This window comes from Nostoc sp. FACHB-133 (genome assembly GCF_014698055.1).
GTDB lineage: Bacteria > Cyanobacteriota > Cyanobacteriia > Cyanobacteriales > Nostocaceae > Nostoc.
Genome location: NZ_JACJSH010000047.1, coordinates 1 through 56,106, shown reverse-complemented (window position 1 = coordinate 56,106; position 56,106 = coordinate 1). Strand labels below are relative to the sequence as shown.

Genomic DNA, 56,106 nt, shown 5'->3' with positions numbered 1-56,106 from the left:
ATACCCTTAAACGGCTGCCCATATACCTGTTACCGTGGTAGATACATTATGTGTATTTACTTATCTTTACACAATTTGGTTTTTTCACCCTGTCCTACTTATGCAATGTTTATTCAGATAACTTCGCAATACTTTAGTTAGTCAAAAAGTTAAACGTTTCTCTTTGATTCTAATTGAAACTTATCTATTTCTCCAAATCCTCCCTGGAAAAGAGGCTGGCAAACAAACTTGCCTTGGCAGGATATTATTTTCTTTCGTTAGCGGATTGTAAAATTAGCATTATTGATAGCTTTTACTATTAAAAAATATTAATTATTTTATAAAGCTAGTATAAATTTACCTATAAATCTACTGTTACATAGCAATCTCATGAAATATCCTGAACGGTAGTTGACATTATTTATGGTAAATATTACCATAAATAAAAGAAGCAGCTTGTAAGGAATCTCTTGCATGACAACTTTGCCAGATTTGGACTATGTATATAAACAGCAAAGCCAGCAGAACCAGGAACTAAACCTCTCGGCTGATGACTACAGCTTGCTGACCGATCTTTACCAATTGACGATGGCAGCTTGTTACACAGGCGAAGGGATCGAACAACGACGGGCCAGCTTTGAGTTGTCTGTCAGACGATTGCCAGAGGGTTTTGGTTATTTAATTGCAATGGGGCTGACGCAGGCATTGGAATATTTAGCCAAAATCCGCTTTAGTGCCGCGCAAATTGCGGCATTACAAGCAACGGGAATTTTCGCTCATGCAGGCGATCGCTTTTGGTCACTTTTAGCTGAGGGGAAATTTACTGGTGATGTTTGGGCAGTACCAGAAGGGACGGCTGTATTTGCAAATCAACCACTTTTACGAGTAGAAGCACCACTTTGGCAAGCGCAATTAGTAGAAACTTATTTGCTGAATACGATTAATTACCAGACTTTGATTGCCACAAAAGCAGCACGGTTAAGGGATGTAGCGGGAGAATCAGCAACACTTTTAGAATTTGGCACAAGACGAGCATTTAGCCCCCAAGGGTCTTTGTGGGCGGCGCGGGCGGCGTTGGCAGGTGGGTTAGATTCCACCTCAAATGTGTTAGCAGCGCTACAACTGGGACAACAGCCAAGTGGTACGATGGCGCACGCCCTGGTGATGGCATTGTCAGCAATAGAAGGCACTGAAGAACAAGCTTTTAGTGCATTTCATCGATATTTTCCGGGTGCGCCGTTGCTGATTGATACTTACGATACCGTTGCTGCTGCCCAGCGCTTGGCCGAAAAAGTAAATTCCGGGGAAATGCAATTAACAGGAGTGAGATTGGACTCAGGAGATTTAGTTACCTTATCAAAGCAGGTGCGATCGCTCCTTCCCAATGTGCCAATTTTTGCCAGTGGCGACTTGGATGAGTGGGAAATTGCCAGATTAAAAGCTGCTGGGGCTGAAATTGATGGTTACGGATTGGGAACCAGATTAGTTACAGGTTCGCCTGTAAATGGAGTCTATAAACTTGTAGACATTGATGGTATCCCAGTGATGAAGCAGTCAAGTGGTAAAGTTACTTATCCAGGGCGCAAGCAGATTTTTCGTTCGTTTACAGGAGGTAAGGTAAAAGCAGACAGGTTGGGACTCTTAGGTGAAATTCCTTTGGATGAAGAACCTCTATTGCAATTGGTAGTGCAAGAGGGTCAACGGGTGCAACCGTTAGAGTCTTTAGCAACAATTCGTCAACGTACCGCAGCCTCAGTTGCCAGTTTGCCACAACAAACACGGCGTTTGGATCATCCTGTGGGTGTAGAAGTGGAGATTTCTGAGGCGTTACGGGTGTTGACTGAAGAGACTAAGAAACGAACCGCAGAGGCACAGAGAACACAGAGGTAAAATTACTCTTTCAGTATGTCTTAATTACGAACTACGAATTACGAATTACGAATTACGAATTACTATGAGAGTTGCTTTGTTTGGTACTAGTGCTGATCCACCAACTGCGGGACATCAAAAAATTCTGAGTTGGTTGTCTGAGCGTTATGATTGGGTAGCGGTTTGGGCGGCGGATAATCCGTTTAAGTCTCATCAAACACCCTTAGAACATCGGGCGGCAATGTTGCGACTGTTAATTGCGGATATAGACGCGCCAAGGCACAATATTGCTTTGGAACAAGAATTAAGTAGCTTCAGAACACTGGAAACAGTAGAAAAAGCCAAGCTTACTTGGGGTGAAGACGCTGAATTGACGTTGATTATTGGTTCAGATTTACTGAGTCAGCTACCACGTTGGTATCGCATTGAAGATTTGTTACAGCAAGTGCAACTGCTTATTGTACCGCGACCCGGATATGTAATAGATGAGTCTAGTTCAGAGGTAGTACAAAAGCTGGGAGGGAAAATTGCGATCGCAAGTCTGACCGGTCTAGATGTTTCCTCAACAGCGTACCGCGAACATGGAGATTCTCAAGCCCTCACAGCCCCTGTAGTTGCCTATATTAATCGAGAGCATTTGTACGAATGCCAGGACGTTCACCAAAAAAGATACCAACTCCGTTAAACCAACAACCTTTGGCCGATTTCAAGGTTGGTGTTGATAATGTAATTTTTTCTGTAGATACTGTACAAAATCGGCTGTTAGTTCTACTAGTAATGCGACAGCAAGAACCATTTTTAAATCATTGGAGTCTTCCCGGTACTTTAGTGCGTCCCGGAGAGTCTTTAGAAGATGCCGCTTATCGCATTATGGCGGAGAAAATTAAGGTCAACAATCTGTATTTAGAACAACTGTATACATTTGGCGGGCCGAATCGCGATCCACGGGAAGCAACTGATAGTTATGGTGTGCGTTATCTATCAGTTAGTTACTTTGCCCTAGTGCGATTTGAAGAAGCCGAATTGATTGCCGATCGCATGACTGGCATAGCTTGGTATCCAGTAAAACAAGTGCCGCAATTAGCTTTTGACCATAATGAAATTCTGGCTTATGGACACAGGCGATTGCGAAATAAATTAGAGTATAGCCCGGTGGCTTTTGAAGTCTTACCAGAAATGTTCACCTTGAATGATTTATATCAGTTATACGCCACAGTTTTAGGTGATAACTTTTCCGATTATTCTAATTTTCGGGCGCGTCTACTCAAGTTAGGTTTTTTATGCGATACCGGAATTAAGGTATCACGGGGTGCTGGTCGTCCGGCTAGTTTGTATAAGTTTGACGCGGAAGCTTTTGCTCCCTTAAAAGATAAACCTTTGGTGTTTATTTAACCAATCACTTTTCAGAGTCAAAAGTCCTAAGTAACCTATTTTGACCCTTGACAAATGACTAATGACCAATGACTAATGACAAATAATATGAAAATTGCGATCGCTCAAATTAATCCTACTATTGGTGATTTGCTTTTAAATGCCCAAAAAATCCTAGAGGCGGCACAACGCGCAGCATCTAGCGGTGCGCGTTTGTTGTTGACACCAGAACTTTCTTTATGTGGCTATCCACCACGAGATTTATTACTAAATCCTAGTTTTGTGGAAGCGATGGGCATTACTTTACAAAACTTGGCTGAGGATTTACCACCAAATTTAGCTGTGTTGGTAGGAACTGTTGAACCGAACCCCAATGCACATATTAGTGGCGGTAAAACCTTATTTAACAGCATGGCTTTGTTAGAGAATGGCAAAGTACAGCAAGTTTTTCACAAGCGACTTTTGCCTACTTATGATGTATTTGATGAACGTCGCTATTTTGAACCAGGTTTGCAAGCTAATTATTTTACTTTAGATAATATCGATATTGGTGTAACTATTTGCGAAGATTTATGGAACGATGAGGAATTTTGGGGCAAACGGAGTTACGCAGTAAATCCAATTGCTGACTTAGCAATTCTGGGTGTAGATTTGATTGTCAATTTGTCTGCTTCGCCCTACACTGTCGGCAAGCAACAGTTTCGAGAAACAATGCTCAGTCATAGTGCAGTGCGTTTTCAACAACCGATTATTTATGCTAACCAGGTTGGCGGAAATGACGATCTAATTTTTGATGGGCGGAGTTTTGCCTTAAATCGTCAAGGTGAAATTATGTCTCGCGCCTGTGGCTTTGATACCGATTTAATGGTAGTTGAATTTGATGAGGTACAAAGCGATTTACTATTGGGTTCTGTAGCACCTGTCTATGAATCAGAAGATGAAGAAATTTGGCAAGCTTTGGTTTTAGGAGTGCGAGATTATGCTCGGAAGTGTCGCTTTTCTAAAGTAGTGTTGGGTTTAAGTGGTGGGATTGACTCGGCAATAGTAGCTGCGATCGCAACAGCTGCACTTGGTAAAGAAAATGTCTTGGGTGTTCTCATGCCTTCCCCTTACAGTTCGGAGCATTCCATCAGTGATGCTTTGGCATTAGCCGAAAATTTGGGGATTAAGACTAATCTTTTACCAATTGGCGAGTTAATGCAAGGCTTCGATCAAACATTAGGTGATTTGTTTGCGGGTACTGAGTTTGGAATAGCTGAGGAGAATATCCAATCTCGGATTCGCGGTAATTTATTAATGGCGATCGCTAATAAATTTGGCTATCTGCTTTTATCTACCGGTAACAAGTCAGAAATGGCAGTTGGTTACTGTACTCTCTACGGCGATATGAATGGCGGGTTAGCGGTAATTGCAGATGTACCTAAAACTCGCGTGTATTCACTTTGTCATTGGTTAAATCGCCATAATGAAATCATCCCGCAAAACGTCTTGACTAAAGCACCCAGCGCCGAACTCAAACCAGGCCAAGTGGATCAAGACTCTCTACCGCCTTACGAAATTTTGGACGATATTTTGCAACGCCTGGTTCACAACCACCAATCAGCAGTACAGATTGTTGCAGCCGGTCACGATCCGGTGATTGTAGATAGAGTAATCCAAATGGTGGCGCGGGCTGAATTTAAACGGCGACAAGCACCCCCAGGTTTAAAAATCACCGATCGCGCCTTTGGAACCGGTTGGCGAATGCCAATTGCTAGTAACTGGGTTGGTGTCAAAAAGGCTTATCAGGCTAAAACTACAGCTACACCTAACCTTAGTTTGTTGTGATGGACAAGATGCTCATCCGCAAATCAAGTAATTAGTTATCAACCTCTCCCTGTCTTGAACTTTTATTAAAGTCTGTCCTTCTCCGATGCGGAGAGGGACAGGTTTTGCGTAGTAAAATCTTTTTTACGCCAACGCCACAAACTTTCTAACCACCTTATAGTATTTGTAAAAATATAAAAAGTATTTAGTCGTTATCTTCAACTTGATATGAGCGTAGCAGATTTGTTTCCAACCTTGCACAACCTATCTCGTGCAGATAAACTCAAGGTCATGCAGTTTTTAGTTCAAGAACTGGCGACTGAAGAAGAAGCATTGTCGTTACAGCCAGGAGTCACTTATCATGTGTGGTCTCCCTATAATTCTCATGAAGCTGCTAATAAACTAGCCGCACTGTTAGAAGAAGACAGACAGGTAAACGATGCTTAATTCACAAAGATTTCCCTTCGTTGAAAGTCGTGATGTGTTCGGGGATATCGATGCAGTGCCAATATTACCTATGACGTTAAGCTACAAAAATTCTGTCGTTAACGTTTCAGGTTTATTGGATACTGGAGCTAGTATTAATGTTTTACCTTACAGTATAGGTATTCAGTTAGGGGTAGTTTGGGAAGAACTAACAACCTCAGTGCAACTGGCTGGAAACCTAGCACCAGTTGAGGCAAAAGGGTTAGTTGTATCTGCTCAAATAGCCAGTTTTGAACCAGTGCGATTGGTGTTTGCTTGGAGTCTCACGGATAATGTGCCGTTACTTTTAGGACGCATGAATTTTTTCTTGGAATTTGATGTCTGCTTTTATCGTTCGTAGATGGCGTTTGAACTGTCTTCTAAGTCGTAGATCCAATCGCTTCACCTCAAAGCTTCATCATTCCACCTCTGAACTCGAAAGTTGCACCTTTGAACATAAGTTGTCGAGTTAAAAGAGCGATCGCTTGACCTTTAACCCTCGAAGTTGCACCTTTTATCCTCGAAGTTGCGCCTTTAACCCTCAAAGTTGCACCTTTAACCCTCATCATTCTGCTTCTGAACTTAAAGGTTGTATTTCAGAACAAAAATTATCGAGTCAAAAGGGCGTAGGTCTAGCCAGTCGGAGACATTGCTTAATCTCTAAACCCAAGCAATAGGTTATTTTTACTCATCTAAACGCTGTGCGATCGCATTCAGCAATATCTCAAAGTCTGATTCGCTATGAATATCAGGGGTGAGCGTGTTCATATCTTTTAGCAGGTTAGTCAGTTCTGCGATCGTGTTGCGAATCTCGGTGTATTGGTCAATTTCTTCACGAAATCCCTGCAAATTAGCTGCACTAACTTCTCTCATACCTTCGTCTAATTCTTTAATTTCGTCTTCCCAATGCTTAATATATTTAAGTCTTGCAACAGGTTTATAAATTTGGGCATCTGCTAACACAATCGGGAAAATTCGATTATAAAACTCTCCATTTTTAGCAATTTGCACTAGCTCAAACATGCAATTGGGAGATTTTAAATACTTGTCACTAATAACTGCGATCGCACATTTACCGCGTCCAATCCGTTCCATAAAGGCTTTAATTAGTCCTTTGTAGCCCAAATCGCGTTTATCGCGGATGATTTTGATTCCTTTTGCCTGCAAAGTCTCATCCAGTTGATTGACAAATTGCTCACTTTCTCCACCCCAAGCATAAGAAAGAAAAATTTCCTTCTCGAATTCTGGTGTAAATGGACGAGTTATTATGCAATTTTCTTCTTGATCCTGTTCACGCTGTCGTTCCTGTCGTTTTTCTTTGAGTTCGATGCCATCAAGCAGTTGTCGAGCATTCAACGGTTCTATCAAACCTGGGGGAATGATAGGTAAGTTCTTCTCTTCATAAACGAGCAGGTTTTTGTAGTCCACAACAATATTCGGGTGTCCCGGAATCGGTACTTTCTCTTCTGGTAGCAACCCTTTAATAGTTTGATGGATGGCATAAAACTGAGAACGGATCATTGCTAGCAATTCTCGTCGAGTAGAGGTTGAGCCGCTAATGGTGATGAAGATTTTGCGGTCTTCCTGATCGCTTTTGACAAGTGCCCTATTATCAAGATGTTTGAGAACAATGCCGCTACGCCACCAAGTCTGGCGATCGCTATTATGGTGCATCCGTACAATAAAGCGGGAGATGATACTGTTGGGGAGGACGCTGTAATGATACTGGAATGCCAAACCACTTTCCCAATCGCCTGTAGCGGGTTCTTCTTTAGGCAACAAATCGGGGATGAGAAAGCGATCGCTGTTGCCATCTTCTAGCGGAAAGCAGAGTTCAAACTTCCGCATCATATCGATGATGAATAGTGGCTTATTGCCAGGATAGCGGGATTTATCTAAAATCCGGTTAAGTTGAGTGCGATCCAGAATCCCCCGAAATTCAGTCATCAACCGATTGTCATTGAGGATCTTGTAAACTCCATTCGTGACCCATTCTGGATTTAAAACTCCCATTTCTGCCAAACGCGGATCATCCCGGAAATTTAGAACAATACCAAGTTGATGCAAAAGTTCAATCAGGGTAGTTTGGCTTAATGGATCACTGACCTGCTCCTCCTGGGATAGGCTTTCATATTCACTATAGGGAATGTAGTCCTGTTCCATCTGTTCCAAGCGGGTTTTTACCTGAAACCAGCTTTGAGGTAATGGGTCATGGATGTGATCTAAGTTGGCAATTTGGTTAGTAATAGCTGACTGCAATTGCTCTAAACCTTCCCCAGTCTGACAGGATATAGACATGATGCCTTTAATAGCGGGGTATTTCTGGCACAGACCGCGCTGATCGATGTCGAGGGGATGTTGGTCAATCTTATTGCCAACAATCAAAATAGGGGAATCGTTGCTAAAACTCTGAATAATCTTGAGCCAGTATTCTAGTTTGTTTTGCAGTTCATCTACGCGAGAATCAAGTACTAGCAGATAAAGACTGCGTTTAGTAAGAAAGAACTGGTGGGTGGCGTGCATGATTTCTTGTCCCCCAAAGTCCCACACGTTGAGCCGGATTAACTGATTGTTGACAGGAATCTGCCAGTTTCTGATATTGATGCCTTCAGTCTTGCGTTCGTGGGGATTGTAGTAATTATCGATTAGCCGTTTAACAAGAGAGGTTTTACCAACACTACCTTGACCAACTAGTAGCATTTTGGCTTCATTGAGAGGTTTTTTCTCTTCTTTCTGAAGTTGGAAAAAATAGTTGAGAATCATAGATGGCTCACCAGGATTTCTCCGAAGATCCGCTGCTCCTAAAATTTCAGGTGGAATAGGAAGTTTGTTACCTCTTAGGTCTAATCTTTTGAGCTTGGTGAGTTGCCAGATTTCTTTAGGTAGTGTGTCCAAGAGATTGTTGCGAAGGTTTAACCTGCTCAGTTCAAAAAGCTGCTCAATCCCATCAGGCAGCATTTTTATTCGTCCATCACGTAGGTCAAGTACAGTCAAGTTGGTAAGTTTCCATGTTTCTACAGGTAAAGTTTCTAGCCTACTATTACTAAGCTTGAGTTCTTCTAATTTAGTAAGTTGACCAATCTCTGCTGGCAGCGTTGTCAGTGGATTGTTGTTGAGGTCAAGCTCACGGAGGTTTATGAGTTGACCAATCTCTGCTGGCAGTGTCATTAGTTGATTGTTGCTGAGGCCAAGCCCACTGAGGTTAGTGAGTTGACCAATCTCTGCTGGCAGTGTCATTAGTTGATTGTTGCTGAGGCCAAGCATACTGAGGTTAGTAAGTTGACCAATCTCCGCTGGCAGTATTGTCAGTTGATTGTTGTGAAAACCAAACCCCCTGAGGTTAGTAAGTTGACCAATCTCCGCTGGCAGTGTCGTTAGTTGATTGTTGCTGAGAGCAAGCCCAATGAGGTTAGTGAGTTGACCAATCTCTGCTGGCAGCGTTGTCAGTTGATTGTTGCGGAGGTAAAGCTCACGGAGGTTTATGAGTTGACCAATCTCTGCTGGCAGCGTCGTCAGTTGATTCAAGTCGAAGTAAAGCCCACTGAGGTTAGTGAGTTGACCAATCTCTGCTGGCAGCGTTGTCAGTTGATTCAAGTCGAGGTAAAGCTCACTGAGGTTAGAGAGTTGACCAATTTCTGCTGGCAACGTTGTCAGTTGATTTGAGAAGAGATAAAGCATACTGAGGTTGGAGAGTTGACCAATCTCTGCTGGCAGCGTTGTTAGTTCATTGTTGCCGAGGTAAAGTTTCCTGAGTTTGATAAGTTGACCAATCTCTGCTGGCAATGTCGTCAGTTGATTCGAGTGGAGATTAAGCTCACTGAGGTTGGAGAGTTGACCAATCTCTACTGGCAGCGTTGTTAAGCCTTTGTCAGAAAGGTCTAATTCTGTCACCTTGTCTCTGACAGCTTGTTCAATAATTTGCAGCAGTTCTTCGTTAGTCATTTCGGGTTTTACAGAGGCGATGCCTGACGACGAGTTGCTGCTTAGACGCGCAGCAGAGAAATTGAGCTAATTAATAATGTAGCCTGTATGAAGTATTGCATTGAAGCAATGTGCGATCTAGCAGCCAGAGAATATTTTTCACATCTTCCAGTACAACTTTATACTCATCATTTTTATGTATATCTTCTAAAAATTACGGAAGAAATTTCATATATATTCCCAATAAATAGTTTTTTCTTGAGTATCATCTCTGTGAATTTTTGCGTACCCAATCATAAATTAATAGTAAAAATTGTGACATTTTGCTTCAGACTGGAGTATTGTTTCAGACAACATCAATTTTTAAAATGATGTTTATACTTAGAAGTGAGTAAATGAAAACAGGTGCATAATGAAACTACAAGATTTCTTGGGAAAAGATGAGAAATGGTCATTTGATGCGATCGCAGATGACGCAGACTTGGCTCGTCAAATTCAGATACTGTTAATCGGCTTAGGTTTGCTGGAACCTCCAGCCGATGGTAAATTTGGCCCTGTTTCTGTGATAGCTCTCAAAAAATTTCAAGAATTAACAAAGACTGAAGAGAGTGGCTTTATAGGAGCAGTCACAGCCAAAAAACTGATTGAAACCAAAATAGACGATCTTCCCAAACCCCCTTTAAAACTAGGCAATGACATCGCTAGTAAGATTGTGAAATATATGACAGCCAAAGGTTATCAGGTATTTACCAATCCCAAAGAATACAACATTGTTTATATAGAGGGTATGAATGGAGACTGGACTCTCAACAGTGATACACCCAATCAATTTAACGATCGCCGGATTGTGATTGAAGTAGTAAATGGTATTCCCAAAATCGTAGATCACTGGGAAGCAACTACAGAACCAGGAAAGTATTACACTTATAACCCGATGAATCCCAAAGGAGCCGCTAGGATTCAATTTGGACAATATAAAGCTTGGGCTGTTGGCACTCACGGCACAGCAGAACCTCACGAAGCATTAGTGCAAGTTGGAGATATCACTGTTTGTAGAGATTTCAACCAAGATTTTAAACGGACTGGCGATAAACTTGATACAGGTGATAATTTTTATGTGAATCAACACTACGGCTTTGATTTTCCCCAGAATGATATTCGTCTTGCGAGCGCGGGTTGTTTAGTGGGACGGACTCGTGAGGGACATAGAGAGTTTATGGCGATTGTTAAACAAGACCGCCGTTATGTCGCTAATCGCAAATATACTTTTTACACTACCGTGATTCCTGGCGATGATTTACTGAAAACGTTTCCAGGATAAGGCAGGATAGCACAGATGTGATGTGCTACCCCAATTTGTCTAACTTTGTTCTTGTGGTTGCCCTATCTGTGCTGTCAGCTTCTCTTTATCTTGTCTGCGTTTTTTGGCGTAAAGTTGAATAGTGACTGCCATCAAAATAATCATGGCAAAAATAGCCCAGGCAGCGATATCTGTAGGGAGATTATTCTTAAATACAGCCAGCAAAACGATCGCTACTAACATAACCGTAGGTGCTTCATTTAAAGCGCGTAATTGCTGACCACTCCAGCCACATTCGCCTACTGCTAACTTCTTCATCAGCCGAGCGCAGTAATGATGATAACCAATTAAAATAGCAACAAACAGCAGTTTTATATGTAACCAGCCCTCTTTTAAAACGTCCGGTTCAGTGGTTAATAAACCGATGGCCATTGCGATCGTCACATACATTCCTGGATTCGTGATGATATAGTAGAGACGCTTTTCCATAATTTGATATTGATTTTTCAATATCGTTTGCGCTGGCTCAGGTTCAAGATTCGCTTCAACGTGATAGATAAAAAGTCGTACTAGGTAGAACAAACCGGCGAACCAAACTACAAATCCGACAATATGAAATGCTTTAAACCAAGAATAAGCCATGAATCATAATCTCCTTTACTTGTAATGGTAATAAAAAGTAGTCAGGAGCCAGAATTCTGAATTCAGAATATTCCACCCGTTCAAGGATGATTTCTCACAAGAAATAACGTTTGAATACTGCCACTTAATCTTCCATTTAGTGGACTACAGTGATGATTTTGCACCCTCTACTAATTGATTCTGACTCCTGAATTCTGACATTCATTTTTATAATATCGATTTTTGCCAAAGGTATATTGTCAATGAGCATCTTTACGACGCACAAAGGGTAAAAGGTCTTCCAAAATCACCTCGTGGTAATGTTCTTGAGGATAATGTCCAACGTTATTAAGTTTTATTAATTCGGTATTTGGTGCTAAATCTGTAAATTTTTGGGCAACGTCTACAGATAACCAAGGGTCAATTACTCCCCATTGAATCAGAATTGGCTGTTGCCATTCTTTAAAACCAGATTCAATTTCGGTCATTGCTGAATCAAGCTGTAAATTGCGAATACTTGATAACAGACTCCGCCCAGATGAAGAACTTTTCAAAAATGGTTTTCGATAAATATCTAATTCCTTATCTCCTATGCGATAACGGCTACCACCTTCTAGAGTTCGGTCAACTAATAAAGGGTCTTGAGTCATTACTTCACCTACCAAAGGTAAACCCATTTGTTTAATTTTCCAGGGTAATTTGGCAGCAGTTGATATTGGTGTATTTAAAATAGCTAAGTTGGCAATTTGTTCTGGATGACGCAAAGCATATTGCAATCCTACAGAACCTAAAAAACCTTGGACAACTAAAGAAAAATGTTCAAGTTCTAAAGCTTTGACAAATCCTTCTAAAGCTGTGATAAAAGCATCGGGAGTATAAGCAAAATCTCGTTTTTCTGGTTTTGCAGAAAAGCCGTAACCAATCCAATCTGGTGCGATCGCTCTTGTACCTTGATTCGCTAGAGCAGGTATAATATTACGCCAACTATAACTTTGTGAAACCAAGCCGTGTAACAACAACACAGGCGCTAAGTCAGTTCTGCCGATTGGTAAAGATTCTCGATAAAACCATTCCAGTGAATCTACATTGATTTTATGTTCTGTTATTGACACGTTGTTTTCCTATATTGGGGATTGGGGACTGGGTACTGGGGGTTGGGTACTGGGTATTGATAAGAAGAATTCAGTCCTTAGTCCCAGTCCCTAGTCCCCAGTCCCTAGTCCCCATTCCCTGAGAAATAATCATCTCACGAATTGCATAAGCTGTAGCGGGTGCTAGTAAAACGCCGTTGCGATAGTGTCCGGTGGCTAGGAGGATGTTACTAAATCCTGGCAATTTACCAATAACTGGGGCTGGACGACCTTCAGGACGGGGACGTAAACCTGACCAAGTGCGGATAATTTTTGCTGTGGCTAATTCTGGACAAAATGCGATCGCTTGTTCTCGAACAGATTCCAGCAGTTCTTGGTTTGGCGGTATATCATCGCCATTGCTGGGAAATTCTACTGTTGCGCCTATCCAATAATCTCCGCTGCCTACAGGTACAATATGCACATCATTACCCGTTATTGCTGGCTGGAAGTCTGGATTGCCTAATGGATGCCCTACACGCATTTGCAACGCTTGACCTAGCACAGGGCGGATATCAATTATCTGATTCAATTTTGCCGTCAGTGGTGTTGAACCTAGCCCTGCTGCGACTACAAACCAATCTGCTGCTATTTTTCCTTCTGTAGTCTCAAGTTCAATGCAAAATTGGGGGGAAGACTCAGATGATGAGGTTTGAGCATCCAAAACAGTCACGCCAAATTTGAAAGTTACACCGTTTTGCTGGGCGGCCTCAACTAAAGCTAATGTGAGGGCAGTTGGATCGAGTTGACGATCTTGGGGAGAATAGACAGCCCCAGTAATCTTTTCGCAATCCACTTGAGGACAGATATTCTGGAGTTTAGCCGTATCCCATATTTCTAAATGCCAGCCTTGAGAGTGGCGAATTTCTACAAGTTTTTCCCATGCTGCTAAATTCTCCTCTTCTAAACCAAGACTGAGAATTCCCTGGCGGTTAAAAGGGATTTTGCGACCAGTTAAAGCTTCTAGTTCTGGAATCAAAGTTTCATAGCGTTGGATGCTAGTTTGCCGCATCTGCCAAGCTTTGCCCTTGATTTTTTGGCTGATTGCGCCCATCAAAACGCCAAGTGCAGCGCCCGTAGAAGCTTGTGCTGGTGGTTGGCGATCGCAAACTGTAATTTTCAGCCCTTTTACTAGACTCAGTTCGTAAGCGATCGCAGCCCCAACTACACCACAACCGATAATAACTACATTCATGACTTGTGCTTGAAGTGAGAAGTTAGGAGTTAGGAGTTAAAAATTTAAAATTCCTAACTCCTGTACAGACACAGATTTTTCGCGTCTCTAACTCCTAACTCTTGTACAGACACGATTAATCGCGTCTTTAATTATTAACCCTCTTCTTTTTTAGGAAGCAGATCGAGGAATTTGTCAATGTCTGTGAAAGCAGCTTGGGATTGATTCAAGGCAACTAGAGGATTGCTAGCACTAGTCGCTTTATCAAGTTTAACCAGGTCGTTAAACAAATCTCGCGTTATCTGACGTGCTGCGGCTTGGTCTTTGGGTAGAAGGTTAGGAGTGACATAAGTCAAGTTCAGCCTTGCTTCTGTTATGGGCCCATGTATAAAGTTACGCACATTGATCCAATCACCTTTTTGGATCAGGGTTTTCAACTCATCTGAGCGATCGCGCACAGCCTGAATTTCAGGAACATAAGCCTGAATTCTCTCAAGTTGCGTTGCTGTGTAAGTTGGAGGTGCTACCGCAACACCAGGGCCGCCACAACTCATGAGGAATGTGGCCAATAATACTAAAACAAATGAAAAAATCGAGCGTTGACGCGCCATGACAATGAACTTAATTGCTTTTTGTTTACCGATTAACAGTGTCATTTTAGATCGTCGCTAGTGCAATTTATCGAAAGCGACGGGAAACTCCATCCTCTTATAGATGAAGAGGGATAGTCGCCCCGTCGCTTGGGGCATTGGGCATTGGTAACTTCTTCGCCATGCCCCATTACTCATGCCCGAAAACTCCATCCCCTTGTGGGTGGAGTTTTTCATCGTTCTTGTCTGCCAAGGATTTTGCAGACAATCCGAATATTTTTTATAAAGGGCAGAGTTTCATCTGCTTTTGAGGACTTTTTAAGTACAATTACTTAAGAGGTGTTATACAGTCCCAACGAGAAGCTATTTTTCACATTTGTTAGTAACAACGATTGTTAGGGAAGTCTGATTTAGAGTTGCTAAATCTCAAAGGTCTTGATAAGCTGAAACACCAATAATATAAGCCTTCTGGCGGTTTCTCTATCTTCAGATCCCCGAAGATGCCGACGCAATTATAGGAGTGTTTTTTAGTGAATGCAGCTGAACAGGCAACGAACCTTGAACTCGCCAGCAACATTGCTACGGTAGTTAATTTGTTCAAATTCGAGTTTCCTGATGCCAAATCTGATCTCAAACCCTGGAAAAATGACCCAGAAACCAGGGAGTTAGTCGATCCAGATTCTATAGATATTGGCTTTCACTTTCCTGGTATCAGCAAATCTTGGCGAAGTCGTAGTATTTTAATTCAAATCCGATTTTATCAAGATCCTATAAATAATTCCCGCCGTGCGATCGGCGTGGAGGTAGCTGGATTCGATCATCGCGGTGAGGCGTGGCGACTCTCCACGGTAGAAAACTGGAATGTTGTCGGCGCATCTTCGCCTTCTGATGAAATCGAGGATAAGCTCAAACAAATTTGCCGCCAGATTTTAGAAGTATTTAATAAACCAAGTGAATGAAGGGGGCAGGAGGAAACCTCTCTCATGTTCGCGCAGCGTCTTGTAGAGAGCATCTTGTAATTTTTAATTAATAATTTTTAATTTTTAATTGGAGCGAAGCGACTTGACCACCGTAATATTTGTACATGGCACAGGCATTAGGGAACGAAAATACAACGAAACCTTTCAGATAATTGAGCAAAAGATTCACGCTCAACGTCCTGATATCAAAGTTTCTCCCTGCCTTTGGGGTGTATTAGGTGCAAAGTTTAATGATAATCGGGCATCAGTACCCTTGGAAGATGCGACACTGGCTTTATCTCAAGGAGAAGAAGACGCAGATATTGTACTGTGGGGGCAATTATACCGCGACCCTCTGTATGAATTACGGCTGTTGTCTTTGAAACCGATTGAGTCAGGAAATCCCTTTGGGGAAGAACCAGGAGATATTTTACAATCTCGTGTAGCCAGTCTCACTCCGACATCTCAACTGCAAGCTAAGTTGCAAGAGGCGGAAATTGCAGAGGTATTTGAGCCAGCACGAGAGGCGGTTATCCACAGTGAACCGTATCATCAGGCATTGCTCACAGTTTCCGAATCTGATTTGAGCGAATATTATGCACCAATAGCTAGAGCAGTTGTGGCTCAAGCAATGTTTATTAGCGAACAGCAAGAAAAATTTCCCCCCATACTCACTGATGCCCAATTACGGGATGATGTTGTGGAATTGCTGACTCTGGCTTTGGGAGAAGCGGAGTTAGGATTAGTTGGCTGGTTATTAAAGCCATTTGTTGAACTAGCACAGTACGGCGGAACAAATTATGTCAGAGGAAACCGCCTTGAGTTAACTGATAAAATTTCGCCTATGCCTGGTGATATTTTGTTGTATCAGACACGGGGTGAAAAAATCAGGGCGTTTATCCAGCAACAAATCGAACAAGCAGAACCGCCAGTGGTTTTAATTGCCCATAGTTTGGGAGGTATCGCTTGTGTAGATTTGCTAGTGCAGCAGCAGTTGTCTCAGGTGGAATTATTGGTAACAGTTGGTTCCCAAGCACCATTTTTATATGAGATTAACGCCCTCTACAGCTTAGAATATGGGCAGTTATTACCAGAGCATTTCCCGCAATGGTTAAATATCTACGATTTACGGGATTTTCTCAGTTACGTGGGTAATAGAATTTTCCCTGGTAGAATCCAGGATGTGCGAGTGGATAGCAGACAACCATTTCCCCGTTCCCACGGTGCTTATTGGACAAATGTCAAAACCTGGGAGGCGATTATTTCGAGGTTGCCATAATGGTTTACTTTTTGTGGTATTTAGAAAACCCTACTCAAAATCTCTCAAATACAAGGCTACGGTGTACACACAAGTCGAATTACCCCCCTCAATCCCCCCTTGGAAAGGGGGGAAGCCGGAAATCTAGTTCCCTCCCCTTTACAAGGGGAGGGTTAGGGTGGGGTAAAAACCAGATTCGTAAACTACTTCAGACTTATGCTTACACCGTAAGAGGAACGCTAAAAGCCCAGTCGAATTACCCCCCTCAATCCCCCCTTGGAAAGGGGGGAAGCCGGAAATCCAGTTCCCTCCCCTTTACAAGGGGAGGGTTAGGGTGGGGTAAAAACCAGATTCGTAAACTACTTCAGACTTATGCTTACACCGTAGGAGGAACCCTAAAAGACCGCTTTTTAATGGGGTTGGGCGATCGCTTATGCGTAATTCCCCATAACGTGAGAGGCTAGGTCATCATGCAGTTGATGCCTGAACCTGAGCGGACATTTGGGTTAATTGTGGGTATTGAAAAGTACCACGAATCTGCTTGGAACGTAACTGGAGGGGGGCCAGCCGATGACGCGCTGAAATTTGCTCATTGGCTGCATCAGCACGGTGTACCGAAAGAGAATATCCGGTTATGTTTATCAGCGCTGGAAGAAAATCATCAGTTAATTGGGGAATGTGGGTTAACTGTAGAGTTAGCAACAGAGCAAAATATCTCCGACATTGTGACTAACTTTTTATCCCCAAAGTCGGGAGATTTACTCTACATTTTTTGGGCGGGACATGGTTGGATTACCTCAGAACGAGAGCGGAGGTTGTTTTGTGCCGATGCGAATGAACGGAATTACCAGAACTTAAATTTGAATTCTTTATTAGTTTATTTGGCTTCAGATAAATTTCAGATTCGTAATCATATTTGTATTGTTGATGCCTGTGCTAATTTTCCTTTATTGCTACGAGGCCAATCAGGTGAATTACCTGGGAAAACTTTTTTTAGTGGACAGCCAAGGAAAGATAGTCAACAATTTGTTTTACTGGCTACGCGGGAAGGAGAGACAGCAAAGGTAAATTCTGAAAATAAAACAGGATACTTTTCTCAAGCTGTGAGAGAGGCTTTTGCCACAGCTAATGGAACTTTTCCGCCGAACATGAAGGAAGTTACTGAGGCAGTTAAGCAGCGATTTACCAGTTTAGATAAAAAACAACTGCCGACTTATTTTTATTCCCGAAGTTGGAATGGAGATATTGAAAAATATCATTTTAATCCGTCTGAAATTCCGCATGATATCCCACAGAGTCAAGCTCGTAAGTTTGTTGGCAGGGATGAGGAAATAGAACAATTGCGTCAGCTATTGAAAGCAAATGATGTTGTGGCTATTACAGATGTGACTGGGCAAGGCGGCGTGGGTAAAACAGAGTTAGCTATTCAATACTCAGAGCAATATTTGGGAGATTATCCTGGCGGGTGTTGTTGGTTAAATCCCCAAGGAAATAATCTAAGAACGCAACTAGTAGATTTTGCGATCTTAAATTTTCCAAATTTTAGTATTCCTTATGGACTAAGCCTAGCTAGTCGACTTACCTATTGCTGGCGGAACTGGCAAGCTGGAAAAGTTTTATTAGTATTTGATGATGTCAAAGACTGGATGCAAATTGAACCCTATCTACCACCTAAAGGTTCTCGGTTTAAGGTGTTAATTACCACTCGTCAAAACACAGGGTTAACATATCCATTACTGCCACTAGGTGAATTGTCAGCAGATGGAGCCTTAGAATTATTAACAACCCTGCTCGGAAAAGATAGGGTTGAGAAGGAATTAGAATTTGCTAAAGGTCTTTGCAGATTTGTAAATTATGTACCAATTGGACTTTACCAAATAGCAGCACAGTGCCGAGAGCCAGGGAGGGTATTATGCTAGGAGACATTCTCGCACGGCTACAAAAGCAAGCATCAGCAGGTGAGCCTGGTGTAGCAGCAGCTTTTGAGTTGAATTGGCAAAGCTTGGAACCAGAGGCCCAAAAATTGGTTTGTCTGTTGAGTTTGTTTGCTTTGGCTCCTATCCCTTGGTCTTTGGTAGAATCAGCAGCAAGTGCTAGCCATTTGGAATTTGACTTTAAAGCTAACTGCACTATTTTAGTTGAGCGTTATTTGCTGCAAGAATTGGCAGAGGATACCTACCAAACCCATGATCGCATTCGGGAATTATTGCGGCAGAAGTTAAAAGAGTTACCTGAAGTTGATGAACTTAAGCGCGGCTTTTGTCAAGCAATGGTAGCCGTAGCGCGAAGTATTCCTCAGACACCCACATTTATAGACATTGCTCAAGCAACCCTGGCTATCCCTCACCTTGCAGAAGTTGCCACAGTTTACCAAGCTTGGTTAAGCGATGATGATTTAATCTGGCCTTTTTTGGGCTTGGGTATATTTTACCAAGGTCAAGGAGCCTACGAGCAAGCCTTACCTTGGTACAAACAAAGTTTATCATCTGCTAGAAAACGTTTTGGGGATGAACACCTTTCTGTGGCAACTAGCCTGAACAATTTGGCATTCCTTTACAAATCACAGGGAAAGTACAGCAATGCTAAACCTTTGTACATCCAAGCTTTGTCCATGAAAAAACGCCTGTTGGGAGATGAACACCCCTCTGTGGCAACTAGCCTGAACAATTTGGCAGAACTCTACCGTTTACAGGGAAAGTACAGCGATGCCGAACCTTTGTGCATCCAAGCTTTGTCCATGAAAAAACGCTTGCTGGGGGATGCACACCCCTCTGTGGCAACTAGCCTGAACAATTTGGCAGGACTCTACGAATCACAGGGAAGGTACAGCGATGCCGAACCTTTGTACATCCAAGCTTTGGAGATGGACAAACGCCTACTGGGGGATGAACACCCAGATGTGGCAATTGACTTGAACAATTTGGCAGGACTCTACCGTTCACAGGGAAGGTACAGCGATGCTGAACCTTTGTACATCCAAGCTTTGGAGATGGACAAACGCCTACTGGGGGATGAACACCCAGATGTGGCAATTGACTTGAACAATTTGGCAGAACTCTACTGTTCACAGAGAAGGTACAGCGATGCTGAACCTTTGTTCATCCAAGCTTTGACCATGAGAAAACGCCTGCTGGGGGATGAACACCCCTCTGTGGCAACTAGCCTGAACAATTTGGCAGAACTCTACTGTTCACAGAGAAGGTACAGCGATGCTGAACCTTTGTGCATCCAAGCTTTGACCATGAGAAAACGCCTGCTGGGGGATGAACACCCCTCTGTGGCAACTAGCCTGAACAATTTGGCAGGACTCTACTATTCACAAGGAAGGTACAGCGATGCCGAACCTTTGTATATCCAAGCTTTGGAGATGGACAAACGCCTACTGGGGGATAAACACCCAGATGTGGCACAAAGCCTAAACAATTTGGCAGAACTCTACTATTCACAGGGAAGGTACAGCGATGCCGAACCTTTGTATATCGAAGCTTTGGAAATTGCTGAACAACGCTTGGGGGCAAATCATCCCAATACAATAAGCATTCGTGAAAATCTGGAAGAGTTGCGGCGGAATCGTCAGCCTTGATTCAGGAGAATGGTTGCTTTTGTCTCCCGTTGGTTTCAGTAATTTAGGTAATTTGCATCGGCTGAATTACCCGCCTGGGATTCAAATCTTAGTCTAATAAGTAGGCAATATAATTAATTACACAATGTCATTACAAATGCAGTAAAGCAAAATAATGCGATCGCAACCCCTAAAACTACTTCTCTACGATATGCTTTGCGAAGGGTGCGATCGCAATAACTATAAATATTTTTATTTCTCTACTTAATGAGCCTCTGAACTCCATTAACGAGGCTTTTATCTCCGTCAACGAGTCTTTTAGCTCCGTTAACGAGTCTTTTATCTCCGTCAACGAGTCTTTTATCTCCGTTAACGAGTCTTTTATCTCCGTTAACGAGTCTTTTATCTCCGTTAACGAGTCTTTTATCTTCGTTAACGAGTCTTTTAGCTCCGTCAACGAGGCTTTTAGCTCCGTTAACGAGTCTTTTATCTCCGTTAACGAGTCTTTTAGCTCCGTTAACGAGTCTGTTTTCATTGATCAAATCCCCGACTTCTTCAAGAAGTTGGGGATTTGAATCTAGCTTAAGTATGTAACGCACCATTAAGGTTTTCGGTGCGTTAGTAGGGGCGCAAGGCCTTATGCCCTACCAGTTACCTACAGGTTGAGCATCATGAGAAAACATTGAGGGATCGATTGAAATGCCCAATCCTTCAGCTACACGACGACCATAAGAAACATCTGCCCGGAAGAAGTGGCAGAGTTGGCGCATTTGGATATCCTCCCTTGCTTGAGAGAGACTACCGACAATATTTTTAGCAAGCCGCTCTTGCTGCTCAGGAGTTAGTAACCGATACAGATTACCTGCTTGGGTATAATCGTCGTTTCCTTCACGATGACTGTAACGATCGACTGTGACATCGCCCAAATGACTAGGTGGTTCTGCATAAGCTGGATTTTCTTTAGGCGTACCCTCAGCACTATTCGGTTCATAGTTAGGAACGCTGCCGCCGTTGTTTCCCGATGCCATAAAGCCATCTCGCTGATAATGCATTACTGGACATTTGGGCTGGTTGACAGGTAATTGCTGATAGTTCCCACCCAAGCGATACCGTTGAGCATCTGGGTAAGAAAAAATTCGAGCTTGCAGCATTTTGTCTGGAGAAAAACTAACACCAGGAACCACTGCACTAGGGCTAAAAGCGGCTTGCTCTACTTCGGCAAAATAATTCTCAGGGTTACGATTTAGCTCTAATATCCCGACTTCAATTAAAGGATATTCTCCTTGTTTCCAAACTTTGGTCAAGTCAAAAGGATTATCAGGATGTTTTTCCGCTTGCTCCTCGGTCATCACTTGAATACACATCCGCCATTTGGGATAATCTTTGTTAGCGATCGCTTCAAACAGATCGTGAGTCGCATGATCTGGATCTTCGCCCTTAATCTTAGCGGATTCTTCCTCAGTCAAGGTTTGATGCCCTTGGAGAGTCTTAAAGTGAAATTTACACCAAACGCGATCGCCCTGAGCATTAATTAAACTGAAGGTATGGCTACCAAAGCCGTCCATGTGGCGATGGGTTTTGGGAATTCCCCGATCTGAAAAGAGGATTGTCACCTGGTGAAGCGATTCTGGACTGAGTGACCAAAAATCCCACTTGGCATTCTGGTCTTTGCAATTAGTTTGGGGATTGCGTTTTTGGGTATGGATAAAATCAGGAAACTTCAAAGGGTCGCGGATGAAGAAAATCGGGGTATTGTTACCTACAAGATCCCAGTTACCCTCCTCAGTATAAAACTTGAGGGAAAAACCTCTAGGGTCACGCTCGGCATCTGCTGAACCTTTTTCTCCTCCGACTGTAGAGAAACGCAAGAGAAGTTCCGTTTTCTTGCCAATTTCAGAAAAAAGTTTGGCTTTACTGTAGCGGGTGATGTCATTGGTAATAGTCAAAGTACCGTGAGCAGCAGCACCTTTAGCGTGAACAACTCTTTCAGGAATACGTTCTCTGTTGAAATGAGCCAGCTTTTCTATAAGGTGGAAATCCTGCATTAATACAGGGCCACGCGCTCCAGCTGTAAGTGAGTTCTGGTTATCGCTAACTGGAATACCATCAGCAGTTGTCAAGTTTTGGGGTTCAGTCATGGTTTAAAGAAGCTCTCCATGTAAGTTACTCAGATTGCCCACAGTACATTTTAGTCAGTAGATAGATACCTACTGATAGAACAAACTAATTCAACGTGAGTTCGATGAACCTCTCCCTCCCAGCCTCCCTCTCCGAAACGGAAAGGGAGGAGCAACGAAAAATTCAGCTTTTTGCTCCCCTCTCCGTGTCGGAGAGGGGTTGGGGGAGAGGTCAAATAAGACTTGTCGAACTCACATTAATTCATAGTCATAACGAGTTTATATATAAATCATACTCGATATGATTATGAATTACCATAAATTTTTTTGTATTTTGGTAAGATGCAGAGGCGATATATCTTCTCTACACTGCCTTTTAGGTATTTAAATGTTTGAGAATCAACGAACAAACATCTGTCGCCTCAATTTGATGTTCATCAACTAGGTGAGTTTGATGGGTGATAAATAGAGGCCCTTCATCAACAGAAGTGGTGATATTACCGTGAGAGCCACGCACCAGGGAAGCATCCAAAGGAATTACATCCATTAAGTAGCGGAAACCCAGTTGTTTTTTAAGTAACTTAAGAGCAATTTTTCCTTGAGGAAATTTAATCTGTGGATCGAGGAAAAGTTCTACAGGATCGTAACCAGGTTTGCGGTGGATATCTACAGTTCTAGCAAAATCAGGCGCTTTCGCATCATCGAGCCAATAATAATAGGTAAACCAAGCGTCAGATTGAGCGATCGCCACCAAATCCCCCGATCTAGGATGATCGAGATGGTAGGCTTGTTTACCCTCTTCATCCAATACCTGCGCTACGCCTTCAGTTGCTTCTAAAAGCGATCGCACTTTCGGGATGTACGCTGGATCGTTCACATATACATGAGCAATTTGGTGATCGGCAACAGCAAAGGCAATGCTAGCACCAAAATCGAGCAGTTCTCGCCCTAATTCTTCTCGCACAGCAATTAAACCATTTTCCCGTAGTACGCGGTTCAAATCCACCGCTTTAGAAACTGGCGTAATACCATACTCGGAAAGAATAATTACCTGAGTGTTGCGTGCTTGAAAATATTCAATTAAATCGCCACAAACAGTATCAATTTCTCGTAAATCTGCTTGAATCTGTGTTTGCTTATTACCAAATTTTTGCAGACAGTAATCTAAATGTGGTAAATAAACTAGTGATAATGTAGGGCTGTAGCGTTCCTCAATCCATTTTGCGGAATTGGCAATCCATTGGCTAGAACTAATGGTAGTTTTTGGCCCCCAGAAATCGAACAGAGGGAAATTTCCTAAATCAGATTGTATTTGCGATCGCACATCAGCAGGATGGGTATAAATATCAGGTAATTTTCTCCCATCTGCGGGATACATTGGGCGCGGTGTAATGGCATAATCTGCTGTCGAGTACATATTGTACCACCAAAAAAGGTTGGCACAAGTGAAGTTTGGATCGAGTGATTTAGCTATTTCCCAAACTTTGGGAGCTTGTACTAATTTATTAGATTGTCGCCAAAACTTCACTTCACATTCATCGCGGAAGTACCAACCATTAGCAACAATTCCATGTTCATCAGGCAACTTTCCTGTTAAATAAGTAGCTTGAACTGAACAAGTTACAGCAGGTAGCACTTTTTTGATGGGAACCATTTGCCCTTTAGCTGCCCAAGAAGATAAAAACGGAGTATTTTCTCCTAGTAAACTGGGCGTTAATCCGACAACATTTAGAATAACTGTCTTTTTCATAAATTTCCTTTTTAATTTACGGCGAATTCTTTTAATACCCACTCATATTCTCGTTGAATAGAAGTCAGCATATCTATCTTCATTTCTGACGGCAATACATCCCAAGTGTAAGTTTCAATTTCTAAATGTGAGCAAGCATTATTTCTTTGAAGTAGATGCAAAACAGTAGCAATATCATCTTGCGTAGATTGCAAAATTTGATAATCATGAATAAAAATTGGCACATGAAAGTGAGTGCGCCATTCTTCAGCTAGAGATTGCTCTAAATGTGGTAATGCAGTTATTAAGTCAGGATAGTGATGCAGTGTACCATCGTTGCGACGTTCTATTACCTGGTGAAGATAGGTAGATTCTGCAAAAGGACGTAAGCGTTCAACTATCAAACTACGCTTTTCAACTTCAGCAGGTATTTTTACTTTAATTGCAGCACTGATTTGAATTTTGCCAATCTTAATTCCTGCCGATTGCAAACGTGCAAATACAGATTGTGGTTCCTCATATTCGACCGAAAAATGGCAGGTGTCATAACAAACCCGAACGTGTTCTAGCAATTTAGTTTCTGCTAAATTCTGTTCAATATTTAGTTTTTCTGATAAATAATTACCGCCAATTGGCAATAAGCAATTTTGATAGAAGTCAATTATTTCTGAAGTATTTTCAATTAAACCATCCGGCTCAGGTTCTAAATCAATATGAAGTATCTTGCCTGTTTCTTCATGGATGCGAATCATTTCTACAACAACTGATGCTATGTTCAAACAACTCTTTTTCAGAACAGTCTCGAAAGTTGCTTGGTCTTTTACCCACCAAGGTTTATAGGATAATGGTAGTGTAGAAATTCCACCATCAAGTCCTTGGGGTAATAGACTAGCTAAAATGTGTGCCAAGTTTAATGTATAATTGACACGTTCTTGTGTAGACCAATCTGGTGCATAAACTTGGTCTTTTACCACCTGTCGATGAAATCCGCCATAAGGGAATCCGTTTAAGGTGAAAACATATAAATCTTCTTGAGTCAGCCAAGCTTGAAATTTAGCTAAGTTATTACTTTCTAAAAGTTCTTTTGTAGCAACATCTGCTAACCTCAAGCCAATACCAAAAGGTTCTGTAGGTGATAAACGTAATTTGAGTTCGGGAATATACTTCTCTAAATTTGCGAAAACCTCAAGCCAACTTTCACCAGGATGAATATTACTGCAATAAGTTAAGTGAAAATTATTGTTGTTTGTAATTTTCATTTTCTAGCTTTATCCCTTGTATATGTAATCTGTTTTCTTTGACTTAAACTATTTCGCAAACTACTTGCTACATATTCATGGTTAGGGGCGCATATATGTGCGCCCCTATAGCCGATTAATGGTATTACTAGGTGTATACATTCAAATTTAAGTAACAGCAAATAGTCGTGCTAATTTCATTGAAATTGGCAGCAAGATTAGAACGAATAAACCGTAATACAAACCAGCAAAACCAGATGCAACAGTTGCATCTAAAACTATTAGAGATAAAACACCTATTTTCACTGCATTTCGGATATTTTCGGCTATCGGTTCCCGCGCCGCTTTGATAAAATTAGGCAAGACTCTGATAGCTAATAAAACAGCGAATGGTAGTGCTGCGATCGCTCTATACTCTTCTAATAATCCTAAAGCTAAAACTGCTGTCAAAACTATTGCAATTAGCAGTAGTGCTAGTACTCCCGTAATCTTCTTACCACCATGAACTTCACCCTGACTAATTGCCGTGATAGCAGCAATATAAAGAATAGGAATCAGCGCTAAATACCAACGTTCTCCTATTATTTCTGGTACAGCACTTACACCTAATAATAAGTTACTGCCACGGCACAAACCCATATTTAAAGGGCCGAAAAAAGGATGATGTTTGGCGAGTGAGTTATAGAGGAGGCATGAAAGAGTAATAAATGTTGCGATCGCAGCACTCACCAACGATACTTGAAAAGCAGCTATAATCCCGATCGCAAAGAGTATACTCCCCAATAAAGTAGCATTTTCACGAGATACCCGACCGCTAGGAATTGCTCTATTTGGTCGCTCTTTTGCATCTAGTTCTGCATCGAAAACATCATTAAAAACTATACCGCCGCCGTATAAACCAGTTGTAGCCAATAACAACCAAGCTAATGGAATTAGTATGGCAAAAGTTGCTTCGCCATTAATTAATTTAGTAAAAATAATCCCAGAGCCAGAAGCAGCAAAACCAAGAAGAATATCTGCCCAAGCAGTAACAATATTAGCGGGACGCATCAATTCCAGATAACCCCGCCAGCTTTGAAAATTTAAGCTTGCAACATTCACTTATCTGCCTCCATGCCTAGTGATTTATCCAAATAAACTGCATATTGCAAATGAATTAGATATTTATGCAATTTTTCTTCTCTAGTACAGACGCGATTAATTGCGTCTCTCCCCAATTTTCTACTCAATCAACACAAAATCTGAAACTGATTTGATTCCTGGTTCCTGTCCCCGTAGCACAGAATTACCACTGAACATTTGACGTTGATCGATAGCTTGCGGATTGAGCCAGTCTGACGCTTTCATCTGCCCAGTTTGACTGTAAGCAGCTAGAGCATTTTCATAACAAACTGCTCGCACATGTTCTTCAGGAATGCCCCTCTCTAACATCAACTGAGCCGTTTTTGGGACTGCCAAAGTATCGCTAATACCCCAATCAGCGCTACTATCTACAATGATCCGATCGCATCCATACTTACGAACAACTTCTACCATCCTGGCGTTACCCATCTTCGTCTGTGGGTAAATCGTGAAAGCTGCCCAAAAACCTCGTCCTAATACTTCTTCAACAGTTTCTTCATTGTTGTGATCGATAACTACTTGTGAAGGATCTAAGCCATATTCAATACAGCGATCCATACTCCGACTAGCACCCGCCTTTTTATTCCGATGGGGCGTATGAATTAGTACTAACGTATCAAGTTCTTTGGCTAATTCTAACTGTTGACAAAAGTACTTATCCTCTGCTTCTGTCATGTCGTCATAGCCAATTTCACCAATGGCAACAACTCCTTCTTTACAAGCATAAAGTGGTAGCAGTTCCATAACTTCAGCTGCTAACGCTTCATTGTTAGCTTCTTTCGGATTTAGGCCGATTGTGCAGTAGTGTTGGATGCCAAACTGACTAGCACGAAACCGCTCCCAACCTACAAGGCTACTGAAGTAGTCTTTAAATGAGCCAGCATTCGTTCGGGGTTGTCCTAACCAAAAGGCTGGTTCAATAACGGCGACAATGCCATATTCCCGCATTACCAAGTAATCGTAAGTAGTACGGGAACACATGTGAATGTGAGGATCGATATACATCATGGTTTTAATAATTGGGCATTGGGCATTGGGTATGGGGCATTTTTCTTGTCCTCTTCGTCTCCCTTGTAAAGACGCGATTAATCGCGTTTCTCCCCACTCACTTGCGGCTAAAACTGTTCCAAGTCAGATTACCTTGTTGGATGGATGACTGTAAATCTGGGTAGCGAGAAAGTAATGCTTGCGCTTGGGGTAAAGGAGACTCAGCACAAGCTAACGCTGCGGCTTCTTGTTCGGCTGTATCGCCATTAGCCAGTACTTTTTCCAAATCTGTAACGATCGCACTATCCGCAAACCGCCCTACAGGTCGCCAAAGTTCTGGCGTAACTGAGCGTTTAGCTGCCCAACGTTCATGGGCATAGTCTGCTAACATCTTCGCCAATTCTGGGTTAGCACGTTGGTCTAGTCCCCAAATTAGATGCAAAGGACTGCTGACAAACACAGCCTTCAGTACCATCTGATTCCAAGCAGCATTGTCTAAATAATTAGCTGGATAAGGGTTACGTAGTGCTATGGCTTGGAATACATTACTCATATTGCTGCGAATTCCCTCAGCAGCGCGATGGCGATGTAACTCTGGATGTGGTAATAGCGGCAAACTTTGATAAAGAGCAACTAACTCCCCCATATCGGCAGTGGAGAAGACTTGATCGAGCGATCGCACATACCCCTGGGCATCATCGTGGGGCAAAGCTAGAAGCAAGAGTGTGCGACCTGCTTGATCTACACTCCAATTACCAGGATACCAACCGGGAATCACATCTTCTGCTGCTTCCAAGTCCTGGAATGTTAGCTGCAAATCCTGTTTACCTAGATAACGCGGTACAGCACTAAATGCCGTGAAAAAAACTCTTTCAGCAGCGCCGCTAGAAATTTGTGCCTGCTTCTGCTCCAGCCAAGCAAAAGCTTTCTCTGAAACAGACTTTAACAGCCAGTGATGCAGTAACTTGTTTACTTTACTCATGATAAATTTCAGGAGAAGTTGCCCAACTTTTTTGTGACAACTAAGTATAAAATCTACCACTAAACTTGATACTTTGTGTTTAAAACAGCTAATAATATACTACTGAGTTCGGAACTTTACTGAATCTATAAAGTTTTCCCGATTTTAGAGAAGATATTGTAAAGATCCTATTTTAATTAGATAAACTCTAGAATTAACTTACGGAAAAAATTAGAATTTTATCTAACATAAGAATATCCATTGCTAACTTCATAGATAAATCGTAGGCATCAGTTAAATTGTAAATTAATATTATTTTTAACTTTGTCTACCATGATGAATGCAATTTAAAAGTATGATTAATCTAATGATTTTAACTCTTTAGAAAATCATCTAAAGTCTGAACTATTTGATGATTTACTATGTTGAATTTAGTCTGAATTGTAATTGCATTAGTGCATATATTCACAGTTAGTAAAAAATAATAATACTTTAAATGGCTATTAAACAAAAAACCGCTCTTAATCTGCAACCAATTAACCAATGTGTCCGCGTTACCTTCAACTATGATGTTCACTTCACGAGAGGTCTATTTCAGTTAGATAATCCTTTATTTGCACAAGTGATTGCCGCAGATGGGGAAACAACCCCAAAGCAAATACTAGCAGTGGTAGATGGAGGATTTTTACAGTACCAAGATGGCTTACTAAAAAAATTATCAGTCTATGCTCAGTATTATGAAGATGTATTAACACTGAGTGGTGAGCCGATAGTAGTTCTTGGTGGAGAACGAGTTAAGAACGATTCTAGATTTATAGAGCAAATTCATCAGCGAATCAATGCAGCTGGATTGTGCCGTCACTCCTACGTTTTAGCAATTGGAGGTGGAGCCGTCCTAGATATGGTAGGATACGCAGCAACAACGGCTCATCGAGGAATTCGGCTGCTACGAGTACCGACAACAGTATTAGGGCAAAACGATTCGGGTGTAGGGGTAAAAAACGGAATCAATGCTTTCGGCAAGAAAAACTTTTTGGGTACATTCATGCCGCCTTATGCTGTCTTAAATGACTTTGATTTTCTGACTAGCCTTGACGATCGAGATTGGCGATCGGGTATTGCAGAAGCGGTTAAAGTAGCGCTGATTAAAGATGCAGATTTCTTCGATTTCATTATGACTAATGCCGATAAATTGGCTAATCGGGATATGGACATAATGGAAAGACTGATCTATCGCTGTTCACAGTTGCATTTAGAGCATATTGCTGGTGGCGGCGATCCATTTGAAATGGGTTCATCGCGTCCTTTGGATTTTGGACACTGGGCTGCTCATAAACTAGAGCATTTAACTAATTACAGTTTACGCCACGGTGAAGCTGTGGCGATCGGTATTGCTTTGGATACGACCTATTCATATTTAACAGGTCAACTTTTGAAATCTGAGTGGCAAAGTGTTCTACATACACTCAATCAGTTGGGGTTTACATTGTATGTATCGGCACTTACAGAGCAATTAGATCAACTAGACCATCCCCATTGTCTATTTAGGGGGCTTACCGAGTTCCGCGAACACTTGGGAGGAAATTTGACAATCACTCTTCTAGAAGGAATTGGGCAGGGAATAGAAGTCCACCAGGTGGATTTGTCTTTGTATAGAGATGCTATTTTGATGTTGCAAGATTGGCAACTTTCGCATTGATTTTCTTTCATCAAGCAGAATTCAGGACGGGCTAAACCCTAGCTATCGGCTCACCGAATGAATCATGATATCAGAGCGTATTGCATAGAAATGAGCGATCGCTAACCAAAATCTTATAGCGATCGCAAGCAAAATTCTATTCCTGACTTGTTTTCGGTTTGATGTATGCGATCGCTTGTTTCCAAACGGTGGTTTGCTGACTGTTTTCATCAGCAATACAGATACACTGTGGATCTTGCCATACAACCTTTCCTGTGAGTACATCCTGAGTCACCAGCTTTAACTCAACTGGCGTTGTTTGTTTAATCAGGTTTTGGACTTGTCTAATACTGGGTAAAGTGGTGTCAAATTCGGTAAGCATTTTTAGTAAAGATGAACCTACAAGGCAAAATAAAGAGTAACTAATCCTTGATAATTCATCCTTGGGAAAATGGCAATCGAATTTACTAAGTATCATGGTCTGGGCAACGATTTTATTCTGATTGACAATCGCTCGTCATCTTTGCCCGTATTGACTCCAGAGCAAGCCATCCAGTTGTGCGATCGCCATTTTGGTATCGGTGCTGATGGTGTTATTTTTGCTCTACCTGGAGAAAACGGCACTGACTACACCATGCGGATTTTTAATTCTGATGGTTCGGAACCAGAAATGTGTGGCAATGGCATTCGCTGTTTAGCTGGCTTTTTGGCAGATTTAGAAGGTGAATCCCGGAATAAAGATTCATATCGCATTCATACTTTGGGTGGTGTAATGACTCCCCAACTCTTATCTGATGGTCTAGTTAAAGTAGACATGGGTTTACCCAGATTACTCGCTGGCGAAATTCCTACCACTCTTGCACCTGTTGAAGAAAAAGTAATTTCTCAGCCGTTGGAGGTGGCGGGGAAAACTTGGGATGTCACTTGTGTAAGTATGGGAAATCCTCACTGCATTACCTTTGTAGAAGATGTAGCAGCAATTGAACTAGAAAGCATAGGCCCGAAATTTGAGCATCACCCAGCTTTTCCTCAACGCATAAATACCGAATTTATTCAAGTGGTGCGCCGTGACTATTTGAAAATGCGGGTGTGGGAACGGGGTGCTGGGATTACATTAGCTTGTGGGACTGGTGCTTGTGCTTCTTTAGTGGCTGGTGTGTTAACCGGGAAATGCGATCGCACCGCCACTGTAGAATTACCTGGTGGCCCTTTACAAATTGAATGGTCAGAAATCGACCAACGGGTTTACATGACAGGCCCGGCTGAAAAGGTATTCACGGGGAAACTGTAACCGATTTACCACCGAGATTACGCAAGTATTAGAGTTATTTTGAGGGTTTGTAGTCAGGACTTTAGTGTTTATAAAATCATGACTAAAGTCCTTACTACGAACTTGTTAAGATTCACTTTCCTGTAGAGATTGTATGGGGGGATTAACGCTAGATTTGATAGATCCTTGGTTAGAAATTGCTAAATATATACCCCCTAAAATTAATGCCAACCCTAGCAAGTTAAAAACACTCAAATTTTCTGAGAAAAGTATCCAAGCAAGAATAGCAACAATCACTGGATTGAGTAACAAAAGTAAAGAGATAAATCCTGAAGAAAACGTTTTCAGGCTGTATACAATTAGCCCATGACCCAAGGCTTCGCAAATAGCAGCTAGTGCAAATACTACTAACCACCCTGACAAAGAAACTGGCAAAGGTTGTTTTTCAAAGATTAGCACTACTGGAATCATCAATGAAGTTGCGATGACACAGCGCCACAGAAGGATAGTAATAATTGAAAACTTATTGCGGATTTGCTCGATTAGTAAAAAGTTTGCTGCATAAAATATCGACGATATCAGGGCAACAGCATCACCTGTAAAATTATTATTAGAGCGTAATAAATCTTCAAACCCAACTGCGATCGCGCCGATTATGGCTAATATCAGACCAATGATAAATTTGCGCCCAAAAATCTGATTAAAAAATAGCCATCCTCCTAATGTAGTAAATAGGGGATTAAGACTACCTAACGCATTAGCATTAGCAGCACCAGTCTGGGTTAGCGCCCAAGTCCAAGATAATCTACCTAATACATGAACTAGACCCACTGCTATTAAAAACGCTATCTCTTTGATTGGATAAGGCTGCTGTGGTAATACAGGTTCATCATCTTTAATATGAATTTGTGCTTGGTTAATTCCACTCCATAATCCAAAGATAATAGTCGCTATCCATAAACGATTAAATAATGTAGCAGTAGCGCTCATTTCTCTAACAGCAATTTTAATAAATATTGCTGTTGAAGATAAAGCTAATAGTGCAATTATTACTATGATTATCGGCAGGATGTTTAAAGTCTTATCAGACTTTTCTGGTGTTAGGCTTAATTGGTTTTCTGCCATTTAGTTTATATTTATTATACGAACCGCCAAGCGCGCCAAGTGCGCCAAGGGAGAAGGAGCAATTATTTGGGATTACTCAGGTAATAGTGCCATAGAAGTCTTGCCGCAACTGCTCGCCACGGTCGCCAATGCTGTGTCATTGCTTCCAGTTGAACTGGTGTTGGACGTGTCGCCAAGTTTTTGATTTTTTGCAAAGCGATCGCGATCGCTAAATCGCCTTTAGGAAAGACATCAGGACGTTGCAGCGCCATGAGTAAATAAATATCAACTGTCCAGTCTCCTATACCTTTGAGGCGCTTTAACTCAGTTCTGATAGTAGTTTCGTCCATTGTTTCCAGCTTGCTGAGGTCAAGCTGATCGCAAGCGATCGCATTCGCCAATCCACGACAGTATAGAATCTTTTGCCGACTGAATCCAATCCCTCTTAATTGAACATCATCCAATGTCAGAAAATTTTCTGGCGTTAGCGGTACAACAACCCCACATAGACGGTTAAATACAGCCCTCGCAGCTGCTAGGGAAACTTGCTGTTCCAGAATTATGCACAGAAGCGTTGCAAAACCCGGTTCTCTTGACCATATTGGTGGAGGCCCGAGTGTTTCTAAAATCCCAGCCAAATCGCTGTCAAGATTGGTAAGCACCATTAAGCCACGGGTGAGACTTTCTTCAGTCAATGATTCTAGTTCAGGTATTTGAGTCATCTTTAATCGATTTCGATTCTTGTACAAGTAGTTTTTGTTTGCGCTCAATCCCCCAACGATAACCACCAAGACTGCCATCACTCCGCAGCACCCGATGACAGGGTATAATTACTGCGATCGGGTTAGCTCCACAAGCATTTCCCACCGCGCGGACTGCTTGGGGTTTGGCGATATCACGAGCAATATCAGTGTAGGTACGAGTTTCGCTATAGGGAATTTTTTGTAATACTTGCCAAACCTGTTTCTGAAATGCTGTCCCACGGATATCGAGTGGTAAATCGAGATGTGTTTCATCTCCCCCAATCAAGTCGAGGATTCCTTGTATCCATTCTTTGTGTATGTCGTCATCACGTATGATGTGCGCTTGGTGAAATTCTTGATTCAAGATGTGTTCAAGTTTGTCTGCTTCATCACCTAGTTTAACGGCACAAATCCCCTTGTCTGTTGTTGCCACCAGTAAATATCCTAGCGGACATGGAGCGATCGCATAGACAATGCTGATTGTTTTTCCAGCTTGTTGGTAAATTTTTGGTGTCATTCCCAGTTTCTTCGGTGCTTTCTCATAAACTTGACTAGTTGAACCATACCCCGTGTCGTAAACTGCATGAGCAATTTCCTCCCCTGACTGGAGACGCTGCTTTAATCGTTGGCTACGCAGCGCATCTGCATATTGAAAAGGCGATACACCAATTATTTGCTTGAATAGCTTTTGCAAATAACTAGGACTCATTTCCACCTGAGAGCATAATTCTGAGAGGGTGGGGATGCGATCGCTTTGTGCTTCAATGTATCGACATACTGCTAAGACTTTTGCTTTTGCTGGATTTGGAACTGTTTCAAATTGTGGCTGACAGCGTTTACAAGGTCGAAAACCTGCACTTTGAGCCTCTTTTGCTGACTGGAAGAAACAAACTTGATTGCGATTTGGTCTGCGACTAGGGCAAATAGGTCGGCAATAAATGCCTGTGGAACGAACACCGTAGAAAAACTTGCCGTCAATTGTGGCATCTCGATTGAGAACGGCTTTCCAGAGATTTTCCTCAAAAAGTTGTGTCTGTTGTAATTGCATTCATGCCACCTCTGCCCTTTCTGTTACGCTATGTACTAAGTTGCTAACACTAGATTAAGTGGATTGAAAACCACTTTCTATCTGATTGTTGCGATCGAAGTCGGCTTTGTTTACTGCAACACGGGTAGACGGTGTTCTGGGTGCGTAATTTTCGAGAAGAATTTATGAGAATTTAGGATTATTTGGGTAGATGTTTAGCGATCGCTTTTTTGGAGTTTTGCTACTTTTTACTGTTCTAGTGTTTTCGACTTGGGTAACAGTTCACCACGAATATCTGCTCAAGATGATTCATTCAATATATCTAAAAGTTCTTGAGCAATTTTGAGGGGAGCATCTCAATGAGTGTAAAAACACACCTGCGTGAGTTTCAAACTCTTTGAGTCCGCGCAGGCGCACTTTGTTTGTGTAGCCGCGATTTCTAATCGCCCGGTATATTTGCAAAGGTGAGATGCTCGCATTTGGAGAGTCTCTTGTCGTAGCGGTTTTGACCAAGGAAATTTGCCTAGAAATAATCATGAACAACAACCGTCGGCCAAATATTTATCCTGGAGAAATCCTACAACTAGAATTTTTAGAGCCACTAAATATTACACCTTATCGATTAAGCAAAGATATAGGTGTAGCTCAAACAAGAATGAGTTAAATTCTATCTGGAAAACTTACTATTACAGCAGATACAGTATTGCGTTTATCTCGCTATTTTGATAACAGCGCTCAGTTTTGGTTGAATTTACAAACGCAATACGATATACGTCAAGCTCTTGAAGAAAATGCAGAAGTTTATAATCAAATACCTACACTTTCGTTTAATGATGTAACCTGAGTTTGTCAAGCTACTTCTCTAATTCTGCCAACTTCTGTTGAGCAAACTCTCGGACTTTCTCATCTAGGTCATTCTCTGCTTTGTCCCGCAATAGTGGTAAGGTCTGGGGATGCTGAGAAAATTGCTTGATCATTATCTCCAGTGCAACGCGCCGAGGGTTAGGGTGCGACCAAGGGTTATGGCTACCCTCAAAGGATTCATTGATAGCACAGTTGCAGTAAATTTCAAACAACTCAGGCTGATTTCTGAAGTGTTTGGCTAATGCTTGGATGGCTGCAACTCGTACATTCCCATCATCGTCAACAGTGGCGCGTTCTTTGAAAAACAAGTGAGTATCGAGATCGTCTGAGAAATTGCTGGCTAATGCTCGGATGGCTGCAACTCGTACATTCCCATCATCATCAACAGTGGCGCGTTCTTTGAAAAACAAGTGGGTGTCGAGATCGTCTGGAAAATTGCTGGCTAATGCTCGGATGGCTACACGTCGCACATCCCCATCATCAACGGTGGCGCGTTCTTTGAGAAACAAGTGGGTATTGGGATCGTCTGAAAAATTGTTGGCTAATGCTCGGATGGCTGTACATCGCACGTCCCCAGATTTATCAGTAGTGGCGAAGTCTTTGAGAATCGAGCAAGTGTCCGGGTCATCTTTGAAATTACTGGCTAATGCTTTGATGGCTGTACGTCGCACATCCTTGTTATTATCAACAGTGACGCGGTTTTTGAGAAATGAGTAAGTGTCTGGGTCATCTTTGAAATTACTAGCTAATGCTTCGATGACTACACCTCGTACATACCCAGATTTATCAGCAGTGGCAAGGTCTTTGAGAATCGAGCAAGTGTCTGGGTCATCTTTAAAATTACTGGCTAATGCTTCGATGGCTGCACCTCGCACATTCCCAGATTCATCAGCAGTGGTAAGGTCTTTGAGAATCGAGCAGGTGTCTAGGTCATCTTTAAAATTACTGGCTAATGCTTCGATGGCTGCACCTCGCACATTCCCAGATTCATCAGCAGTGGCAAGGTCTTTGAAAAACGAGCAGGTGTCTGGGTCATCTTTGAAATTACTAGCTAATGCTTTGATAACTGCACGTTGCACATTTCCAGATTCATCAGCGGTGGCGCGGTCTTTGAGAAACAAGAAAGTGTCCGAGTCATCTTTGAAATTGCTGGCTAATGCTTCGATGGCTGTACATCGCACGTCCCCAGATTCATCAGCAGTGGCGCGGTCTTTGAGAATCAAAAAAGTGTCCGGGTCATCTTTGAAATTGCTGGCTAATGCTTCGATGGCTACACCTCGCACGCTCCATGAATTATCGGCAGTGAGGCGGTCTTTGAGAAATGAGTGGGTGTCCGGGTCATCTTTGAAATTGCTGGCTAATGCTTGGATGGCTGCACGTCGCACATACCATTCATTATCAGCATTGGCACGGTCTTTGAGCCAGTGTAAGGTATCGCTGTTATCTTTCCAAATTGCAGCAATTGTTGCAACTGCTTGAGTGCGAATTTCCTGAACTAGCTTAGTTTCTTCGCTATTAGAAAGGGAATAATAGTACCAGAGGTCATATTTAGTTAAATCTTTTAGCTCCTTAAGTAATTTAGTAGCCACTGACGCAATCACCGAGCGATTTCTCACTTCTGCAAGACACTTAGCCGCTAAAAACAAGTTGATAAACTTTTTCTCTTCCCCATCTTGCACCATTAAGTAATCAAGAATTTCACCACCAAATTTAGCCTCAATCATTTCCGCAATTAACAGCAACACCTCATGCCAAGTTTCATCTTGCCAGTGTTTGCCAAAAACTTCAGTTTTGAGATACTCAATTGTAATACTGCGTTCCTTCTCAAACTGCCAGACAAACTCCCAAGCACAGAAATATTCTAAAAAAGTCCGATGCACAAAGGCATAGTAATCTGCACCCAAGAAACATAAAATAAAATTGCGATCGCGCAGTTGTTTCATCAACCGTCTGGCTTTATCTCTGGCATCACTCACTGGTATGCTTTGCAGATATTTAGTGAAGATTGCTTCTAAATCATCCGCATAGATAATGTTGCCAGCTAAACCTTTTTCACTGGTTTGCATAAGATAAGAAACTTGACGCAACATTGCCTGTTTATCTTTATAATCAATAATGTCCAGACGTTCATCGGGCTTTAAATTGCGTCCGTTGTCCCAATTATGCAGCAGTACCTCTGAAGCATCTTTATACAGTTCACTTCTATCTCTGGGTAATTCTCGTTTGAGATTGAGAATTGCCATCATGGTTAACAGCAGGGGATTTTGTGCTAGTTCTGCAATTGCTTTTGATTCATTAATTACTCTTTGTAGACGCTCTCGTTTGATATTTTTATCTCTTTCTTCGGCATGAGTAAAAGTTTTATCATGCCAACGTTGAATAAAATCTTGAATCTGCGCTGGTTCTAAATCTTGCAACATAAAGTGGCGAAATTCTGCATCTCGCAACTGTTGCTGCTTATAGCCGATGATCCGAGAAGTGACAATTACCTGCACATCGGGATATTCATTAGTGAAGCGATGAATACAGGTAATTACTTCCTCCCGCTTCGCAGATTCAAAGATTTCATCCAAACCATCAAACATGACTAAAGCGTTACCAGCCTTTAGCTGCTCATGCAATTTATGCTGATTGAGGTGATAAAAAGAATTGGGACTATTATGGTAAAATTGGAGAAAATTATTACAACTACCCGCATCGCGATCGCGCATATAATTGCGTAATTCAATCAGCAAAGGAATTGGCAGATTAAAATCATTCTGTTCGAGAGTTTTTTCTACCCAATCCAACGCTAGATATTGCAACAATGTAGACTTGCCGGAACCAGGATCGCCTAAAATAACTAAATAATTCTTACGTTGCTTCTCTCGGACAACATCTAATACTGAACGGATTGGCTGTTCAAAATAAGTGCGTTGATAACGTTCTGTTTCTTCTTGAAATTTTTCTATTTCCAATTCCGTATCTAATTGGTTACTTTCTTGTAGTCTCCGGAGATATTCTTTAGGCAGTTCTGGTAAAACCTGATAAACTTGCCGCACATTTTGCGGTATAAACATTTGCCATAAGCTTACCGGATGTTCGCGGGATGTAGTTTCTAAACTATCTAACTTCAGATTGCCGTAGCGTTCACGAATAGTTTCTAAATATTGCGGTAAATTAAAATCCTTAGCAATATCAGCATTTTCTTTTAAAGTCTTGTCAATACTGGATAACTTTTGGAGCTCTAAGATATAGCGTAACTCTTCTGAATCAGAGAGAATATCTTGAACTTGTATGAGATACTGGTCTGTAATTGTTTGCCAGTTAAATTTAGGTGGTAAAGGTTGGAGTTGAAGTCTTTTCCAACTATCTGCTAGTGTTTTAAAATCTAGAAAATCACATTTAATATCAAAAGCCTGACCAAGAATTTCTTTAACCGACTTATCGCGGATAAATTTCTTGACATCTTCAGCATAATTTTGAATTTCAGTTTCAGAAAGTTTGCAACGAACCTTTAACTGTTGCTGCATCAGTTGCAAAAATTCTGTCAGCGCCATAACGACAGCTTTCTGAAGCGGTTCTTGCTTAAAGGGCGCAGTTACAGCATTATTAAAGATATTTTTAAAAAAATCTTTAGCGTAGTCCTTGACTAAATCTTTGAAAAATTCTTCGCTAATAATAGTTTTGACAAGAAATCCAACCGCTTTTTGACCTATCCAGAGAGTGAACCACTCAACTATCATACTCATGCCTGCTAAGTGCTTGACTACGAGTATATACACCTGTCAGAGAATTCTTTCCAGATTTCTGGGTTTTTAGCTTAAAAGCGATGCTGGCTGAAGATTTGTTAAAAATAACTAATATACTGTGCATGGATATTAGGAATAATTTTATGGTTCTACAAGTTAACCCCATCCAAAAAGAACCAATCGTTACTTGGGAAGCACTTCCAGCCGACTTCATTTTACCAGACGATCCAGTGGAAAATATTCAACAACCTGCGATCGCAGCTGCGCTTACCGATGCTTTGGGAAGCACAGCACGCATCCAACCTCAAATTCTGATTTGCTCTAACTTTGGGCTTGTAGCCACAGTCAACAAAAAAATCGTTGTCAAAGCCCCAGATTGGTTTTATGTCCCTCAAGTGCAGTCTGTGGGAACAAATGTAGTTCGTCGCAGCTATACCCCGAATTTAGAAGGCGCTGCTGTGGCTGTAGTGATGGAATTTCTCTCAGACACAGAAGGCGGAGAACTCTCAGTCCGCTCAACTCCGCCTTATGGTAAACTCTATTATTACGAAAAGATTCTCCAAGTTCCAACCTACGTAACCTACGACCCTTACGAACCAAGCATAGAACTACGATGCTTGCAAAATGGACAATATACTTTGCAGCAAGCAGACACTAATGGACGTTACTGGATTCCTGAATTAGAGTTATTTCTCGGAATTTGGCAAGGTGAAAGATTATGTCAAACCATGAATTGGCTGCGCTGGTGGGATACAGAAGGAAATTTGCTATTGTGGAGTAGCGAACAAGCCCAACAAGAACGCCAACGCGCTGAACAAGAAAGCCAACGCGCTGAACAGGAACGCCAACGTGCTGATATATTAGCAGCTAAGTTACGTGAGCTAGGTGTTGACCCAGATGCGTAGGTGTAGCCCGTCGTAAACATCGCATAAACTCAAGAAATGCTGGGAATAATAATTTTGGGACATCAGCACCAAAATTCATTCTATGAAACAGCAAAAAAATCAGTTCAGCCATCTTACTGCGATCGAAAGAAGTTATCTATCATTTCCGGCACAGTTTTTATTAAATCAAAACCTTCTCCAAGGCAAAATATTAGACTTTGGTTGTGGTTTTGGTAATGATGTTAAAATATTGCGCCAAAAAGGTTGTGATATTACAGGCTATGACCCTTATTATTTTCCAGAATATCCTGAGAATAAATTCGATACAATAATTTGCTTTTATGTTTTAAATGTTTTATTTACCGAAGAACAAACAAATGTCCTAATGGAAATATCACATTTATTAAAACCAGGAGGTAAAGCTTATTATGCTGTGAGAAGGGATATCAAAAAAGAAGGGTTTCGAGAACATTATGTTCACAAAAAACCTACTTATCAGTGTATTGCCAAACTTCCTTTTACTTCAATTTACTTAGACGAATATCGGGAAGTATATGAGTATGTCCACTATAATCATCAGCGAAATTCATCTAACTATTGTATATTCTGTAATCCCCATAAAACTCTCAGACTATTAACTGAGTCAGCAACTGCTTATGCTATTTTTGATGGCTATCCAATAAATAAAGGACATATTCTGATTATTCCCAAACGTCATGTTAACAGCTATTTTGATCTCCCATTTAAAGAGCAATCTGCTTGCTGGTTTATGGTGAACAAAGTACAAGAAATTCTCAAAGCAGAATTTGAACCTGACGGCTTTAATATAGGAATGAATATCAATCGAGCCGCAGGTCAAAATATTATGCACGCCAGTATTCATATCATCCCTCGTTACAAAGGTGATAGTGTTGGCGCTAAAAGTGGAATCAGGAATGTTATTCCTAAAAAGTAATAGTTTTTTGGTTGACATTCAGTCGGAAATCCGAATTTATAGTAAATACATAAATTCTGAAAAACCAGATTTATTAGTCTTGTCGAAAATATTGCAAAATATTTCAGTTAGAGGCTATTTATAAAGTAAATCTAAAAGCCAGGCGAAAAGAGTTCTGAGAACGATAAAGTACTTGATATGTAGTGTATTTACATAGATAGTCGGTCATGGCGCGAAAGTCTTACCTCACAGATTTAACTGATATGGAGTGGGAAATCTTGGCTCCCTTGATTCCACCAGCTAAAGAAGGAGGGCATCCACGCACAACAGATATGCGTGAAATATGCAATGCCATCTATTATCATTTGAAAACTGGATGCCAATGGAATATGCTTCCGGGGGACTTCCCGCCAAGCTCAACGGTATACAGCTATTACCGTAAGTGGCAGCGTAAGGGAGTTTGGGAAAAATTAAACCATACACTGTGTGGTCAAGTTCGCACAAAATTAGGTAGATCAACACAACCAAGTGCGTTAGCGAAGCTCGCCGTAGGCATCGCAGTAGATAGTCAGTCGGTAAAAACGACTGAAAAAAGGGGGATGTCTACGGCTTTGATGGTGGCAAGTTAGTCAAAGGAAGAAAACGTCAAACAATCGTTGATAGCCTTGGGCTATTGCTCAAAGTGATTGTGAGCGAAGGCAATGCTCCTGAAAGAGTACTTGCAGCATATGCCTTGATGGAACTGGTGGAAGAACGCCCAGAATTATTGGAAAAAGTTGAAGTTTTATGGGTTGACTCGGGGTATGACGGCGATAAGTTTGCGCTAGCTGTTTGGTTGATGATTCAAGCTCATGTTGAAGTCATACGCCGTACTGATAAAGAATTTGAAGTTTTACCCAAGCGTTGGGTAGTAGAAAGAACATTTGTCTCAGTAAGGATTATGAACGTCTTCCTGAAATGAGTGAAGCGGCCATATATGCTGTTATGACTCGTATTATGCTACGTCGTCTAGTCGTCTAAAGATTTACTTTATAAATGGTCTCTTAACCCAGATTATCTGGATCGATTCCTAGCGCTCTTAATTGTTCTGTCAATTGTTGCACCCGTTGTTCTGCTTGTTGAGCGCGTTGAGCTTCTTGTTGAGCGCGTTGTGATTCTTGTTGAGCGCGTTGTGATTCTTGTTGGGCGCGTTGAGCTTCTTGTTGGGCGCGTTGAGCTTCTTGTTTTACTTGTTCTGCGGGCGTGAGATATCGTTGTCCTTGCTCATCATACCAATACATCCATTCCCGCGTTACGCCACAATAATTTCCTCTTTCGCAACCAATTCCTAAACCAATTTCTGGTAGCCAAACAGGGTTTCCCTCTTGCAATTCATACTTACCATTCACTAACTTATGTACTTCCAGATGAGGTTTGCGGCGGCGACGGGAGGAATAAATCACATAGTAAAGTACGCCCAAAGCCTCATATTCATCCAATTTAGTCGTGTATTCCTTGCGATAATTTTGGGAAACTACTTCTAGCACGAAAATCGGTACGACATTTTCATCCCACAGCACATAACTGGGACGCAACTCTTCATCATAAAACCGCTCTACCCCTAAGCTCAAAAACCCATCTGGCACAATGGGCGGTTTATCGGGGTGATAATAAATACCCATATCTATGGCAAATAGCCAGTCCATACGTTCTGCCCAAAGTATCAGCAGGATCGCCTTCAGCAAACCTGGTATCAATTCTTGCAGTTCATTATCCACAGGAGTTTCGTCAGAGTCTGGTAGTTCCTCGGCTGAGGGCAAGTGCCTTGGCAAGTTGTAGTTTAACATCGCTGGTTTCCCCAAAAATCAAAGGATATTTGGCTCCGTTTGGCTCATCAGAATTATAGCGATTTCTTCACTAGCAATATCTACAAAAGGGCTGTTTGGTAACGCACGTAGATTAATGATTAGGATTTACGTCTACCTACCTATTGCGATCCGATAATCTTGATAATGTAAATATTTTATTTTGACTAAGTGATACCACATGTGGTATTGATAAATAACTAAGATTCTACAGATAAAATAGTTACTAGCTCATTTGTTAGTTGTGCAGAGCATTGCCTCAGCTAAAGTTGCAGCCCAGTCAAGAATCTAAGCGTTTCTACCCCACAAAGGAAATTGCTTAAGGCAATAAAATTTTGGTAACTCTTAACTATTAATAAATATATAGGTGCTTAGTGCTATTAATGCTTTATATTTAGCGACAGGGTGGTGCAAACAGCCACTCATCTTTAAATACTTAGGAGGCAGTACCCACCGGGAGCAACTCACGCTTCGATACCATCAGCACGTAGCGTAAGTAAAGGTGAAGTTGATATTAAAACGAATAATTTTTGCTGAATTGCGACAGATAAAGACTAAACTAAAAAGTCTTGTGCAGCAAAACCTGTAGCTTTAAATGAAGTAATCATGTCTAAGGTTCTTGTCTCAGATTCTATTGACCAAGCTGGAATTGACATTCTTTCGCAAGTTGCTACTGTTGATGTCAAAATAGGTCTAAAACCAGCCCAACTGCTCGAAATTATTGGTGAATATGACGCACTGATGATTCGTTCTAGTACGCGCGTCACTCAAGAAATCATTGAAGCTGGCACTCAGCTAAAAATCATCGGTCGTGCTGGCGTAGGTGTGGATAATGTGGATGTTCCCGCAGCCACACGCCGGGGAATTGTGGTAGTCAATTCTCCAGAGGGAAACACAATTGCCGCCGCCGAACACGCGCTAGCAATGATTTTGGCTTTGTCTCGCCACATTCCCGATGCTAATGCCTCGGTGAAACGCGGTGCGTGGGATCGCAATAGCTTTGTTGGCGCGGAAGTCTACAAAAAAACTCTCGGTGTTGTCGGTTTGGGTAAAATTGGCTCCCATGTTGCGGCTGTAGCTAAGACAATGGGGATGAAACTCCTAGCTTATGACCCTTTTATTTCTACAGAACGAGCCGAACAGCTTGGCTGCCAGTTGGTGGAGCTAGATTTACTTTTCCAGCAAGCAGACTATATCACTCTACACATCCCGAAAACCCCAGAAACTACCCACTTAATCAATGCCACAACTTTGGCAAAGATGAAACCTACAGCCAGGATTGTCAACTGCGCTCGTGGTGGGATCATTGATGAAGTTGCTTTAGCAGCAGCTCTGAAAGCAGGTAAAATTGGTGGTGCCGCCTTGGATGTGTTCGAGTCAGAACCACTGGGTGAATCGGAATTGCGATCGCTAGGCAAAGAAGTTATCCTCACTCCCCACTTAGGAGCCTCTACTGCAGAAGCTCAAGTAAATGTGGCTATTGATGTTGCCGAACAAATTCGAGATGTACTTTTAGGACTACCAGCGCGTTCAGCCGTCAACATTCCTGGACTCGGCCCCGATGTGTTGGAAGAACTCAAACCCTATATGCAGTTAGCAGAAACTCTAGGTAATCTAGTAGGACAGCTAGCTGGCGGACGCGTGGAAGTACTCAATATTCGACTACAAGGGGAACTTGCAACCAATAAAAGTCAGCCTTTGGTAGTAGCTGCCCTCAAAGGATTACTTTACCAAGCTCTGCGGGAACGGGTAAATTACGTCAATGCCAGCATAGAAGCCAAAGAACGCGGAATTCGGGTAATTGAAACCCGCGATGCTTCTATTAGAGACTATGCCGGAACGCTTCATCTAGAAGCTACGGGTACTTTGGGTACTCATTCTGTCACCGGCGCTTTGTTGGGTGAGCGGGAAATCCACCTAACTGATGTTGACGGTTTCCCCATTAACGTCCCACCCAGCAAATATATGCTGTTTACCCTGCACCGCGATATGCCGGGGATTATCGGCAAACTTGGTTCCTTACTCGGCAGTTTTAATGTGAATATTGCCAGTATGCAAGTAGGCCGTAAAATCGTCCGTGGTGATGCGGTAATGGCTCTGAGTATAGATGACCCTTTACCTGAAGGCATTTTGGATGAGATTATAAAAGTTCCTGGTATTCGGGACGCGTATACAGTAACACTATGATTGCTGAGTGCTGAGTAATGTTAGCTGTAGCGGGGCGTTTAGCCCGTGCTGAGTGAAGAAAAGTTAGGAGTGAATAGTCAGGAGTGAGAAGTTAAAAACCAGAACTCCTAATTCCTAACTAATAACTCATAACTCTCTCAAACTCAGCACTCAGCACTCAGCACTCAGCACTCAATAAATGGCAAACACCTGGTGGGAATTACAGATTTTATGTGAGCCAGACCTAGAAGATTCGATCTTTTGGCGACTGGAAGATTTTGGCTGTCGGGGAACAGCTAGTGAAAACAAAGGAAATTCATCTTTAGTTAGGGCTTATTTATCGACAATTCAAACACAGCTACTAGATTTGGCAGCGCTGTCACTTTGGCTGCGTCAAGATGCCCTTTGTGTAGGAATTTCATCTCCCTCACTGCAATGGCAGTTAATTGATGAGGAAGATTGGGCAACTAGCTGGAAACAATATTGGCATCCGCAAGAAATCGGCGATCGCTTCCTAATTAATCCTGCGTGGCTACCATTACCAGAAACAACAGAACGGTTGGTAATTCGTCTTGACCCTGGTGTAGCATTTGGTACGGGCAACCATGCCACCACTCAGTTATGTTTGGAATCCCTAGAAATGCGGCTGAGTGGAGTTCCTCAGTCATTTGTGGGTAATAGTGGCAAACATGAACATCTGGTAATTGCAGATATTGGCTGTGGTTCTGGTATCCTTTCCATTGGGGCGCTGCTACTGGGAGCCAAAAAAGTCTATGCAGTAGATAATGACCCTTTAGCGGTGCAATCAACTATCAGTAATGGTGTCTTGAATGACATTGGCTCAGAACGTTTACTACCAGCACTGGGAAGTGTAGATGTTTTGACAAAACTGCTTGAGAAACCAGTGGACGGTATAGTTTGCAATATTTTGGCTCATGTAATTATTGAGTTGATTCCAGAAATGAGTGCGATCGCTAAACCTGAAACTTGGGCGATCTTCAGTGGTATTTTACTAGAACAATCTAAAGCTGTTGCTGACGCTTTAGAACAAAATGGTTGGGTCGTTGCTACCCTGTGGAAACGAAAAGAATGGTGTTGCTTGAATGTACGGCGTTCTTAACCGACGCAAAACTGGGCAATACCCTACGGGAAGCGACTTTGCGTCTACATGAATTGCCCATAGCTGAAGGTTTCAGCTATGGTTTGCGTCAGTCTTCTAGAAAAAATGGATGATACGTTTTAACAGTATTCGACTTAAGTATAAGTAATCAAGCAATCTGAAGTGACATAATATATAGATTAACCACTATTGACTTTTAAAACCAGCGATGAAAGAACGGCTACAAATCCACAAAAAAGCTGACTCATTCGCTTCTAAGTCAGAACAAGGTCAGTTGCCATCTCACCTTTTAACTACTCACTCTCAACTTGGCTCTAACAAGCCCATAGTACAGGCAAAAGTAGAGAATCAGAAATTTCAAGAGTATCAGTTCGAGGCAACAAAACTCCAAATCCAAGCCAAGCATGGCACAATCACGCCAGACGGACAGGAACGACTCACTGTATTACAGGCAAAGATGAATGAGTCGTTGCAGCAAGGAAAGGAACACTCTTTTCAGTTTGGTCATAACATTGACAAAATGGCGATCAAACGTGCTGGTACTGTGTCACTGGCACAAATGCAACCCCTTCAGGAACCACTAATACAGCCAAAACTCACTGTTGGCCAACCAGGAGATCAGTATGAGCAAGAAGCTGATAGAGTAGCTACTTCTGTTGTCAGCCAAATTAATCAAGCTACTTTACAAAACCAAGAAGGACAGCAGACGACCTTACCAGGTAGCAGAAACATCCAAGCAAGCTCTGAAGAAATATTAGCAGCAAATAACTCAGCAGATAAAAAACAAAAATTTTTACAAGATTACTCTCTAGCCAAAACACTAGTAAATGGCATAGACGACACATTACCAGAAGATAAAATACTGGAACAACTATTCAAAAACTTTGGCAATATCCAATTTCAACACACAATGGTGAGCAAGAGTCAAGAAACTCTCTTGAAAGGCTCTCCCGAAGGAGATTGTCAGACATTAGCTCGTGCGTTTAAAAAAGTTGCAGAAGAATATTTCGGCATTGAGAAAATAACAGTTGAAAGCATTGCCAAACCTTTTTTGAGTGAAGCTGGAGTTACACCATATCAAGGCAAAAAGCCTAATTGTGATGATGGTAAGCGGTGGTTTTTCCAAAACCATTATTGGGCTAGTTGGAACGGAAAGGTTTACGACGTTTTATTCCTCAGCCATAAGCGAACTGAAGCAGATATGGCAAAACAGGTGCAGCCACTTACATCTATGTTGATGCCTGAACAAGAGTACTATGAAACAGAAAAAGGAAAAGTTGTATATCCAATTGTTAATAAGTACTCAACTGTAGAAATTAGTATATTTGAGAAACTGAAAAACTTTGTGAATAATCTTGGTAGATTTTTCTCTGACAATATGAGTGCGATAATAAATAAAATTCAGTCTTTATTGTCTAAAGGTGGAAACAACGCTAGTGGTTTTGATTCTTTAATGAGAGAACTAGAAAATGACAAAACCAGTACTGTGGTCTCAAATAATCAAAATCAATAATTATAGACCTTGATGAGATCGTTAATGAATGCGATCGCATTTTTACTTGGTACAAGATTAATCCAATCGCGATCGCTTTGCAGACAAAGGCAAATCAGTTATTTTGGTTAGCGATCTATGCGATCGCAGTAATTAAACTCACGTTATATTCACAAGGGTAAAGGGAAACGATAAAAGAAAAACTTTTACCCTTTAATCCTATAAAATTTTACATACTTCAGTTTAATCGTACTTAATTACTTGGATAATCCTGACTTGCCTACAACTGTTGCCTTTTCGGACGATCAACTGCAATGCTTGTTTACGTAGGCGTAGCCTGTCGTAGACATCGCACCAACATGCCTGAAGTACGGAATACGGCGCTTCGCGCCTGTTCCTCAAGGGTTTTCAGGCTGCCTTACTTATAAAAAAATCCGATGTCTTAATTAAGTGCAGATCAAGCTTCCATATAATAGTTGAAGAAGTGCAACAAAATTAAACATCAAGTAAAGTCCCTCCTCTGTCACTCCCTCTCCAACATACCCCTGTATGGGCAATACATTATAAACGCCTTAAGGCAGTTTTCTTAAAAGTATTGCTCCTGCAAGCTTAACTTTGGCTTGGCAGACTAGATAAATCGGGTCTGGTTGGCATCTACGCGGTTCAATTCAAAATTTTGCCTTTGGCACGCTACACGAACACAACAGGAGAACACGAAATCTATGACCAGACTAGAAACCCGCACTGAACCAATGGTGCTAAACATGGGGCCACACCACCCCTCAATGCACGGGGTTCTGCGGCTAATCATGACTCTGGATGGCGAGGATGTCGTTGACTGTGAACCGGTCATCGGCTACCTGCACCGGGGAATGGAAAAAATTGCTGAGAACCGCACTAATGTTATGTACGTCCCTTACGTTAGTCGCTGGGACTACGCTGCGGGAATGTTCAACGAAGCCGTCACTGTTAACGCCCCAGAAAAGCTTGCAGGTGTCGCTGTCCCCAAACGCGCTAGCTACATTCGCGTCATTATGCTGGAGTTGAACCGCATCGCTAACCACTTGCTATGGTTTGGCCCCTTTTTAGCTGACGTAGGCGCTCAAACTCCCTTCTTCTACCAGTTCCGCGAACGGGAGATGATTTATGATTTGTGGGAAGCTGCTACAGGTTATCGGATGGTAAATAATAACTACTTCCGCGTTGGTGGAGTAGCGGCTGATTTACCTTACGGTTGGGTAGATAAGTGTCTGGAATTTTGCGACTACTTATTACCTAAAGTTGATGAGTACGAACGTTTAGTAACAGATAACCCCATCTTCCGGCGACGTGTTGAGGGTATTGGGACTATCACCCGTGAAGAAGCAATTAACTGGGGACTTTCTGGCCCCATGTTACGCGCTTCTGGCGTGCAATGGGATTTGCGGAAAGTTGACCATTACGAATGTTACGACGATTTCGACTGGGATGTACAGTGGGAAACCGCCGGTGATTGCTTTGCCCGTTACGTGGTGCGGATGCGGGAAATGCGCGAATCTGTGAAGATTATTCGCCAAGCAATTAAAGGACTTCCTGGCGGCCCTTACGAAAATCTGGAAGCCAAGCGTTTAGCCGCAGGTAAAAAATCTGAATGGGACGCATTTGATTACCAATTCATCGGTAAAAAAGTTTCCCCCACTTTCAAGATACCCAAGGGTGAAATCTATGCCCGTGTAGAAAGTGGCAAAGGTGAGTTGGGAATTTACTTGGTTGGCGATGATAATGTCTTCCCTGCACGTTGGAAGATTCGCGCCGCAGATTTTAACAACCTTCAGATTGTTCCACATTTACTGCGCGGCATGAAGGTTGCAGATATTGTGGTGATTCTCGGTAGCGTTGACGTAATTATGGGGTCTGTGGATAGGTAGTAAATATCTATCTAAGTATTTTTTAGAGCAGTTGTATTATGCAACTGCTCTTTTTTTATAATTTTTGAAGACGCGATAAATCGCCGTCTCTACAAAGGATTGATTATTGTACAGACGGCGATTTATCGCGTCTCTAATCTGGCTGGAAAAATTTTTTACTCATATAACAGATGTACGAAATATTGATGAGTTTTAAATAATGCCCCGGATATTTGACAACATTGATTTACAGTTACTACCGATTTTACGAGAAACCCTCAAAGTCTCTTATCGCGCAGACTTTTGTGTTGGCTACTTCAACCTCAGAGGTTGGCGAAGAATTGATGATTTGATTGAACAGTATATTGGTAGTGAAAATGCTTGTTGTCGTTTGCTAATTGGGATGCAAAGCTTACCCAGTGATGAAGTTCATGCAGCATTTAGCCTTGTTAGTGGTGATGGACGAATTGACAACAGTAGCATTGTGCGGTTTAAAAAACGCATGGCGGCGGAATTTCGCCAGCAGTTGACTATCGGTGCGCCGACTAATCAAGATGAAGCGGGGTTGCGGCGGTTAAGTCATCAGCTAAAAAGTCAGAAGGTAATTATTAAACTGTTTTTGCGGCATTCTCTCCACGCCAAGTTATATCTTGTATATCGCCATGACCCTAACGCTCCAACTGTGGGATTCTTGGGTAGCAGTAATTTAACCCTTCCTGGACTGGCAAAACAAGGGGAGTTGAATGTTGATATTTTAGACCACGATGCTTGTAATAAACTGCAAAAGTGGTTTAGCGATCGCTGGCAAGATTACGGTTGTGTAGATATATCCCAAGAATTGGCGGAAATTATTGACCAGAGTTGGGCGAGAGATGAGCTAGTTTCGCCTTACTACATCTACCTCAAGATAGCTTACCACTTATCCCATGAAGCGATCGCAGGACTTTCAGAATTTCGTATCCCCCGCGAATTTAATAACTTATTTGATTTCCAAAAAGCTGCCGTACAGCTAGCAGCACGTCATGTAACTAGGCGTGGTGGCGTATTAGTGGGTGATGTGGTTGGTTTGGGCAAAACTTTAGTTGGAACCGCCTTGGCGAAGATATTACAAGAAGATTGTTATTTAGAAACGCTGATTATTTGCCCAAAAAACTTGGTTTCAATGTGGCAAGAATATAAGGATAACTATCGGTTACTTGCCGAAATTATGCCAATTAGTCAAGTACAAAATAAATTACCAACACTCCGGCGTTACCGAGTTGTGTTAATTGATGAAAGTCACAATTTACGCAACCGCGAAGGTAAACGTTATCGAACAATCATAGAATATATTGCTGCTAATGAAAGTAAATGTATTTTATTATCTGCGACTCCTTACAATAAAAGTTATCTTGACCTTTCCGCGCAACTGCGGCTATTTGTGCCAGAAGACCAAGATTTAGGATTAAGACCAGAAGCTTTAATTAATGAACTGGGTGGCAGTTCTATAGGAGAATTAGAGTTTATTAGAAAGCATCAATGTTCAGTCCGTTCTTTAGCTGCCTTTGAGAAAAGCGAACACCCTGATGACTGGCGAGAATTGATGAAGCGTTATATGGTGCGACGCACTCGCTCTTTTATTAAAGATAATTATGCCCACACAGATGAAACAGGGCGGAAATATTTAGAATTTTCTGATGGGAGACGTTCTTATTTTCCTCAGCGTCTACCTCGTAGTCTCAAGTTTCCTTTAGAAGGTTCTAACACAGACTTTTATGCGCGTCTTTACTCTGAGTTAGTAGTAGAAGTCATTAATCAACTTAACTTACCTCGTTATGGGCTAGGAAATTACGTTATTGCTAAACAAAAACAGCCACCTACAGACACTGAGCAACGCTTTATTAATAGCTTATTTCGTGGTGGTAGGAGGTTAATGGGTTTTTCACGCACTAATTTGTTTAAACGTTTGGAAAGTAGCGGCGTTGCTTTTATCCAATCAATTGAACGCCATATATTACGGAATTTTATTTATTTATATGCTCTAGAAAATGGGCTTGATATTCCTATTGGAACTCAGGAAGCTGAGTTATTAGATACAAGGAATAATGATGAAGATGCTGATTCTGTAGCAGCAGCTTTGTTTGATACTGAAACCGAAGAAGATGATTTTGACCTAACCCCCCAACCCCCTTCCCTAGTAAGCAAGGGGGAGAATTCAAAGCTTCTCTCCTTGCAGGAGAGAGGTTTGAAGAGAGGTTTTCCAGACGAGGATGAGAAGGCATCGAAAACAGAAAAAGTTTTTCGTCAAAGAGCAGAATCAATTTACCAAGAATATACAACCCGATATCAACGAAGATTTAAGTGGTTGCGTTCTACACTTTTTGATATTAAAAAACTGAAACGTGATTTGCTAGAAGATGCCAAAGCATTAATTAATATATTGCAACAGTGTGGCGAGTGGAATCCTCAAAAAGATGAAAAGCTTGCGGCTTTAATCAAACTGCTAACAAAAACTCACCCTCAAGATAAAGTACTAATTTTCACGCAATTTGCTGATACAGTCCGCTACCTTGCAGACAATTTGCAGTTGAATCATATTACTAATGTAGCTGGGGTAATAGGTCAATCTAAAGACCCGACAGTAATGACGGGAAGATTTAGCCCTGTGAGTAATGGAAAACGGGAGAAAATTTCATCATCAGATGAGTTGCGAGTTTTAATCGCCACCGATGTTTTGAGTGAAGGTCATAATTTGCAAGACTGTGCAATTATCGTCAATTGGGATTTACCTTGGGCGATTATTCGCTTAATTCAACGCGTGGGAAGAGTAGACCGCATTGGTCAAAATGCTGATAAAATTCTCTGTTATTCTTTTTTACCAGCCGAAGGAGTAGAACGGATTATTAATTTGCGGGGACGACTCCGCAAACGACTGCAAGAAAATGCGGAAGTGGTGGGAACTGATGAAGCTTTTTTTGAAGATGATGATGCACGAGTAATTCTCGACCTCTACAACGAGAAATCTGGAGTTTTAGATGGCGAAGAAGATACGGAAGTTGATTTGACATCAGAAGCATTTCAAATTTGGAAAAAAGCCACCGATAATAATCCCGGTTTGAAAAAAACGATTGAAGAAATGCAAAATGTGGTTTATTCTACCCGCGCTCATACTCCGCAACCTGTGCAACCAGAGGGAGTACTGCTTTATATGAAAACCACAGAGGGAAATGATTCTTTGATTTATGTTGACCGCGATGGAAATAGCGTTACTCAATCACAATTAGCCGTGCTTCGGGTAGCGGCGTGTGAAGAATCTACTCCAGCGATACCGAGGGATAAACAGCATCACAAGTTAGTACAAAAGGGTGCTGAATTGATTGCTGAAGAAGAGAAAAATGCTGGTGGTCAATTAGGGCGACCATCAGGTGCAAGGTTCCGCACTTATGAACGACTGAAAAGTTATGTTCAAGAAATGAAGGGAACACTATTTGTTAGTGAAGAACTTTTAAAAGCAATTGATGAGATTTACCGTTATCCTTTGCGACAGTCAGCTATTGATACTCTGAATCGTCAACTGAGAAGTGGCATTAATAATCAGGTGTTGGCTGATTTAGTTGTGTCGTTACGCATGGATGACCGTTTGTGTATTGTGACAGAAGAACTGGAGAAACGAGAACCTCAGATTATTTGTTCATTAGGATTATTTTCTAATTCGTAATTAAGGCAGAAGACGCGATAAATCGCCGTCTCTACAAAAAGCTGATTATTGTAGAGACGGCGATTTATCGCGTCTTTGTTATATTTAAAGATATAATTTAACTATTTTAGGAGTAATTTTTATGGTTATATTATCATCTAATCTTTCTTTAACAGAGTTTCTGCAATTACCAGAAACCAAACCAGCTAGTGAATATATTGATGCAAAAATCTACCAAAAACCAATGCCGCAGGGAAAACATAGCAGAATCCAAACTCGTTTATCAACCGAGATTAATCAGAAAAGCGAACCTGAGCAAAAAGCTTTAGCATTAACTGAATTACGCTGCACATTTGGAGGACGTTCTTTAGTTCCAGATATTGCTGTATTTGAGTGGTCACGGCTTATTGTTGATGAAGATGGGGAAATTGCCAATAAATTTGAAACTTATCCAGATTTGATAATTAAAATTCTCTCACCTGACCAATTTCCTAACCGTGTAATTGATAAAATTATTTTTTGTATTAATCATGGGACAAAATTAGGTTGGTTTATTGACTCTAATGATAAATCGGTGATGGTATTTCAACCTAATAAATTGCCAGAAGTAAAATATAATAATGATAAATTGGCTGTTCTTGATGAATTAGCAGATTGGCAAATTACGCCAGCAGATATATTTAGTTGGTTAAAGGTTAAATAGCAAAAAAATTGTAGGTTGGGGAGCCACTGCGTTGCGTTCCGCTCCACCCAACATACGTTTAATGCACTGTTTGATTTGCTTCCAACCAGTTAAGTAAATCCTCAATGGCTGTAAAATCCAATAAAGCCTCGCCAAGTGCTTCTAATTGCTCTAAAGAAAGAGTTTGAATGCGCCCCCGAACCTCTTCTGGTAACTCTCCCACCCGTTTTTGTAGTTGCCGTAACACGAGGGTTTGTCCTTGTTCTTGTTTTCCCCGCTCATAACCAATGCGCTCGCCTGTGGTAATGTAGCTTATAGTTTGCTCCTGCTCAAACTGCTTAAAGGATGTTTGAAAAGTCATAATTGATTGATGTCTCAAATATTTTTTACCCCACCCTAACCCTCCCCTTGCAAAGGGGAGGGAACAAGATTTTCCGGTTTCCCCCCTTTACAAGGGGGGATTAAGGGGGGTAATAATTCGATTCAAATCATTACATACCACTTTTTAAACATCCTTTAAGGTTTTTAGTAAAATCATAACCCAATCAATAAATCGATAAAAGTTACGAATATCTTTTTATTGCAATCCTAATTCATACAATCGGCGAATCAAGCTAAATTTCCAAGCTTTACTTTTACTCCTCAACCTACGCTTACACCCAATGGCAATAGACGTGATGAATCGCCGTCTCTACAATAATTAACCCTTTGTAGAGACGGCGATTTATCGCGTCTTTCTTTCTTATATTACGTAAAATACCGAAATGAGAAAGCAAACTGGGGTTTGAAAAAGTAAAAGCTCATTTTGCTTACGGAAAACACCGAAATGAGAAAGCAAACTGGGGTTTGAATAAGTAAAAGCTTCTTTTGCTTGCGGAAAACACCAAAATGAGAAAGCAAACTGGAGTTTGAATAAGTAAAAGCTTCTTTTACTTGCGGAAAACACCGAAATGAGAAAGCAAACTGGGGTTTGAATAAGTAAAAGCTTCTTTTGAGAAAGCATTTCAGTGTTTTGATAAAGTAAACAGACCTTTTTATAAAGCAATTAGGCATTTTGATAAAGTAATCAGCAAATATACTTGACAATTAAAAATTACGGTTGCACAAATAAAGCCGACGTTTAGAGAAATTGATAATTTTTACGTATAATTTCTCAGCCTAATTAAATGTAAAGGATTTATAAAGTATAAAAAGCATGGTAAAAATTTAACTCTTATAAACAGGGTTTCTTAAAGTCCGCCAGCGCAGACTTAATTTTTAAAGCCACAGATTTATTTTCTGAATGGCAAATTTACCATGCTTGGTTTTTATTTTCCAAGCATGGTAAATTATGTCGCTTAATTTTCAACGAACACGCGATTTACTCTCTAAGTTCAAATTTAGTGATTTATTTATAGAAGAATTAGGTTGGTCTAAACCCTCAAGACAAAAACCCGAAACCTTAAAGATTGATAACAAGACGTATCAATACCAGAAAATTGCTGAACTCTCAGGGGTTGCAATCTTTGAAGTCACCGCAGCAGATGGAAACATACCAGAAGCTAAAGTGAGAGTTGCTATTCATCAAGAAGTTACTAAACTTATAGCTGAAAATCTCCTAATTTTTATTACTGAAGAACGCACACGTAGTCTTTGGTATTGGGTGAAACGAGAAGGAAATAAAAGCTACGTTCGTGACCATTTATATGTGAAAGGTCAACCAGGAGACTTATTTTTAAGCAAGCTTGGTTCTTTAGTTATTGATATTACTGAATTGGAACATGGTGAACCGACGGTTGTCGAAATTGCCTATAAGTTACAACGCGGGTTTGATGTTGAACCTGTAACTAAGAAGTTTTACAAGGAATTTCAAGAGCAACATCAGAAATTTTTACTGTTTGTTAAAGGTATTGATAATGAAATAGATAGACGTTGGTATACATCGGTAATTCTGAATCGCCTGATGTTTGTTTATTTTCTCCAGCGTAAGGGTTTTATTGATAACAAAGATTTAAATTATCTGCAAAATAAGCTTGAACAAAGTAAACAAAAAGCTGAAAATCATTTTTATGGTGAATTTCTCAAGGCTTTGTTTTTTGAAAGTTTTGCAAAACCTGAGATTGAACGCGATTTATCTGTACAAGAATTGGTAGGTAAGGTTAAATACCTGAATGGTGGATTATTTCTCAAGCATCATATTGAAGATAAATATCAGATTTCTATAGTTGATGAGGCGTTTGAGCAAGTTCTAGATTTATTTGGGCGTTATTCTTGGAATCTAGATGATACGCCGGAAGGGAAAGACGATGAGATAAATCCTGATGTATTAGGATATATTTTTGAGAAATATATTAACCAAAAAGCTTTTGGAGCCTATTATACTAGACCACAAATTACAGAATATCTCTGTGATAGAACTATCCAGAAGTTAATTGTAGACCGCGTAAATGATGCGCTATCTGATAAGTATAAGCCATTTGAGGATATTAATGAACTTATTATCAAGCTGGATACAAATGTTTGTAGTCTACTAATGGATGATATTCTTCCTAATTTATCAATTCTTGACCCAGCTTGTGGTTCTGGTGCTTTTCTTGTGGCGGCGATGAAGACGCTAATCCAAGTTTACAGCGCGGTGTTTGGGACAATTAAATTGATGGATGATGGTATTCTCAAAACTAAGCTTGAAGATATAGAAAATTCCCATCCCTCACTACCTTATTTTATCAAAAAGCGAATTGTTTCTGATAACCTCTATGGTATAGATAAGTAAGCCGTGGGAAAAATTTATAAGTATGTAACAAAAAATTAAGCAGAAGAATTGGAGTTAAATCTTATACGCTGTGTACTATATTTTCCCTTCTCTG

The 56,106-nt window shown here is 41.3% G+C and carries 43 protein-coding genes and 2 pseudogenes; 25 read left to right on the top strand and 20 right to left on the bottom strand.

Features of this window, described 5'->3' with window-relative positions:
• Positions 1-453: 453 nt before the first annotated feature.
• From H6G86_RS28070 to H6G86_RS28045, 6 genes are all read left to right on the top strand, one after another.
• Complete coding sequence (locus H6G86_RS28070; RefSeq protein ID WP_190937056.1) at positions 454-1,869, top strand: nicotinate phosphoribosyltransferase; 1,416 nt, start codon at positions 454-456, stop codon at positions 1,867-1,869.
• 64 nt (positions 1,870-1,933) lie between these two features.
• The gene (locus tag H6G86_RS28065) at positions 1,934-2,533 is read left to right on the top strand and encodes a nicotinate-nucleotide adenylyltransferase (protein ID WP_190937055.1); all 600 of its coding nucleotides are present in this window, start codon (positions 1,934-1,936) and stop codon (positions 2,531-2,533) included.
• Positions 2,494-3,240 (top strand): NUDIX hydrolase, encoded by a 747-nt coding sequence (locus H6G86_RS28060; RefSeq protein WP_163929288.1) that lies wholly within the window; start codon positions 2,494-2,496, stop codon positions 3,238-3,240. The genes H6G86_RS28065 and H6G86_RS28060 overlap by 40 nt, the downstream gene beginning before the upstream one ends.
• Before the next feature lie 87 nt (positions 3,241-3,327).
• On the top strand, positions 3,328-5,046 hold the full coding sequence (locus H6G86_RS28055; protein WP_190937061.1) for an NAD+ synthase: 1,719 nt from the start codon (positions 3,328-3,330) through the stop codon (positions 5,044-5,046).
• Between the two features lie 207 nt (positions 5,047-5,253).
• Positions 5,254-5,472, top strand: a complete 219-nt coding sequence (locus tag H6G86_RS28050) for a hypothetical protein (RefSeq protein WP_114085327.1) — start codon at positions 5,254-5,256, stop codon at positions 5,470-5,472.
• A complete protein-coding gene (locus tag H6G86_RS28045) occupies positions 5,465-5,851 on the top strand; it encodes a pepsin/retropepsin-like aspartic protease family protein (RefSeq protein WP_190937054.1) in 387 nt (128 codons plus the stop codon). The genes H6G86_RS28050 and H6G86_RS28045 overlap by 8 nt, the downstream gene beginning before the upstream one ends.
• A gap of 46 nt (positions 5,852-5,897) precedes the next feature.
• Here H6G86_RS28045 and H6G86_RS28040 read toward each other — a convergent pair whose 3' ends face one another.
• Both H6G86_RS28040 and H6G86_RS28035 read right to left on the bottom strand, forming a co-directional pair.
• Complete coding sequence (locus H6G86_RS28040; protein WP_190937053.1) at positions 5,898-6,059, bottom strand: hypothetical protein; 162 nt, start codon at positions 6,057-6,059, stop codon at positions 5,898-5,900.
• A 115-nt stretch (positions 6,060-6,174) separates the two neighbouring features.
• A complete protein-coding gene (locus tag H6G86_RS28035) occupies positions 6,175-9,432 on the bottom strand; it encodes a leucine-rich repeat domain-containing protein (RefSeq protein WP_190937052.1) in 3,258 nt (1,085 codons plus the stop codon).
• Positions 9,433-9,823: 391 nt separating this feature from the next.
• Between H6G86_RS28035 and H6G86_RS28030 the strand changes: the two genes are divergently transcribed.
• The gene (locus tag H6G86_RS28030; protein WP_190937051.1) at positions 9,824-10,732 is read left to right on the top strand and encodes a peptidoglycan-binding protein; all 909 of its coding nucleotides are present in this window, start codon (positions 9,824-9,826) and stop codon (positions 10,730-10,732) included.
• Between the two features lie 39 nt (positions 10,733-10,771).
• Here H6G86_RS28030 and hemJ read toward each other — a convergent pair whose 3' ends face one another.
• The 4 genes from hemJ to psbQ all read right to left on the bottom strand — a co-directional run bounded on the left by hemJ (position 10,772) and on the right by psbQ (position 14,247).
• Positions 10,772-11,353, bottom strand: a complete 582-nt coding sequence (gene hemJ / locus H6G86_RS28025) for a protoporphyrinogen oxidase HemJ (RefSeq protein WP_174708275.1) — start codon at positions 11,351-11,353, stop codon at positions 10,772-10,774.
• 239 nt (positions 11,354-11,592) lie between these two features.
• Positions 11,593-12,444, bottom strand: coding sequence for an alpha/beta fold hydrolase (locus tag H6G86_RS28020; protein WP_190937050.1), 852 nt, complete (start codon positions 12,442-12,444; stop codon positions 11,593-11,595).
• 70 nt (positions 12,445-12,514) lie between these two features.
• Positions 12,515-13,657, bottom strand: coding sequence for an NAD(P)/FAD-dependent oxidoreductase (locus tag H6G86_RS28015; protein WP_190937049.1), 1,143 nt, complete (start codon positions 13,655-13,657; stop codon positions 12,515-12,517).
• Between the two features lie 134 nt (positions 13,658-13,791).
• Positions 13,792-14,247: a photosystem II protein PsbQ gene (gene psbQ / locus H6G86_RS28010; RefSeq protein ID WP_190937060.1), complete on the bottom strand. Its 456-nt coding sequence runs from the start codon at positions 14,245-14,247 to the stop codon at positions 13,792-13,794.
• Between the two features lie 509 nt (positions 14,248-14,756).
• Between psbQ and H6G86_RS28005 the strand changes: the two genes are divergently transcribed.
• The 4 genes from H6G86_RS28005 to H6G86_RS27990 all read left to right on the top strand — a co-directional run bounded on the left by H6G86_RS28005 (position 14,757) and on the right by H6G86_RS27990 (position 20,026).
• Positions 14,757-15,185: a Tery_1686 family protein gene (locus H6G86_RS28005; protein ID WP_163933300.1), complete on the top strand. Its 429-nt coding sequence runs from the start codon at positions 14,757-14,759 to the stop codon at positions 15,183-15,185.
• Positions 15,186-15,288: 103 nt separating this feature from the next.
• Positions 15,289-16,464 (top strand): RBBP9/YdeN family alpha/beta hydrolase, encoded by a 1,176-nt coding sequence (locus H6G86_RS28000; protein ID WP_190937048.1) that lies wholly within the window; start codon positions 15,289-15,291, stop codon positions 16,462-16,464.
• A 449-nt stretch (positions 16,465-16,913) separates the two neighbouring features.
• Positions 16,914-18,362, top strand: coding sequence for an NB-ARC domain-containing protein (locus H6G86_RS27995; protein WP_190937047.1), 1,449 nt, complete (start codon positions 16,914-16,916; stop codon positions 18,360-18,362).
• Positions 18,356-20,026, top strand: a complete 1,671-nt coding sequence (locus H6G86_RS27990; protein ID WP_190937046.1) for a tetratricopeptide repeat protein — start codon at positions 18,356-18,358, stop codon at positions 20,024-20,026. The genes H6G86_RS27995 and H6G86_RS27990 overlap by 7 nt, the downstream gene beginning before the upstream one ends.
• 239 nt (positions 20,027-20,265) lie before the next feature.
• Here H6G86_RS27990 and H6G86_RS27985 read toward each other — a convergent pair whose 3' ends face one another.
• The 7 genes from H6G86_RS27985 to H6G86_RS27955 form a co-directional block, all read right to left on the bottom strand.
• Positions 20,266-20,607, bottom strand: a complete 342-nt coding sequence (locus H6G86_RS27985) for a hypothetical protein (RefSeq protein WP_190937045.1) — start codon at positions 20,605-20,607, stop codon at positions 20,266-20,268.
• A 42-nt stretch (positions 20,608-20,649) separates the two neighbouring features.
• Entirely contained in the window at positions 20,650-22,143 is a 1,494-nt protein-coding gene (locus H6G86_RS27980) for a catalase (protein WP_190937044.1), read from the bottom strand.
• 355 nt (positions 22,144-22,498) lie between these two features.
• On the bottom strand, positions 22,499-23,872 hold the full coding sequence (locus tag H6G86_RS27975; RefSeq protein ID WP_190937043.1) for an alkaline phosphatase family protein: 1,374 nt from the start codon (positions 23,870-23,872) through the stop codon (positions 22,499-22,501).
• Positions 23,873-23,883: 11 nt separating this feature from the next.
• Positions 23,884-25,110: a metabolite traffic protein EboE gene (eboE, locus tag H6G86_RS27970; RefSeq protein ID WP_190937042.1), complete on the bottom strand. Its 1,227-nt coding sequence runs from the start codon at positions 25,108-25,110 to the stop codon at positions 23,884-23,886.
• 147 nt (positions 25,111-25,257) lie between these two features.
• Positions 25,258-26,190 carry a UbiA-like protein EboC gene (gene eboC / locus H6G86_RS27965; RefSeq protein ID WP_313931468.1) on the bottom strand — a complete coding sequence of 311 codons (933 nt, stop codon included), beginning with the start codon at positions 26,188-26,190 and terminating at the stop codon, positions 25,258-25,260.
• Positions 26,191-26,310: 120 nt separating this feature from the next.
• Positions 26,311-27,219 carry a TatD family hydrolase gene (locus tag H6G86_RS27960; protein ID WP_242065009.1) on the bottom strand — a complete coding sequence of 303 codons (909 nt, stop codon included), beginning with the start codon at positions 27,217-27,219 and terminating at the stop codon, positions 26,311-26,313.
• Between the two features lie 97 nt (positions 27,220-27,316).
• Positions 27,317-28,180 (bottom strand): EboA family metabolite traffic protein, encoded by an 864-nt coding sequence (locus H6G86_RS27955; RefSeq protein WP_190937041.1) that lies wholly within the window; start codon positions 28,178-28,180, stop codon positions 27,317-27,319.
• A 475-nt stretch (positions 28,181-28,655) separates the two neighbouring features.
• Between H6G86_RS27955 and H6G86_RS27950 the strand changes: the two genes are divergently transcribed.
• Positions 28,656-29,858 (top strand): 3-dehydroquinate synthase, encoded by a 1,203-nt coding sequence (locus tag H6G86_RS27950; protein ID WP_190937040.1) that lies wholly within the window; start codon positions 28,656-28,658, stop codon positions 29,856-29,858.
• A gap of 136 nt (positions 29,859-29,994) precedes the next feature.
• Here H6G86_RS27950 and H6G86_RS27945 read toward each other — a convergent pair whose 3' ends face one another.
• Entirely contained in the window at positions 29,995-30,219 is a 225-nt protein-coding gene (locus tag H6G86_RS27945) for an Hfq-related RNA-binding protein (RefSeq protein ID WP_190937039.1), read from the bottom strand.
• Between the two features lie 69 nt (positions 30,220-30,288).
• Here H6G86_RS27945 and dapF point away from each other — a divergent pair, with 69 nt between their 5' ends.
• Complete coding sequence (dapF, locus tag H6G86_RS27940; protein WP_190937038.1) at positions 30,289-31,128, top strand: diaminopimelate epimerase; 840 nt, start codon at positions 30,289-30,291, stop codon at positions 31,126-31,128.
• 105 nt (positions 31,129-31,233) lie between these two features.
• Here the strand turns inward: dapF and H6G86_RS27935 are convergent, their stop codons facing one another.
• From H6G86_RS27935 to ada, 3 genes are all read right to left on the bottom strand, one after another.
• Positions 31,234-32,232 (bottom strand): DMT family transporter, encoded by a 999-nt coding sequence (locus H6G86_RS27935; protein ID WP_190937037.1) that lies wholly within the window; start codon positions 32,230-32,232, stop codon positions 31,234-31,236.
• Between the two features lie 62 nt (positions 32,233-32,294).
• Entirely contained in the window at positions 32,295-32,933 is a 639-nt protein-coding gene (locus H6G86_RS27930) for a DNA-3-methyladenine glycosylase family protein (RefSeq protein ID WP_190937036.1), read from the bottom strand.
• Positions 32,917-34,002, bottom strand: a complete 1,086-nt coding sequence (gene ada / locus H6G86_RS27925; RefSeq protein WP_190937035.1) for a bifunctional DNA-binding transcriptional regulator/O6-methylguanine-DNA methyltransferase Ada — start codon at positions 34,000-34,002, stop codon at positions 32,917-32,919. The genes H6G86_RS27930 and ada overlap by 17 nt, the downstream gene beginning before the upstream one ends.
• Before the next feature lie 448 nt (positions 34,003-34,450).
• Here ada and H6G86_RS40220 point away from each other — a divergent pair, with 448 nt between their 5' ends.
• Positions 34,451-34,645 (top strand): helix-turn-helix domain-containing protein, encoded by a 195-nt coding sequence (locus tag H6G86_RS40220; protein WP_242065008.1) that lies wholly within the window; start codon positions 34,451-34,453, stop codon positions 34,643-34,645.
• Positions 34,646-34,825, top strand: a complete 180-nt coding sequence (locus H6G86_RS40215; RefSeq protein ID WP_313931469.1) for a hypothetical protein — start codon at positions 34,646-34,648, stop codon at positions 34,823-34,825.
• 10 nt (positions 34,826-34,835) lie between these two features.
• Here the strand turns inward: H6G86_RS40215 and H6G86_RS27915 are convergent, their stop codons facing one another.
• Positions 34,836-38,576 carry a HEAT repeat domain-containing protein gene (locus tag H6G86_RS27915; RefSeq protein ID WP_313931467.1) on the bottom strand — a complete coding sequence of 1,247 codons (3,741 nt, stop codon included), beginning with the start codon at positions 38,574-38,576 and terminating at the stop codon, positions 34,836-34,838.
• A 143-nt stretch (positions 38,577-38,719) separates the two neighbouring features.
• On the opposite strand from H6G86_RS27915, the gene H6G86_RS27910 reads away from it, so the two are divergent.
• From H6G86_RS27910 to H6G86_RS27900, 3 genes and pseudogenes are all read left to right on the top strand, one after another.
• Positions 38,720-39,481 (top strand): Uma2 family endonuclease, encoded by a 762-nt coding sequence (locus tag H6G86_RS27910; RefSeq protein ID WP_190937034.1) that lies wholly within the window; start codon positions 38,720-38,722, stop codon positions 39,479-39,481.
• 82 nt (positions 39,482-39,563) lie between these two features.
• Entirely contained in the window at positions 39,564-40,415 is an 852-nt protein-coding gene (locus tag H6G86_RS27905) for an HIT family protein (protein ID WP_190937033.1), read from the top strand.
• Positions 40,416-40,621: 206 nt separating this feature from the next.
• Positions 40,622-41,414 (top strand): annotated as a pseudogene (locus H6G86_RS27900) (IS5 family transposase).
• Positions 41,415-41,437: 23 nt separating this feature from the next.
• On the opposite strand, the gene H6G86_RS27895 reads toward H6G86_RS27900, so the two are convergent.
• Positions 41,438-42,220 carry a Uma2 family endonuclease gene (locus H6G86_RS27895; RefSeq protein WP_190937032.1) on the bottom strand — a complete coding sequence of 261 codons (783 nt, stop codon included), beginning with the start codon at positions 42,218-42,220 and terminating at the stop codon, positions 41,438-41,440.
• A gap of 624 nt (positions 42,221-42,844) precedes the next feature.
• Between H6G86_RS27895 and serA the strand changes: the two genes are divergently transcribed.
• The 6 genes from serA (at position 42,845) to H6G86_RS27865 (ending at position 53,281) form a co-directional block, all read left to right on the top strand.
• Complete coding sequence (serA, locus tag H6G86_RS27890) at positions 42,845-44,425, top strand: phosphoglycerate dehydrogenase (RefSeq protein ID WP_190937031.1); 1,581 nt, start codon at positions 42,845-42,847, stop codon at positions 44,423-44,425.
• Between the two features lie 178 nt (positions 44,426-44,603).
• Complete coding sequence (prmA, locus tag H6G86_RS27885) at positions 44,604-45,524, top strand: 50S ribosomal protein L11 methyltransferase (protein WP_190937030.1); 921 nt, start codon at positions 44,604-44,606, stop codon at positions 45,522-45,524.
• Positions 45,525-45,732: 208 nt separating this feature from the next.
• A complete protein-coding gene (locus tag H6G86_RS27880; protein ID WP_190937029.1) occupies positions 45,733-47,037 on the top strand; it encodes a hypothetical protein in 1,305 nt (434 codons plus the stop codon).
• A 701-nt stretch (positions 47,038-47,738) separates the two neighbouring features.
• On the top strand, positions 47,739-48,923 hold the full coding sequence (locus H6G86_RS27875; protein ID WP_012411270.1) for an NAD(P)H-quinone oxidoreductase subunit H: 1,185 nt from the start codon (positions 47,739-47,741) through the stop codon (positions 48,921-48,923).
• A 199-nt stretch (positions 48,924-49,122) separates the two neighbouring features.
• Positions 49,123-52,599, top strand: coding sequence for a DEAD/DEAH box helicase family protein (locus H6G86_RS27870; RefSeq protein ID WP_190937028.1), 3,477 nt, complete (start codon positions 49,123-49,125; stop codon positions 52,597-52,599).
• Positions 52,600-52,720: 121 nt separating this feature from the next.
• Positions 52,721-53,281, top strand: a complete 561-nt coding sequence (locus H6G86_RS27865) for a Uma2 family endonuclease (protein ID WP_190937027.1) — start codon at positions 52,721-52,723, stop codon at positions 53,279-53,281.
• Positions 53,282-53,339: 58 nt separating this feature from the next.
• Here H6G86_RS27865 and H6G86_RS27860 read toward each other — a convergent pair.
• A pseudogene (locus H6G86_RS27860) lies at positions 53,340-53,615 on the bottom strand (DUF4351 domain-containing protein); the annotation flags it as partial.
• 975 nt (positions 53,616-54,590) lie between these two features.
• On the opposite strand from H6G86_RS27860, the gene H6G86_RS27855 reads away from it, so the two are divergent.
• Complete coding sequence (locus H6G86_RS27855; RefSeq protein ID WP_242065007.1) at positions 54,591-56,012, top strand: type IIG restriction enzyme/methyltransferase; 1,422 nt, start codon at positions 54,591-54,593, stop codon at positions 56,010-56,012.
• Positions 56,013-56,106: the final 94 nt, after the last annotated feature.

Excerpts from the sequence above, each read along its gene's own strand:
- H6G86_RS27980 (WP_190937044.1), bottom strand. The coding sequence starts at position 22,143 with ATGACTGAACCCCAAAACTTGACAACTGCTGATGGTATTCCAGTTAGC.
- H6G86_RS27955 (WP_190937041.1), bottom strand. The coding sequence starts at position 28,180 with ATGAGTAAAGTAAACAAGTTACTGCATCACTGGCTGTTAAAGTCTGTT.
- H6G86_RS27870 (WP_190937028.1), top strand. The coding sequence starts at position 49,123 with ATGCCCCGGATATTTGACAACATTGATTTACAGTTACTACCGATTTTA.
- H6G86_RS27945 (WP_190937039.1), bottom strand. The coding sequence starts at position 30,219 with ATGCTTACCGAATTTGACACCACTTTACCCAGTATTAGACAAGTCCAA.
- H6G86_RS27880 (WP_190937029.1), top strand. The coding sequence starts at position 45,733 with ATGAAAGAACGGCTACAAATCCACAAAAAAGCTGACTCATTCGCTTCT.
- H6G86_RS28060 (WP_163929288.1), top strand. The coding sequence starts at position 2,494 with ATGCCAGGACGTTCACCAAAAAAGATACCAACTCCGTTAAACCAACAA.
- H6G86_RS28035 (WP_190937052.1), bottom strand. The coding sequence starts at position 9,432 with ATGACTAACGAAGAACTGCTGCAAATTATTGAACAAGCTGTCAGAGAC.
- H6G86_RS27865 (WP_190937027.1), top strand. The coding sequence starts at position 52,721 with ATGGTTATATTATCATCTAATCTTTCTTTAACAGAGTTTCTGCAATTA.
- eboE (WP_190937042.1), bottom strand. The coding sequence starts at position 25,110 with ATGAAAATTACAAACAACAATAATTTTCACTTAACTTATTGCAGTAAT.
- H6G86_RS27875 (WP_012411270.1), top strand. The coding sequence starts at position 47,739 with ATGACCAGACTAGAAACCCGCACTGAACCAATGGTGCTAAACATGGGG.
- H6G86_RS27950 (WP_190937040.1), top strand. The coding sequence starts at position 28,656 with ATGGCTATTAAACAAAAAACCGCTCTTAATCTGCAACCAATTAACCAA.
- H6G86_RS40220 (WP_242065008.1), top strand. The coding sequence starts at position 34,451 with ATGCTCGCATTTGGAGAGTCTCTTGTCGTAGCGGTTTTGACCAAGGAA.
- H6G86_RS28040 (WP_190937053.1), bottom strand. The coding sequence starts at position 6,059 with ATGATGAGGGTTAAAGGTGCAACTTTGAGGGTTAAAGGCGCAACTTCG.
- H6G86_RS27960 (WP_242065009.1), bottom strand. The coding sequence starts at position 27,219 with ATGATGTATATCGATCCTCACATTCACATGTGTTCCCGTACTACTTAC.
- serA (WP_190937031.1), top strand. The coding sequence starts at position 42,845 with ATGTCTAAGGTTCTTGTCTCAGATTCTATTGACCAAGCTGGAATTGAC.
- H6G86_RS27915 (WP_313931467.1), bottom strand. The coding sequence starts at position 38,576 with ATGAGTATGATAGTTGAGTGGTTCACTCTCTGGATAGGTCAAAAAGCG.
- psbQ (WP_190937060.1), bottom strand. The coding sequence starts at position 14,247 with ATGGCGCGTCAACGCTCGATTTTTTCATTTGTTTTAGTATTATTGGCC.
- H6G86_RS27855 (WP_242065007.1), top strand. The coding sequence starts at position 54,591 with ATGTCGCTTAATTTTCAACGAACACGCGATTTACTCTCTAAGTTCAAA.
- H6G86_RS28055 (WP_190937061.1), top strand. The coding sequence starts at position 3,328 with ATGAAAATTGCGATCGCTCAAATTAATCCTACTATTGGTGATTTGCTT.
- H6G86_RS27985 (WP_190937045.1), bottom strand. The coding sequence starts at position 20,607 with ATGGTGCGTTACATACTTAAGCTAGATTCAAATCCCCAACTTCTTGAA.
- H6G86_RS27935 (WP_190937037.1), bottom strand. The coding sequence starts at position 32,232 with ATGGCAGAAAACCAATTAAGCCTAACACCAGAAAAGTCTGATAAGACT.
- H6G86_RS28030 (WP_190937051.1), top strand. The coding sequence starts at position 9,824 with ATGAAACTACAAGATTTCTTGGGAAAAGATGAGAAATGGTCATTTGAT.
- H6G86_RS27990 (WP_190937046.1), top strand. The coding sequence starts at position 18,356 with ATGCTAGGAGACATTCTCGCACGGCTACAAAAGCAAGCATCAGCAGGT.
- dapF (WP_190937038.1), top strand. The coding sequence starts at position 30,289 with ATGGCAATCGAATTTACTAAGTATCATGGTCTGGGCAACGATTTTATT.
- H6G86_RS28015 (WP_190937049.1), bottom strand. The coding sequence starts at position 13,657 with ATGAATGTAGTTATTATCGGTTGTGGTGTAGTTGGGGCTGCGATCGCT.
- H6G86_RS27895 (WP_190937032.1), bottom strand. The coding sequence starts at position 42,220 with ATGTTAAACTACAACTTGCCAAGGCACTTGCCCTCAGCCGAGGAACTA.
- prmA (WP_190937030.1), top strand. The coding sequence starts at position 44,604 with ATGGCAAACACCTGGTGGGAATTACAGATTTTATGTGAGCCAGACCTA.
- H6G86_RS28065 (WP_190937055.1), top strand. The coding sequence starts at position 1,934 with ATGAGAGTTGCTTTGTTTGGTACTAGTGCTGATCCACCAACTGCGGGA.
- H6G86_RS27910 (WP_190937034.1), top strand. The coding sequence starts at position 38,720 with ATGGTTCTACAAGTTAACCCCATCCAAAAAGAACCAATCGTTACTTGG.
- H6G86_RS28070 (WP_190937056.1), top strand. The coding sequence starts at position 454 with ATGACAACTTTGCCAGATTTGGACTATGTATATAAACAGCAAAGCCAG.
- H6G86_RS27975 (WP_190937043.1), bottom strand. The coding sequence starts at position 23,872 with ATGAAAAAGACAGTTATTCTAAATGTTGTCGGATTAACGCCCAGTTTA.
- hemJ (WP_174708275.1), bottom strand. The coding sequence starts at position 11,353 with ATGGCTTATTCTTGGTTTAAAGCATTTCATATTGTCGGATTTGTAGTT.
- H6G86_RS28045 (WP_190937054.1), top strand. The coding sequence starts at position 5,465 with ATGCTTAATTCACAAAGATTTCCCTTCGTTGAAAGTCGTGATGTGTTC.
- H6G86_RS27930 (WP_190937036.1), bottom strand. The coding sequence starts at position 32,933 with ATGACTCAAATACCTGAACTAGAATCATTGACTGAAGAAAGTCTCACC.
- H6G86_RS27905 (WP_190937033.1), top strand. The coding sequence starts at position 39,564 with ATGAAACAGCAAAAAAATCAGTTCAGCCATCTTACTGCGATCGAAAGA.
- H6G86_RS28050 (WP_114085327.1), top strand. The coding sequence starts at position 5,254 with ATGAGCGTAGCAGATTTGTTTCCAACCTTGCACAACCTATCTCGTGCA.
- ada (WP_190937035.1), bottom strand. The coding sequence starts at position 34,002 with ATGCAATTACAACAGACACAACTTTTTGAGGAAAATCTCTGGAAAGCC.
- H6G86_RS27995 (WP_190937047.1), top strand. The coding sequence starts at position 16,914 with ATGCAGTTGATGCCTGAACCTGAGCGGACATTTGGGTTAATTGTGGGT.